Raw genomic sequence first — 57,671 nt, forward strand, 5'->3', positions numbered from 1 at the left:
GCAGCACCATTACGGTGCTGCTTTGTGTTGTAAATTACATCTTATAAGTCATACTAACGCTTGTATGCATTACGCATGATTATTGAAAATATTTTGAAAGATCATTTACTTTACCGCCTGATATAAAAACGCTTCTTGTACCGGCTACAACTGCCAATGTTCTTGAATCGGTAATGATCATTAACTTCGATTTTCCAGCCTCAAAATTAATCCTATCTTCAGCATAGTTGACATATGCTGAAGTAACCCGGCCTTCATTGGGTTTGATTGTATAACCAGTAAGAGTTAATGGGCTACCAGGATTATAAGGTTCAATATTCGTTCCTTTTTCATATATATCAAAGCTATAGATGTATTCCGGTCCTGGCAATGGTGGGAGCTCAATAGCATTAAAAGAACCATCTTTTGGTAAGGTAAACCTGATTTCGGGTGTGATTTTTGTTCCCACAACTGTATTTGCACTCGACAAAAGCCTGGTATAAAATACAAGGTCAACATCAACACCTTTAAACTGATTTGGAAATGTGGTTTCGAACCTGGCACTGATCATCATATTAGACGGATTAACGGGTGGGTCAAGCTTTACATTATCGACTATCTTTGTGCCGTCAAAGAAATAGACAATATTCTGCCTTGCGGTTGTCGATTCGATTGTTTTGGTAAGCAGAACGGCTGTTCCCCCCTTCTTACGAATCGAAATTTCCCTTGTAGTGCCTTTATCGATCAGGATAGTACTCACCTTATCTACAGCACCACTGTTTGAAGAAAATACAACTCCGTCTATTAAGAATTCAAGTTCGCCCGATAGGGCAAAGCCTTTGATTCCAAGTGAAATGGTATTGTTGTATATTTTGTTACCATCATAATAGATATTGATATTCTGCTCAAATGGCGCAGCAGCAATTGCTTTTGTCAACAATATTTCTGAGGTACCCTTCTTTCTAATCTTTAAATCACCCTCTTGATCATTAATGGTGATTATCCTGCTTAAATTTATGCCATTTGAATTCATGATCTTACTCTCTGCAATTACACTGTCCTTATACAGATATTCCAGATCAACCTCTGAAGTTCCGATAATATTCAACTGAACAAGTTTGAGTGGTTCTGGTGAAAGAAGTTCGGCTTTACTGCATGATAAACTTAGCCCTATAACAGCAAGCATCAGCAAATGGATATATTTTTTAAGTTTCATATTCGTTAAAAGTTATAAGTAATAGATGTACTGTAGGTTCGACCAAATTTTTGCGAGAACAGCACCTGATCTCCTTCTTCGAAATGATTTGAAAAACCAGGTTTCAAACGGAATTTGTTACTGTAATCAGAACCTATGGTATAATCGGGGTTAGGCTCATAGCTACCTGTATTTCTAAAGACAACAGATGCCATATTGAGTAGGTTACCGGCATTTAACTTTACTTCAAATCTCTTTTTGTAAAATCTATAACTAACCTGGGCATCGATCTGAGCTCTTGGCTTTTCATATTCAATATTGGTAAGTTCGGGTCCAACAAGCGTTGTTTTGAGTCCCGATTTATTGTACGCCAGGTTAAAACCAAATTGCTCATCTGTATATTGTAAACCGGCATTAATGAGATATGGAGATTGCCCGTACATGTTTCTTTTTGCTTTGGCAGTTACAATTACATCCTTGCCATCTACTGAGGTTTTATAGGTACCTGCCACATCGGCCTTTTGTAAAGTAAGGTTGCCATAAACCGTTAGGCGTGTTAAAAGGTTGTTGGTGGCAATAAACCCGAGGTTTTTTCTCATTTCTAATTCTAAGCCGTAAACCTTGGCTTCATCGGAGTTTTTGATGTAATAAAAACCACCACCGTTGGACAAACTAAAAGTGATCTCAACAGGTTGATCAAACTGCTTGTAAAATGCACTTGCCGAGATGATTTCACCAAGGCCAGGAAACCACTCTATTTTAAAATCGTAGTTTTTAATCTGCGTACTGGCCAGACCTTCGTTACCAAATTGTGCATCGAACATTGGGTCGTATCTAAAAAACTGACTATTGTCCATCAGCTCTGGCCTCACCACCGCGTTTGAGAAGGCGGCCCTAATGTTAATTTCTTTGGATGGACTATAGGTAAAGTTGGCCGATGGCAAAAACCTCCATTTCTTTTCTGGAGGAAGTGCAAAAGAACTCGTTCCCCTTACATTAATGTCATTCCGTATTTCGGTATATTTATAATACTCTGCTCTTGCACCCCAAACCAGGCGTAATTTTTCGCCAAGTCGGTTATCTAACATCACATACCCCGCCTGGGTAGTACTTTTTCCTTTATAGCCATTTAAAAAGTACCCATTGATATAGTAATTGTAACCGTTATTCCCAATTTTGGCAGGATTTATCATTTCGCCAATCGGGATATATCGTAAACTATCAGCTATTGAAGGATTATGGATCAAAGATGCAATTTCCCAGTTTAGTGATCCTTCTTTTTGAATCCCAAAATAACCGGTTTTTATACTGTTATTTAATAGCCCCATTTTAAAAGGCATGCTCGCATCGGCACTCCAGGAAAAATGGTGCTCATTGTTGCTGTAGTTATGACGGGAAGTAGGTTTTATATATCCCTCCGTTTGTGAACTCGATACATAATAATATTCGTAGCCGTTACTTGTTTTTAGCAATCCTTGGGAAGCAATGCCCAGATCTTTCTCTTTACGGTCAATTGATGTCCTGGATAAATTCCACTCTAACTTTATCTTGTTAAACTGATGCTGACCATTTAATTTGTTCTGTAGAAGATCTGTATAAGTAGGGTCGTCAGTCTCTATAATACGATTGGGTTTCACACCAGCACCAAATAGATTTGTCCCTTCATCTGAATCGTAACCAACAGCTCTAAAAAGGTCATTATTGTAAATATGGGTGTAGGTGTTTCGGAAGCTGAACTTATTTTTCTCTAACTGCAGGCCTACGTTTAACATAGCAGCCAAAGTAGTATTGAACATGTATTTAGCACCAGAATTAGTGGTATTTGCATTCCAGTCACTTCTGGTCTGTTGATCAATTATATTAATATTTTGGTTGTTCCGGTAATTTAAAGCTGCAGTAAAGCCCAGTTTTTTATTGTTTGTCGGATCAATATCGATTAACCTGCCCATTGTAAACTGATAGTTTTGCGATGGAGCAGTTTTATATTTGTACATCGTAAAATTATCGTTGGTAAATTTTTGGCTTTGTGCAATTAACACTTGCTTGTACTGTTCGTCTGTAAGGGTGTTATTGGGTACAGTAGTACGGTCTGTATGCTGTAAACCAGTTGGGAATTTCCTTCTTCCATCGTCAAAACCCAAATAATCATATTTACCACGTTTATGGCTCAAAAAATCCTTACCAGTACTCTGGTCGTTAAACGAAGTTCCAATGGTGAAGCCCATAAAATTCTCTGTAGGGATATCCTTGGTATTAATTTGTATCAATCCACCGCCAAAGCTGCCGTTCATGTCAGGGGTAACTGTTTTGCTAACCACAACATTGTCAACCAAGCTTGAAGGGATCAGATCGAAAGAGAAGTTACGGGTTTGGGCCTCCGTACTGGGCAGATTGATGCCGTCCAGTTGCGCGGTATTGTAACGTTCACCTATACCACGTACCAAAACCATTTTATTGTCTATAGAGCTTACCCCGCTGATGCGCTTTAAGCTCTCGCCGATATTCTTATCAGGTGTACTGGCAATCTGCTCTGCACTGATACCGTTACTGATCTCTGAAGCGTTCTTTTGTCTGGCCAGTAAGCCTTCAGTTGATGCTTTGCGGTAACTGGCGGTCACAGTTACTTCTTTTAACGCAGCATTGGCTGGCTTTAAAGAAATATTGAGCGGGGTATTTTTATCTTCGGTTACGACTACTCCGGTTACCCGCTGCGTAGCAAAAGACACAAAGCTGAACTCCAGCGTGTAAGTGCCTGGCTGCAGGTTTAAGGTATAAGAGCCATCGGCACCAGCCTGTGCACCAGCACCGGATTCTATGACCTTAATGCCCGCCCCCGGAAGCGTTTCGCCTTTATCATCTGTAATTTTACCGGATACGCGACCAGGTTTCCCCAATTTATGATATTCTTTTGCCTGTACCTGTACCGAATTATTTCTGATTACATAAGTGAGCGGCTGGTTCCTGAATATTTCAGCCAGGGCAGCATTCAGTTCCAGGTCTTTGATATGGATGCTCACCGGTTTTGCCTTGCCGATCAGTGAAGCGGAAAAAAAGAAGTCAACACCGCTCTGGTCGCGGATATGATCAAATACCCGTTCCAATGGTGCGTTTGTTACATTCAGGGTGACCTTTTGCGCCAAAGTAGCCGCGCTGACCTGCAGCATGGTTACAAAGAGCAAGATCGCAGTCAATTTTGTCATCAATAGTATCTTAGTGGTATGACGCCAAGGCCATACGGGTTTGTTTTGGTAAAAACCGTACATTTGCAATACATGTTATTTGCAGAGCACCCACTCGGTTTCGAAGCAGTGAGGGTGTCTGCGGGTTATCAAATAGTTTTATAATTATTTGTCATCATGTTTAAAGCCCATCTCAGCGCTAACTGAGGTGGCTTTTTTTTAAATGACCATCGGGTATATGTTGCTATTTACTGACGATGATCCTCCTTTCTTTAATGGTGAAATGAATATTGTTAGACCCTTCCATGATCTCCAACACCTGCCTGATATCGCTATGGCGTGTCACCGCACCACTGTAAGTATCTTCAGGCAGGCCTTTTTGAAAAGTAACCTCAACATTGTACCATCGTGAGATCTTTCGCATCACGCTTTGCAGGCTTTCATTCTTGAAACGAAAATGACCGTCTTTCCAGGCCGTAGCAGTGCGGGGATCGGCCTCCAGGATTTTAAGATCACCATTAGCTAATTTTGCCTGCTGCCCAGGCTTTAAAATCCTGGCTATTCCGCGTTCTGGTCTTAAGCGGATGCTTCCCTCCAGCAAAGTGGTAAGTATATCTGGCTCATCGTGATAGGCATTGATATTGAAATGCGTACCAAGCACCTCTACCTGCTGTTCCCTTGACTTCACGATAAAAGGATGCTTACGGTCCTTGGAAATTTCAAAATAGGCCTCGCCCGAAAGCTGAACCACCCTTTCAGCACTATTTTGAAAGGATATGGGATATTTAAGTGAAGATGCTGCATTGAGCCATACCATTGAGCCGTCAGGCAATCTGACCCGGTAGGTCTCTCCATTAGTAGTAGCAAGGGTGTTGAATCCGGACGTCTTATTTTTTGTTCCTTTGATATCGTAGATCAGTTCACCATTGCTGGTTTTGGTAATGGTTACGCCAGCACCCTGTGCTACTTTACCGGTCTGCTGATCTGAAAGGAAAATTTTTTTACCATTGACCAAGGTCAGGCTGGCTGCATGACGGCCGGGACTGATCGGTAGTTCAGCCTGTTGAGCAACAGACTGATCTTTTTGATGTTCGGGCGAGAGCAGGTAACCTATGCCCAATATAACCAGTATAGAAGCAGCAATGCCAAGCGGCAAACGTAAGCGTCTGAATATAGGCGGTTGATAAGCCACAATAGGTATCTTCTGCGCAATGCTTTCGGTTATCCTGGCGACCTCATGTTCTAACTCGGCTTGAGATAGCGGCTCCGCATCAAGCTGATATTGCAAATACCAGCTCTCGATAAAATCCAGTTCCCGGGGCGTACATTCGCCTTTACGGTATTTTTCGAGTAGTTCGTCGAAGTCGGGTATTTCCATAGCAGCCATTAATTTCAATTGAATACATAACCAATACAGGTAAGTCGGCCGGACTATGCAGATGAAAATGAAAAAAATCAAAAAAGTTGGAGATACTTAGATATTAAAGAAAACCAGCAGGTAGGCAACCAGGGTTAATCGTGCGCGCAATAATTTTAAAGCATTAGCAATCTGGCGGTCAACCGTAGCCTCTGATATTCCCAATTGCATTGAAATTTCCTTCCTGCTTAGGTAGGCCTTCCGGCTGAGCACAAACACTTCCTGCATTTTTGCAGGAAGCGCAGCTATTTCCCTATCGATCAGCGCCGTTAATTGTTGGCTGCGTATTCCGTGATCGGTAGGTTCGTAATCATAAGTGTAATGTGCGGCCATTGCGTCTGTATAGCGTGTCCGGACTTCCTTTCGGGCAATCAGGTTCAAGATCGTATTGCGAAGCGCGGTATACAGATAGCCAGCAAGGTTTGACTGCGCATTTATGTTGCCTCTCTTGTTCCAAAACGTAACAAAAACTTCCTGAACTACATCACGTGCGTCTTCGCGGTCCTGCAATTTTTTATAGGCATGAGCGTAAAGCAAAAATTTATACTTATCATAAATAACAGTATAAGCCTGATGGTCACCGTCTTTTAGGAGCGCGGCCAGTTCGGTGTCGGTATAGTTGCTATATGCTGTCATTTTATCGACGACAAAGTTCAACAACTAGTAATAATGCACTATGGAATATGTGTTATCAAATTATTAACTCAATAGTTTGATTAAAACTGCAAGGATCTAGATAGAAGTCTATCTTGTACTGCGGGCTGGAGTATTGTCAAATCCGTCAGATGCGCATGCCCAGCTTTATTGTTGCGTTGCTTAATTACTGAAAAGCACCGGCAAGATCCTGTATCTGATACCCCTCGCCCATGTAGATCAGATCCTGAATTAAAAATATTTTGCACAACCAAATGGTTGTCTTTATATTTGACAACCATTTGGTTGTATATATGATAGAAAGAAGAGATGTATTTCAAGCGATTGCTGATCCCACAAGGAGAATTATTATTAGTAAATTGTCGCAAGGACCACTAAACATCACACAGATTGGCGAAGATCTTGACATGAGCAAGCAGGCTATTGCCAAGCACATAAAGATATTGAAAGAATGCGGAATGATTGTCATGAATCAAAAAGGAAGGGAACAGGTTTGTGAAGCCCAACTTACGCAACTTGATGAAGTAACTGATTGGGTAATACAATCCCGTAAATTATGGAACCAGAGGTTTGAAAAGCTAAACCGGTTCCTTGCCGCTACAAAAAAATGATACAGATATGAAATCCGAACAAAAAGAATTACTAATCAGCCATCTTTTTGATGCGCCGCGAGACGTTGTTTTTAAAGCATGGACAGATCCTGAACAATTAAAGCACTGGTATGCGCCCGACGGTCGCAGCATTGAATTTAAGGCTATAACCGTTGAAACAGGCGGCCACTTCCATTATGTTATAAAAGATCCGGTTTATGGACCATGTTGGATCATTGGCAATTACCTGGAAATACAACCAGACACAAAAATAGTTTTCACTATGGTGATGTCAAATGAAGCAGGGGATGCGGTGAGCTCAGTTGCCAATGGCAAGGTTGAAGACTGGCCGGAACGGCATGTAGCAACCGTTACTTTTGAATCGATCGGCCAGCGTACCAAAATGACTATTCATCAGACTGTATCTGAAGAAAAGGCAAAGGAAACAGGTGCTTACCAAAGCTGGATAAAGATGTTCAACAAATTAAATCAACTTATTAAACAAACCACACAATGAAGAAGCTTCTGATTTTAACCAGTTTAATCGCATCAAATTTATCCATTAATGCGCAATCGCCCCTAAAAAGCGGATATGCTCCGGTTAACGGTATCAAAATGTACTATCAGATTTACGGAGAAGGCAAACCACTTGTACTAATACATGGAGGGGGCTCTACAATTGACATCACCTTCGGACGGGTAATACCAATGTTTGCAAAACATCGTAAAGTGATTGCTGTAGAACTTCAGGCACACGGAAGGACGAATGACAGGAATACGGAGTCAAGTTTCGAACAAGATGCAGATGACGTGGCAAGCTTGCTACATTACCTGAAGATAGATAAAGCCGATTTCTTTGGCTTTAGCAACGGCGGAACAACCACCCTACAGATTGCTATTCGACATCCAAAAGTTGTAGACAAAATCGTTTTGGGATCTCCATTGAGTAAGCGAAATGGAGTTCCAGCAAAATTTTGGGACTTTATGAAACAGGCATCATTGGACAACATGCCTCAGGAGCTAAAAAACGCATATAGCAAAGTTGATCCTGATGGTCTTAAAAATATGCATGATAGGGATGCTAAAAGGATGCAAAACTTCAAAGATATTCCGGACGAGCAAATCAGCGCAATCACGACAAAGGCGTTTATTATTATTGGTGACAAAGATGTAATTCTGCCTGAACATGCACTAGAGATGCACCGTTTGCTTGTTGGTTCTGAGCTGGCTATTATTCCCGGTACACATGGTGAATATATTGAAGAATTAACGTCGCTAAAGTTTAACACGCATCAGGCGAATTTCGTAATTCCGATGATTGAAAGATTTTTAGATCAGGTTAAATAACGTTCACGAGAGATTTATGCTCAGGAAACGGAATTAAAATACAAACGGCGTTTCTGATATCAGAAACGCCGTTTTAGATAGAAGTCCTATCTTGTACTCAGAGCGGGAATCGAACCCGCACGACTTTTAAGGTCACAGGATTTTAAGTCCTGCGTGTCTACCAGTTCCACCATCTGAGCATAATCACCCAATAACTGTCGGGGATTGAACTTTAAAATAAAAGCCTTCAATGAAGAAGGCTTTTGAGCGAAAGACGAGATTCGAACTCGCGACCCCGACCTTGGCAAGGTCGTGCTCTACCAACTGAGCTACTTTCGCATTGGTACTGTGCTGTATAACCCATACAGCTAGGTATTGTACTCAGAGCGGGAATCGAACCCGCACGACTTTTAAGGTCACAGGATTTTAAGTCCTGCGTGTCTACCAGTTCCACCATCTGAGCATAATCTATATCAACTAGTCGATACGATTAATTTTCTTTATAAATGCTTCCTGGTATGAAGGCATTTAGAGCGAAAGACGAGATTCGAACTCGCGACCCCGACCTTGGCAAGGTCGTGCTCTACCAACTGAGCTACTTTCGCATTGATCAACACCATCCGATGTCTTCCCTACTGCTTCAAGATTAATTACCTTGTTTCCGTTTGGGATTGCAAATATAAATACTTTTAGTTTAACGTCAAGTTATTTTTAATAAAAATCAGACAACTAATATAACCCATTGGCTTTCAGTACCTCAATAATTGAATCATTTTCAAAACCTCTGCCCAACAGATAAGAAACGAGCTTATATCGCTTTTTATAAGCATCTTTTTCTACGATCGTACCTGCTTTTTTTTCCGCCAACATCAATATCGTTGCTAAATATTCGTCATAGTCGATGCCTTTAAGCGCATTCGAAATCATCTTGTCAGGAACATTTTTCAATTTAAGCCCTTGCCTGATCTTAATTTTTCCCCAATGTTTCATTTTGAACTTACCGGAAACATAAGCCTGCGTGAAACGCTCCTCATTTAAAAAGTTGGTCTGGATCAGTTCAGATATAATTTCCTCTACATCGTCAGACCACTGTCCCCATTCATATAACTTATTACGAAGCTCCTGCTGAGACCGCTCCTGGTAAGCACAATAATGCTCAGCCTTAGCAAGCGCAGTTTTTCTATCCAGTCTGATCTTTTTTTTATCTGTCTCTTCCACCTCTGCAATATTACACAATAGATAAGCAAATAAAAACTCCATTCATTTAGAATTCCAAATTCTAAAAAACAGCATCAAATACTTCAAAAATGAAGATTTTATAAATATTTAAAAATATTTAAATAAAGTCTACAATTTTGATAGACTTTATTTATATTTGTCTCAGTAATCAGGATGAGGTTACGATATAGTCATGTGGCCGAGTGGTTAGGTAAGGGTCTGCAAAACCTTTGACGGCGGTTCGAATCCGCCCTTGACGTCCAGTTCAATTTCTATATTGTCTGAACTTTTAGATGTTTGGTTAGATCTAAGTTTTGTTTTGTAAAGCCAGGTTGGATGACCTGGCTTTCTGTTTTAAAAGCCTTTTTAATGCTCATAAAATTCAATCGGCAACTGATCAGGATCTGCAATAAAAGTAAAACGCTTCCCAGTAAACTCATCTATCCTGATCGGCTCAGCCTCTACCTCTTTTTTAAGCAAATCAGCCACCACCGCATCCAGATCATTTACTTCAAAAGCCAAATGCCGCAATCCCGCTGCCTCCGGTCTTGATGGCCTGGCTCCAGGATCAGGAAAAGAGAACAATTCAATCACATATTCCCCGTTTAAAGCCAAATCAAGTTTATAAGATTTTCTTTCTTCGCGATAAACCTCTCTGATGATATCCAAGCCCAATACAGCTGTATAAAACAGCTTTGACACCTCATAATTGCGACAAATGATAGCGATGTGATGAATTTTACTTAACATATTTTATGGTTTAACGGCGAGTTTGTAAATCTCGCCTTTGTTTCCGGCAAGCAGTATAAGTTTGCCTTTTTTTGATTTACCGATTACATTAAAACCCTGACCCGATATATTAATCCAATTTTGTCCCGCATCTTTGGATACATCCGTCCCAGAACTGCCTGTAGCAATCAACAGCGCCGAATTCACATAAATTACACCAGACCGGTATCCCGAAACTGGCTTAGCCGGTCGCTTCCAGTTCTTTCCGCCATCATCAGTGAGCAATACATTATTTAAATTTTCTTTGTCTTTCAAATAATCACCACCAACCACAACGCCCTTGCTTCCATTATAGAAATCCATAGCAAAAGTTCCCGTACTGGATTTCCCCTGTATAATGGGACATTTGAAAACTTTCCAGGTATAGGCATAATTGTCAGAATAATAAATCTGCGCTACAGCACCTCCGGTCGCAATCCAGACCTTACCGCCAGGTAAAGTCTTTATCGTTGTCCCACTGGCTGCAAACCCAGCTTCACCTGTATTCAATTTCGTTTTCAGATTGCCGCTGATCGGATTCCAGCTCAATCCGCCATCCTGAGTTCTCAGCAACTGCATTTCATTCAAAATGGGATCACCAAAGATGATCCCATTCTTTTTATCCCAAAAATCCATACCATCCAGAAAGATGGCAGAATCCGTATTTTTATAACGCTCAGTCCAGGTCTTACCTCCATCTACGGTCAGCAATACATAAGCCGGCGAACCCGCGTTTATAGCTACGGCTTTCAAAGAATCAAAACCTTGTATATCCCTAAAATCCAATTGCGCATAACCCGCAGGTTGTACCCACTGCCAGGTTTTACCACCATCGGTTGTCTTTCCAATATGCCCCTTACTACCACTAACCCAGGCGACATCGTCTGTTACGATAGACATGCCGCGCAAACTGGCATTGGTACCACTATTTAAGGAAACCAGGTCGTAGGTCTGTGCATAACCAATCAGCGGCAATAAAAACAGCCAGCAAATGAAGCACTTCACCTATTTTACCCTTTTCCAGGTTTCAGATCTGCCAATCAGTGAAATTCCGATATAACCACGCATATTCAATACGTCATTTCCTTTCATGGTCATGTTGCAGCTATAGGTCTTACCTGACTTTGGATCGTAAATTTTACCATCCGTCCATTTGCCATCATCATAAACAAAGTTATTCAGAATTTCCAGGCCTAAAATTGGTCTGGATTTCAGACTGGCATCCGGATTTTTAGCGTCAGTTTTCGTATTACCTTTTTCGTCTTTAGGCTCTTTCAGCCAAACAATTTTACCGAAGTATTTATCCGCTTTTTTAGTGATGTCCACATGTGCCTCACCTGTAGAATTTACCCACTTACCAATAATGGCATCTTTATTTTGCGCAAAACCTGCGAACGAAAACGCTGTTAACAACAGCAGGAATGAAAAGTATTTCATAGTTGTAGCTTATTTATAAGTTAGTATTTACTAAAGATACTAAATGGAATAAACATCTGAGAAATTATTTAATCGTTTCTTTGACCTCACCGCAACTCAACATACTTGCTCCGAAGTAGGGGTTCTTAATTTCTTTCTGACTGCTTAACCAGGATGCCCCTTTATCATCCAATGCCATAGGACAATATTCTACATACACCTCTCCAGAACTTAATCCGGCCGCCTTTACCCTTTTTATAAAATCATTACTGAGTTCAGAAAATAAAGTACGCTGTGCATCAATATTTGCCGCAGTTGCTATTTTTCCTGCAAGTGCGGCTAAGCTGGCACCGTTAGCCAATGCTTTGGAACCCAATTCTATTGCATTCACGGCCACCTTCGCTTCGGCCATGTCACCATCAACAAGCGCCTTGGTCAGGTGTATATAATGCTCATAAATGGCATTCAGTTGATCATCTTTAATCGTTACGCCCGCAACTGTTTTTGCTGTCGCAACAGCATGTCCCGCTCCGGCAGCATGGTTATGCCCGGCATGTGGATCTGTTGTTTCTACAGGCTTTTGAGTATTTCCGCAGGCAGCAAATAATGTGACTACCGCAGTTGTGAGTACAAAACCGATTCTTCTTTTCATTTTTTTATGATTAATATTTAACACCAATTTATTTCAAAACATCCAAAGGGTTCTTCCCTTTCTTCAGTACATACTCACTATACAGCAAATAAGCACCGGTAACCACAACCTGATCGCCATCAGCAACGCCTTCAGTAATCTCTACCTGGTTGTCATTTTCATGCCCGGTTTTAACCAATTTGGGCTCAAAACTGTCTTTGCCTGTTTTAACCCATACATGCATACCTTTACCGTCCCTGATCACCGCATCCACCGGCAAAGTCAGCACATGGCCAGAATTACCGGAAGGGATAAACACATTGGCCTGTAAGCCGGGTTGCCATTGATTGGCCGGATTGGGGATACTTCCCCGGATCTGTGTAAGTTGCGTACCTGATTGCAATGAGGGCGTAATAAAGCTGACGGTCATATCCTGAGGCTGACCTTCCCAACCCGCAACCACAACTTTTACTTTTTGCCCTTGCTTAATAGATTTGGCTTCAGCCGGATAAACGTCCGCCTCCACCCAGAGCTCTCCATAACCTTCCAGTCGTAAAATCGGACTTCCTTCATTTACATACTGTCCCGGCGTTACCGACAATTCCGCAACCATCCCACCTGCTGGTGCATAGTACACCACAAAAGGATCCTTTTTCTGCGTTTTCAACAATTGGGCAACCTGAGTTTCCGACTGTCCGTAAAGTATTAACTTTTGCTTAGCAGCCCTCACCAGCTCTTGCTCAATCCGATCACCAGAAAATTGCTTCTCCTGAGCCACGGCCATTAAATATTCTTGCTGCAAAGTAGCCAGCTGTTCAGAATAAAGCTGGTAAAGCGGCTGACCTTTTTTAACCATCACTCCCGTTTCCCGTATATACAATTGCTCTATCCGCCCTCCAATTCGACTGGAAATGTAACTGCTCTGCTCAGGGTTCACCACTAACCTTCCGTTCAGTTGTTTGGTACCCGACAAGCCCTGCGCACCGATCACAGTTGTTGTAATGTTAGCCAGCGCCTGCCGCTTATCGTCAATCTTCAAAGCCTTATCGTCACTGTTTTTTTCAAAAGGAACCAGATCCATACCGCAAATCGGACAAGTACCCATTTCATTTTTAATTACCTGAGGGTGCATCGGACAGGTAAACGTTTGCTGTTTTGCAGCCGTCTTACCTCCCTCTGGGTTCTTTTTACCTGTACAGGCTGCAATAAATATTGATGGAAGAATTGCAATCACAACCATCTTTTTTAAAAATATTTTCCGTTCCATAATTATTGTCCTGCGTTTCCGGCCATTTTAATAAAACTCTCACTATCTACCAGGTAAGCTGCATTTCCACTGACTTCCCAGGTACTGATATCTTCTTTGATCTGCAGCATACCTGAAATGATCATCCCGGCTTTCACAATTTTTGGAACTACCACATTACCTTCTCTTTTGAAAACAATGGTTTTAGTCCCTAAAGATACCGCAGCCGCTTCCGGCAACCACCAGGAAGGACGAAGCAATACCGGAATACGGGCGGTAAGCAATTCCCCTACCCTAAAACTTGGTTTGCTGAGGTATACCCTCGCTATGGTAAAGTTCTCCCCAGCTTTAAAAACGGGTTGGATCATACCTATGTTCGCAGTCTGTATGGTCGTTTTGTCGGCAGTCTTATAAAAAGCAAACCGGTCTCCTTTGCTTACCAGTGCAGCTAAAGCAGGTTTTAAAGAGAATTCTGCCACCAGCTGACTGGCATTGTATATGGTAAACAGCGATTGACCGGCGCTTACATATTGTCCTTCGCGCAACATCACCGGAGAACTTACCGGAGCAGCAACAGCAGCAGGACCAGCAGCAGCACTTCCACCCATCCCCGACATTCCATCACTGCCTGAAGCAGCCGTATTACTGCCTGCTGTAGCGACTGGAGCTGTCACCGCAGATTTCTCCAGAATATAGCCATCTGAATTACTAAACACAGGAATCCGGTAGTTCACTTTACCAGTTTTCAACAACTGGTTTACACCAGAAGCACTCATACCCAATAACATCAGGCGTTGCTTTGCAGCGGCTAGCATGCCTGCATCGGTTCCTGTCCCTTTCAAAAACAGCAATTCCTGTTGGGCCGCAGCCAGATCCGGCGAATAAACTTCCATAATCAGCTGCCCTTTCTTAACAGGTTGATAATTGTATTTAATCCACAAACGCTCAATCCTTCCACTTACCCGACTTGCTACACTCAACTGATTACGTGAATCATAATTGATTATTCCCTGTGCTTCTTCTGTAAAAATCCGCGTACCATATTCTGCTTTGATCAAAGGAAGTGTAGACACCACCTGCGCATTGGAAGGTTTTAACAAATGTGCCAGATTACTATCTATATGTACTAACCCGGGATCCACATGCTTCGCATCCTTCTTTTTCGCGCAGGAGCTGATCAACAGGCTGCCTGTGATCAACAACAAAGCTCCCTTAACGATATAGTTCCTTCTCATAATCTGCAATCATTAAATAAAGCTTCAGTTTCTCATCCAGCACACTGGTCTGCATCATGGTCAGGGCCTCCCAATTGCCAATAACCTCTGGCATCTCCATCTTATTCTCCCGGTAACTTAAAAAACTCACATCCAGTGTTTTTTGCAAAGCCGGAATAATCTTATCTTCCATACCAGCAATCCTTTTCTGCATCGACAAAATTTCGTATTGCATGCCATACAACATCCCCTGGGTTTCTTGTAACATCGCCGCCTTTTCCTTTTCCATCGCCTGTACCTCATATCCCATGCCTTTTGCTTCTGATTTGTACATTTTTGAAGACCAGGGGGCAATTGGAATGCTCACCATACCCATAATGCTGTATGCTTTGGGCATCATCTTGGTTAAAGGCGACATGTGGTCAAAACGCAGTTTAAAATCCGGCCGGCTTTGCTTTTTCATCGCTTCAATATTCAGGTTCATCGACTGAATGTTATAGTCCATCTTTTTGATGTCACTCCTTGCCATAGCCAGGCTGGCCGTATCCAGACTAGCTGCAGGCACAAATACAGGCTTATAGCCGGAATCGATTGAAAAACTAACGTTTCCCTGCTGATTCATTAAACTGTTTAACCAGGCCCGTGCCTTTGCAATATCCCCTTCCTGCATCCTGATCATGTTCTGATTTTCCTGCAATTTGGCTTCAGCTTTATATACACTTCCCAATTTTGATTGGTTATAGGGATACCGGATCTCTTCAATCTTTTTCATGGTTTGCATAATCTTTTCATTCTTTTGCAAGACCGCTATCCGCTGACTTGCAATCAGCCAACTGAAGTACAACCGTTTGGCCTGGGCTTTATAGTCATTTAGCGTTACTCCACGTGTTTCATTTTCGGCCTTTGCCTTTGACTCAATGAAACGTTTATTGGCATTAAGCTTAACCGGATTGGGAATGTCCTGTTCCAGTTGAATCATAATCGAGCCCTTGTCCCTTTCATCCATCAGCACCTGCCCCGGATAAGGTGTCATAAATGTACCCAGGCCTACCATTGGTGCCATCCATGCCGTAGCTGCCTTAGCCGCATGCTTATAGCTCTCAGCTTTTAAGCCGTAAGATTGCAGCAACATATTATTCTGATCGATCTTCTTCAATACAGTATCCAGCGAAAACACCGGCCCCTGTTGTGCCGGAGCCATAAAAGGCAACAGCATTAAAAGGACAGATACCGCCGACAACCATAAAATGCTGTCTATTTTTTTAATGATGTACATCGTGCACCTCCAATTTTCCATATTTTCTCAATTCGTACTCTTTTGACATTAAAAATATCAATGGAGTAACCAATAAAATGTGTGTAGAAGATGTCAGAACCCCACCAATCATGGGTAACACGATTGGTTGCATCACATCAACACCAACACCAGATGCCCACAGGATGGGCACCAGACCAAATAGCGACACACAAACGGTCATCAGTTTTGGCCTCAGTCTTTTCGCAGCACCATACACTACGTATGTTCTCAAATCATCTTTCGTGATCGTTTCACTTGAATTCCCTTTCAGTTTAATCAGCTGGGTCATCGCATCATTCAGGTAAATGACCATCACAATTCCAGTCTCTACCGCAATCCCAAATAGCGCAATAAAACCTACCGCTACCCCCACAGACAAGTTCACACCCCAGAAATAAATCATGTATGCACCACCAATCAATGCGAATGGCACGGTAATCAAACTTAAAAAAGCTTCGCGCAAAGAGTGAAAAGCAAAGTAGAGCGAAAAAAAGATGATGATCAGCACCACCGGAGCAATCCACATTAAGGTTTGTTTTCCACGAATCAGGTTTTCATACTGCCCGCTCCATTCCAAAAAATATCCTTCCGGAAGTACTCCTTTTTCTGCATTCAATTTTTCCATAGCGGCCTGAACCGTACTACCTAAATCCCGGTCACGCACATTAAACATAACTGCACCACGCAAAATCGCATTGTCAGAATTGATCATTGGCGGTCCGTCCTCAAATTTCACATCTGCAACGGCCGACAAAGGTATTTCACCAAAGGTTGGAGATTGTACCGGAATCCTTTGAATCCTTTCCACGCTATTGCGGTACTCTTGTGCCAGACGAACACTGATCGAGAATCGTTGACGCCCTTCAATCGTATTACCAATGGAAGAACCACCTAAAGCCGTTTCTACCACCTGATTCAGATCATCCACATTTAAACCATAACGCGCAAGCTCTTCCCTTTTTAAATTAATAGAGAGATACTTACCACCAGTAATGGGCTCTACGAACAAATCACTCACACCCGGCGTACCTTCCAAAGCCAATTTGACTTTTTCAGAAACCGCAGCTATCGTATCCAAATTCTGCCCAAACACTTTAATGCCCACATCCGTACGTATACCCGTAGCCAGCATATTGATGCGATTGATGATCGGCTGTGTCCAGCCATTTACCACACCTGGAATCTGTAATTTAGCGTCCAGCTCATTGACAATATCTTTCTTGGTAATCCCTTTTCTCCATTCACTTTTTGGCTTCAGGGTAATGATGGTCTCGATCATACTGATCGGCGAATTGTCCGTAGCCGTATTTGCCCTTCCGGCCTTACCTAAAACCTTGTCCACTTCTGGTACCGATTTGATAATTTTGTCCTGTACCTGCAAAATGCGCTTTGCTTCAGCATTAGACACATCAGGCAAAGTTACCGGCATAAACAGAATGCTCTGTTCATCCAAAGGTGGAATAAATTCCGTCCCAAGGTTTTTAAGCAGGGGAATGGTAATCAACAACGCAATGACATTAATGGCAATGGTTGTTTTCCTCCAATTCAATACCGTTTTAATGATCGGCTCATATACACGTTCTAAAAAACGGTTAACCGGATTGGCCTGATCTGGCTTAAACTTTCCCTTCATAAAGAAAGAAATCAATACCGGAGCCAGGGTAATAACCAGCAAAGCATCAACAATCATGATGAAAGTCTTGGTATAAGCCAGGGGATGAAACAATTTACCCTCCTGCCCGGTCAACATAAATACCGGTAAAAAAGAAGTAATGATGATGACTGTTGCAAAGAAAACCCCTCTTGAAACCTGCTTGCTGGATTTGGTGATGATCGCCAGGCGTTCTTCTTCCGAAATCCAATCCGGCGACTTTTTAAATATATTTTTAAACCACGTAATCATGATGATGTTGTTTTATTTTGATCCTTTTCCCATTCTGCATAGCGTTCCGACAAGTGTTTATAAGCATTCTCACTCATGATAATACCATTGTCAACAATCACCCCAATAGCCAATGCAATCCCGGTAAGTGACATGATATTAGAGGAGATATTAAAAGCATTGAGCAAGATAAAGCTCGCCGCAATGGTGATCGGAATCTGAATGATGATACTCAATGCACTGCGCCAATGGAACAGAAATACAAACACAATCAGCGACACCACAATCATCTCTTCGACCAGCGTGTGTTTGATCGAGTCTACAGATTCCTTAATCAGTTCACCCCGATCGTACACGATATCGAACTTCACTCCTTTAGGTAAGCCTTTAGATACTTCCAGCATTTTGGCCTTTACCTTTTCAATCACACCTGCTGCATTTTCGCCGTAGCGCATAACCACAATACCACCTGCTCGCTCCCCTTTACCGTCCTGATCAAATATACCCAGTCTGGTTTCTCCGGTCATCTGCACCGTTGCAATGTCAGACACCTTGATAGGTGTTCCATTCTGGTTTTTTATAGGAATATTGGAAATTTCTTCCATCGATTTGAGGTAACCAGAGGTTTTAATGATGTAACCAATGTCACTCATCTCAAACTTTCGTCCACCTGATTCATTGTTATTGCTCCGCACCGCAGCAATAACCTGCGGCACACTCAGTTTGTAATACAGCAACTTATTCGGATCTATGGAAATCTGATATTGCTTCTGAAAACCGCCAAAAGAGGCTATTTCACTCACTCCAGGTACGGTCTGTAACGCAAACTTCACATACCAATCCTGTATGGCCCTTTGTTCTCCCAGATCCATATCTGGTGCATCCAGGGTATACCACAATACATGTCCTACACCAGTACCATCGGGCCCCAGCTGTGGCGATACGCCTTCAGGTAGTGTTCTTGAAATGGTACTGATCCGCTCCAACACCCGCTCCCTGGCCCAATAAACATCAACATCGTCTTCAAAAATCACGTAAATAAAGCTCATTCCAAACATGGAAGATCCCCTCACATATTTAATTTTAGGGATTCCCTGCAAATTGGTTACCAGTGGATACGTCACCTGATCCTCAATCAACTGCGGAGACCGTCCCATCCATTCCGTAAACACGATCACCTGATTTTCCGAAAGGTCCGGAATGGCATCTATCGGATTCTTTTGCACAGCTAGTATACCCCATACAAACAATCCGGCAGAAAGCAGCAGCACAATAAACCTATTGCGCATAGACCATTCTATAATTTTATGTACCATTTATAATAACCCTCTTTCTTTTTTCATTTAGTGTGTTTTGCTTTTTGAGGCTTTGCCAGAACGGTCGTACTGGCAGCATTCATCCAGGCTGTTGTAAGCTTTTTCATCAGCTTTGAATTTAGGTGTGTCGTAACCAGCGGCAGCTACTTTTTGCTGTACCTGCTCATTGGTAATTTTACCTGCATCATAAGTTACAGTCAGCACTTTTGTTTTTTTGTCCCAGTCGGCCGCACTTACACCAGGAACTTTCAATGCAGTTTCGATGTGTTTTTTACACATACCACAATTGCCGGAAACGTTAATTTTGTCTGTTTTGGTCTGTGCAAATACAGCACTGCCAATGAAGGTCAAAGCGACCACGGAAAGAAATCTGAATACTTTCATAAGGTTGTTTTTTCAAGAAAATTGTTAAATAAATTGGATTTAAAACAAGACGTTCTATGGCTGCGGGGTTATACGCGCACAACGTTTGCTTTTACATTGCATGAATATGCAATCATCAAAAAGAAAGAGGGTATTATATTCTGTAGGTACAGTTTCGGATATAGACAGGAATAAGCTGTCCATCAGGTGGCGCATTACTCAATGCTTCCCGGGTAATTTTTACTGGTATTTGTACAAGGTAATTGCTGAACAACTCGGGCTGTAAAACTGCAGATGACAATTGATCAAATTTGTAGATCGTTTGGTTTGCTTTCTGAGATTTCTCGACTTTAACCTTTTGCTCGACATCTTTACAGCAGGATTTCTTTTTGGAAGCCACGATAGGCATACCACAGGAATCACAAACTTTAGCAGAATGACGCTCCAGGCCCCAGTTTACCAGTTTACCCATACAGTAATGAAAATGCACAGTTGCCCCGCTGGATACACCCAGATAGAAAATGGCAAGTATGGTTAGCAATATTCTTTTCATTACAGTTCAAAGATTGGAAAAAAGAACGGAATAATTTTTATATAATTCCGTTCTTTTTTTACATGTAGTTTTTATGTTACAACGAAGTTGCCACATAACCGGCACTTTTTAACGTATCAATTACGGTTTCAGCATCTAATTCATCATTGCCTTCCACGGTAAGCACCTTATCGGGATTATTGGTATCCACCTCCCATTTTGAAATTTCAGGTAATTTATTTAGAAATGGGGTTACAGTTGCAATACAACCACCGCATTTAATATTGGTTTTAAATTTTAATGTTTCCATGATATTCTTTTTTAAATTGTTTTATGATTTATTTTTACCGCCCATCGTCGTCATGAATCTATTTCAGCCCCCCGCCAAAGCAAAACAGCCGCACTTATATCAATTTTGCAAATTTTAAGCGCAAACTATTGCTCACTACCGATACAGAACTCAGTGCCATGGCTGCACCAGCAATCATTGGATTTAACAAAAATCCATTAATCGGGTACAATAAACCTGCGGCAACAGGAATCCCAATCAGGTTATAAATAAATGCCCAGAACAAATTCTGGCGAATGGTGCGGACGGTTAGCTTAGACAAACGTAAAGCTTTAGGCACTTGCTGCAAGTCAGAAGACACCAGCGTAATCTTAGCCACATCAATCGCAATATCAGATCCTTTCCCCATGGCAATAGATACATCAGCCAAAGCAAGTGCCTGACTGTCGTTAATCCCGTCACCAATCATGGCCACCACTTTTCCCTGCTCCTGCAACTGTTTCACAAAATCAGCTTTATCCGAAGGCAATACCTCTGCCTTAAAATGTTTAATCCCTACCTGGGCAGCTACAGAAGCTGCAGTCTGTTCATTATCTCCAGTCAGCATATAAACCTCAATACCCGCAAGCTGTAAAGCCTCAACAGCTTTAGCCGAACCTGCCTTTATCTGATCTGCAATCGCTACAATCGCCAGCACCTGCTTTGAATTTGTGAAATAGATAACAGTTTGAGCCAGTTGCTGCAAATCGTCAACCTGTTTTTGTAACGTATCCGAGACCTTTATACTTTGTCCTTTTAATACTTTATGACTACCCGCCCAATATTGCTCTCCTTCAAATTTGGCCATTACACCCATTCCGGTCAGACTTTCAAAATCTGTTACCATAACTGGTTTAACACCCTCTGATTTTAACCCACGTACAATAGCTTCTGCCAGCGGATGCTCGGAAGCCTGTTCCAATGCCATCAACACACCTTTTAAGCTATCTTTATCAGCGACTGTATCATCAGCCCAATTCAGCTGGGTAACCTCAGGTTTACCAGCGGTGATGGTTCCTGTTTTATCCAAAATCACTGCATTTACCTGATATCCCAGTTCAAGAGCTTCCGCATCTTTAATTAAAATGCCATGTTCAGCCCCCTTACCAATACCAACCATAATGGCTGTGGGAGTTGCCAATCCTAACGCACAAGGACAAGCAATCACCAACACAGTAACCATGGCCAATAAACCCTGGGTAAAAGCATGTTCGCCACCAAACAGCAACCAGGCGCCTAAAGTAATGATGGCAATCATCATCACTACGGGTACAAAAATACCCGCAATTTTGTCCACCAGTTTTTGTACCGGCGCTTTAGAGCCCTGCGCATCCTGCACCAGCTTAATGATCTGAGCAAGCATGGTTTCACCGCCAACCTTTTCCGCCCTGAACTTGAAACTACCTTTTTGATTGATCGTCCCGGCAAAGACCTTGTCCGTTGATTTTTTTGCAACGGCAACAGGTTCGCCCGTAATCATACTCTCATCTACAAAAGAACTGCCCTCATAAACCACACCATCTACCGGAATTTTTTCTCCGGAACGAACCAAAATCTGATCGCCAATACGTACATCAGCAATTTCAACTTCTTTTTCGCCATCTGCAGCAATCAGCATCACAGTTTTAGGCTGCAGGCCCATGAGTTTTTTAATTGCCGAAGATGTATTTGATTTCGCTTTCTCTTCCAGTAATTTCCCCAGCATGATAAACACAATCACCACTGCCGCTGCTTCAAAATAAACATGTGGATGAAGTCCTCTTTTATGCCAGAACTCCGGGTAAAACGTATTGAAAACACTAAACAAATAGGCAATCCCTGTACTTAGCGCAACCAGGGTATCCATATTGGCCTTTCCATGCCTCGCCTGTTTCCAGGCATTGATAAAAAAGTTCTGTCCAAAAATGAACAGTACCGGTGTAGTTAAAGCCAGCATGTAATAATTACCATTGGCCATATCCATAAAAAACATCCCAATGATTACTACCGGAATGGTCAGTATAGCCGAATAGATCATCCGCTTTTTTAAAGCCTCATAATGATCACGTTGTGTTTCCTCCTGTAATTCCTTAGCACCTTCCTGCTGTAAAATCAGATCGTACCCTATGGATTGTACCACTTTTTGAAAATCCTCAGGCTTAACCTGATCCGGATGATAGGAAACTTTAACTGTCTGCGTGGCATAATTAACCTCAGCATGATCTACACCAGGCTGATTGCCAATCATAGATTCAACACTGACTGCACAGGAAGCACAGGTCATTCCCAGTACCGGCATTGAAATTGTTTCTATATCTTGATTCATGATAAGGTTCGTTTATTTAACTATACAAAGGTAGTTTGTCAAAGACTTGCTTTTTTTACAGCTTTCAGCGAAAAATTTATAAAATTAAGATAAATTACATCATGAATGAGGAAGCACTGCGTTTGGCCACAAAGGGCTGGAAAAAATGGGGACCATATGTTTCTAACCGCCAATGGGGTACCGTAAGGGAAGATTATAGTGCCGATGGCGATGCATGGAAATACACCACCCATAGCCTCTCCCGCAGCATTGCCTGGCGCTGGGGAGAAGAAGGCATTGCGGGCATTTCAGACGACCGGCAAACCCTATGTTTTGCACCAGGTTTCTGGAATGGGAAAGACCACATCCTCAAAGAGGTCTTCTTCGGCCTGACCAATGAAGAAGGCAACCACGGTGAAGATGTAAAAGAACTGTTTTACAACCTCGATGCTTCCCCTACCCATTCTTACCTTAAAATGCTTTACAAGTATCCACAGGAAGCCTTCCCCTATCAGCAATTACTCGATGAAAATGCCCATAGGGGAAAACATGACCCGGAATATGAGCTGATCGACACTGGTATATTTAAGAACAATAAGTATTTCGACATCTTTATTGAATATGCAAAGCAGTCGGAGGAAGATATACTGATCAAAATTACCGCCCATAACCGTGCTGCAACACCTGCATCGCTCAATATCTTGCCAACGTTATGGTTCAGGAACCGATGGGCATGGGGCTATCACAATGACCCGAGAAGCATTACACAAAGTGGAGCGCATGAACTGACCATCAAACAGGATACGTTAGGTGAGTACTTTTTATACACTAAAACGCCTTTAAACTGGCTCTTTACCAATAACGAAACCAATACCATCAGGCTGTACAACTATGACGATGGTAAAAAGTATTATAAGGATGCCATCAATGAATATGTAGTGAATCAAAACCAAGCCGCGGTAAATCCAGCTTTAACAGGAACAAAAACTGCGGCATATTGTACATTTGACATTGCCGCTGGTGAATCGGCTTGCCTGGAACTCCGCTTGTGTAAGGGTAAAAACACCAGTCCATTCCAGGATTTTGATCAGATTTTTAAAACCAGAATCCAAGAAACTGATGAGTTTTACGAATCCCTGCAAAAAAACATTCCCGATGCAGAAGATCGCACAATTCAGCGACAAGCTTTAGCGGGATTGCTATGGAATAAGCAGTTTTACGATTACAATGTAGATAAGTGGCTTAAAGGTGACCCGGCACAACCGGCTCCTCCACCCGGGCACACCACTTCCAGAAACCTGAACTGGAAACATTTAAACAATGCAGATATCATTTCCATGCCCGACAAATGGGAGTTCCCCTGGTACGCTTCCTGGGATTTAGGCTTCCACTGTGTCAGTCTGGCCATTGTCGATGTAGAATTTGCCAAGCAGCAGTTGCTGATGCTGACTAAAGAATGGTATATGCATCCCAATGGGCAGTTCCCTGCATATGAATGGAATTTTGACGATACCAATCCACCTGTACAGGCATGGGCTGCATGGGACGTATATAAAATGGAACAGCGCAATACCGGCACCGGTGACCTTGTTTTCATAGAATCCATGTTTCAAAAATTGCTGATCAACTTCACCTGGTGGGTAAACCGCAAAGATGAACATGGCAGTAACATCTTTGCCGGGGGCTTTCTAGGCTTGGATAACATTGGCGTTTTTGACCGCAATACCAAATTACCCGCAGGATACAGCATTCAACAAGCCGATGGAACCAGCTGGATGGCAATGTACGCACTGAACATGATGCACATATCGCTTGAACTTGCCCTGCACAATCAGGTATATGAAGATATGGCCACCAAGTTTTTCGAGCATTTCCTGTACATCGCAGGTGCAATTATGAACATCATGAGTCCCGACGACAATGGTTTATGGGATGACGACGATGAATTTTTTTACGATGAACTCGCTGTAGCGGGTTCCCATCCCATTAAACTTAAATTGCGCAGCATGGTTGGCTTAATCCCTTTATTTGCCGTCACCGTAATTAAAGATGAAACCCTTAAAAAACTACCGGCATTTGCGGCCAGAATGCAATGGTTTTTGGAGCACCGGCCAGAACTGGCTGCCCTGGTTTCCCGTTGGACAGAAAAAGGTACAGATGATAAGCACTTACTCAGTTTACTGCGTGGGCATCGAATGAAACGCATACTTTCCAGAATGTTAAACGAAGCCGAATTTTTAAGCGATTACGGCATCCGAAGTTTGTCTAAAAGCTATGAACTTACGCCTTATATTTTCCCCACACCGGAACAAGAATATGTAGTTAAATATATCCCCGGAGAGAGCGACAGCAGCATGTTTGGTGGCAACAGCAACTGGCGTGGCCCGGTATGGATGCCTGTCAATTATTTAATTATTCAGAGTTTGATGCGTTTCCACGACTACTACAGCGACGATTTCACTGTAGAATACCCTACGGGATCCGGCCAATTGCTGTCCCTTAAGGAAATTGCCAGCAAACTCACAGCCCGATTGATTGGTATTTTCAAACCGGATGCAACTGGAAAAAGGGCTTGTTTTGGAAGCAATGAACAGTTTCAAACAGACCCGCTGTTTAAAGATTATCTATTGTTTAACGAATATTTCAACGGAGATACGGGCAAAGGACTGGGCGCATCACACCAAACTGGCTGGACAGCTTTGATTGCCAATCTTATCCAAAAATAAAAGTCTTAACTTTGCAGCATGAATCAAGAAATTGCGGTCATATTTGACATGGACGGAGTAATCTGTCATACCAACCCTTACCATTCCAAAGCTTTTACAGAATTTTTTAAAACCCGTAACCTCGCTCCTACTGAAGCCGAGTTTGCAGAACATATGTACGGTAAAAACAACAGGTATATTTTAAGCCATTTTCTACAAAGAGAGATCACAGGTGAAGAGCTGTTGCAACTGGAAGAAGAAAAAGAAGGACTTTTTCGTAAAATCTATGAGCCATTTGTAGAACCCATTCATGGTATCGTCAACTTTATGAACGATCTGAAAAATAACGCTGCAAAATTGGCCGTTGCCACTTCTGCACCACGGGCAAACATGGACCTGATCTTAAGCAAAGTACCCATACTGGATTTATTGAGCTCTAAACTGGCCAGTGAAGATGTTAGCAAGCACAAACCGGATCCCGAAGTTTATTTGAAGTCCGCAGCCAACCTGAACATTTCGCCTTCCCTATGCGTGGTTTTCGAAGATTCCTTTTCTGGCGTAAGCGCAGGCCTGAATGCCGGTATGCGTGTAGTGGGCGTACTCAGTTCTCACACCAAAGCAGAATTACCTCCCTGTAGCCTTTACATCAATGACTATAGTGAAATTTCTTATGCGAAATTAGCAGACTTATTTAAATCGTAACATTTCCAGGCGCATGTAAAAACACGCGCCTGGAAATTATTATACATTCGCCTCAGCGTGCTTTTTAAAGTGATCTAGTATCGCCTGCCAACCGCCGCGTTGCATTTCCGCCGGATTAGTTTGTTCCGGATCAAAAGTCTCAACAATCCGCGTTCCTTCAAGTTCAGCAGCAAATGTAATGGCAACCTTTCTGCCATCACCAAGTTCATATGTAATCAATTTATGGGGTTCAACATGCGTATAAATTCCTTCAAAATCAAAACTCATGCTGCCATCTTTAGCAGCCATTGTTGTTTTAAATTTACCACCGGTTTGTAAATCATTATCTGCATAAGGTGCATGCCAATCGTCAGAAGCATTACACCATTGAACAATATGCTTTGGATCGTTCCATATTTTCCAGACCTTTTCTATAGGTGCATGAACTATTGTTTCGACCGTAATTACATTGTGATCCGTTTTTTCCATATTGAGTTTCTATTTGGTTCTTTATATCTTAAATATAAGATTGATTTCCGAAATAAAAATAAAAAAAGCCCCCAAAATGGAGACTTTCAGAATAGACGTTGATTGTGCCTAATTTTGATTTAGGTATTTCAGCGTCAAAGGTTGCGTTTCACCTTTATAAGCTTTTTGAACTGCCTGGATAGCTGCTTTACCAGTTAACTATTTTGATTAAACGCCGAAAGTACATATTTAACCAAGAAAAAAACATTAAATTACCCCAAGCCAGCTTCGTTCCATTTGATGAATTTCCTTTGTCAAATTCAACATCAATAAAACTTAAGCATTACATACAGCTGAGCATATTCCCGCCATCCTTTACTATCTTTGCCATCCCAAATACTTTTTCGAGTTTATGTCGCTGCCCAAACAAATTGTTACGCATTATAGAGATTCATTTAGTGGCTTAAGTCGCGAGACCTGGATTTTAAGTATAGTCATGCTCATTAACCGCAGTGGTTATATGGCTGTACCTTTTATGGGCCTGTACATTACCCAAGCTTTGCACCGTTCTGCTGCTGATGCAGGATTCATCATCACACTTTTTGGAATCGGATCTATTTTGGGCTCGGCAATTGGCGGCAAACTAACCGATGTTATCGGCTTTCGGCCTGTACAAATCATTGCATCGGTAGTCAGTGGAATTTTCTTTATATTTTTTGCCAGTATAACCCATTTTGAAACGCTGTGTATACTTGCCGTGGTCATCAGCTTTTTCTCAGAAGCCTTCCGACCAGCCAATTTTGCCGCCATTGCAGCCTACGCACAAAAAGGATTGGAAACACGCTCCTACTCTTTAAACCGACTAGCGACCAATCTGGGCTGGGCATTTGGTGCAAGCATGGGTGGCATGATTGCTTCCTACGATTACCGTTTGCTGTTCTACATTGACGGTGGCGTCAGTATAGTTGCAGGTTTGAGTATTTTATTATTCCTGCCAAAAATCAAAGGCTACAGCAAAGCCATCAAAGAAAAAGTAAAAGGAATCGTGGTCCGAAAACCCTGGGAAGATCGCGTATTTGTAAAATTCATCCTCTTAACCACAGTCTTCATTCTTGGCTTTTTCCTGATGTTCCGCGTGGTACCCGTTTTTTTCAAAGAAAACTGGAAAATCAATGAATTTCTAATCGGCTTGATTCTCGGTCTGAACGGTGTCATCATCGCTTTATTCGAAATGGTAATGATCCACAAAATCGAACACAAAAGACCACCCATGTTTTACATCGTATTGGGCGTATTGCTCATTGCCATATCCTTTCTCATCCTGATGCTTCCGTTCGGAAATCCAGTGATTTTAGGTACATTATGCCTCATTTTCTTCACTTTTGGCGAGATGTTTGCCCTCCCCTTCATCAACACTTTCGTCATGAGCCGCGCCAATGAATTTAACCGCGGACTATATGCGGCCGGCTACATGCTCAGCTGGTCTGTTGCCCAGGTAGTTGGCCCAACCGCAGGATTCTACATTGCACAACTTTATGGATACGATACTTTATGGATCATCCTGTCCGCCCTGATGCTGCTTACCGCGTGCTTTTACTACAAACTAAAACCTGAATGATCGGATTAATTTTAATGACAACTACAAATTAAAATAAAACTTGCCAGCCAAACCGGGATCTTTATAAGCCCTTGGCTCCAAAATAAATAGAAGAACCAGGCTTTTAAAAAGAATGACCTGAACGAAAACCGTTGTTTTTGCCATTCCCAGAATCGAATATTTAAAGACTAATCACAGGTATTTTGTAAATATTCGATTCTCAGCGCCTTAAAACATCCTAAAATAAAGCAGAAACAACCATAAAAACCTGCAAAACAACGTTTTACAAGCACAGCCATCGTTTCTTCAGTTTTACTTCTTAAAAACAGAATTTGCCATTTTTTTATCGGATAAGCGCAATTTCTTAGCAATCTGACACCAACGATATCATTTTCTGCAGTGATCATCAAACACTTACATGCAGCGCAAAATAAAGATATCTATATATTAATATACATAAAAATATAGATACAAAAACATAGAAACATCAAGATTAAAATGCGAAATTTACATCCCAGCATCAAGACATCTAAATTCAAAGATATCTAAACATATTTAAATCTTTATAATTAAGATATTAAAAAATTAAAATATCTGCATGCATAAATATCCTGACATCTAGATATATTAACATCGATATTGAACTTGATATCTACATATATGAATATAAAAAATTATAGATATCATAAATATATAAATATCTACATATCTCTATACCTAGATATAAAAAATATGCCTTAAAACATCAATAAACCATTATAAAAATCAAACACATCTTGATATCTATAAATAAAAAGATCAAAATGTGAATAACTATTTCGCACAAAGGCATCTGCATATCAACATATCTTAGTATCATTGCGTACTTGTATAAAGATATAAAAACATGAAGATTATAGCCGTTATAAACCATAAGGGTGGTACAGGAAAGACAACTTCTACACTCAACATTGGTGCTGGATTAGCCCGTGCAAATAAAAAAACTTTACTGATCGACATCGACCCGCAGTCAAATTTAACAGAGGGTTTAGGATTGAGAGATGTCAAGGTATCTATCTACGACAGCATTAAAGATGACGTAGCGCTTCCCATTCAAAACATTGCAGAGAACCTGGATCTTGTCCCTTCATCTTTAGATCTGCTGGGCGCAGAGATTGAATTGGTTTCCAGATTAGGTAGAGAAACCATCCTGAAAAGATTGTTGAAAAACGTTGGCGATAAATACGATTACGTGTTGATCGACTGTGCTCCTGCCCTGGGTATGTTAACCGTTAACGCATTGGTTGCTGCAGACACTGTGTTGATTCCTCTTGAAGCAGAATATTTTGCTTATCGTGGGATTGACCGCCTGGTATCAATCATCTCCGACGTTAGAACACATTACAATGAAGGACTAACCATCGGCGGTGTATTTATCACCAAGATCAATCCAAGAAGGGTAATCACCGAGCAAATCACAGAAAGTATCAAAAAATACTTCAACGACAAATTATTCGACACCTCTATCAGAATCAATGTGGCCCTGGTAGAAGCCCAGCTTAAAGGAGTTGATGTATTTGAATATGCGCCAGCTTCAAACGGCGCAATAGACTACGCAAACCTGACAGAAGAAATTATAGTTAAATTATAAGGATATGGCAAAGAAAAATCTAGGTGACATCGAAGACAACAACAAAAATTTAGGCGGAGTATCTGCCCTGTTCAATTCTCCTGCTAAAGAAATTGCAAAAGAAGAGAAAGTTGCACCTAAAGCTGATGAAGAGACCGTGACTTATCCTTTACGGATGAAAAAAAGTTCTTTGAAAGCACTCAAGATTCTTGGCGCACAGAAAGGAATTACCGTAAAAGATCTGATCATGTCTGTCATTGAAAAAGAATACGACCTGTAACATCTCTTGAGATGTCAAATTTCAAAAGGTATCAAGCTGTCTCAATATTGGGGCAGCTTTTTTTTGGTCTGTAAAATATTTTGGAGGCAACTAGTACCCTGCTGACTTTCAATTGTATATAATATTAAAACCTGATCAGTAATCAGGAGAAACATTTACAAAACCATCAGCATATGAAAAAATTAGTCAGAATTAACATTTTTATTCTTTTAAGCCTTGTATTTACAATTGTTCAACCCACAATGGCACAAAAAAAGAACATCTCCATTCCACAAAAAGAAGACGTCATTTACATGTTGAACGGGGAAAAGAAACAAGGCCAGATTAAAAGTATGGAAGGAAGCGGGCTTAAGTTTATTCACGCAGGGGAAACCGTAGTATACACCCTTAAACGTTCGGAGATCTACAAGATAGAATTTGCCAGCGGCCGCACCGAGGAAGTAAATCCGAAAATTACAGAGAAACCGGGGGTTCAGGAACCACAAAAGATCAGCCCTAACCTTGTCGCCATTATTCCCTTTAAGGTAAGCACAATCAATGAACAGACGGCCGGCGACAAAGGAGAGAAAATACAGGAAGAAGCCTATCTCTGTCTGAGCAAAAATAACAATGGCATCTACAAGTATCAGGAACCAAGGATTACCAATCTCATTTTGTTTAAAAAAGGTGTCAATGAAAGCAATATAAAAGGTTATTCTTCCGAAGAGCTTTGTCAGCTACTTGGTGTGGAATATATCATCCAGGGATCGCTTACCCGCAGTTCAGAAGAAACGCTCAATACTCAGGAAAGAAAAACATCTGAGCACACGGAAGATGGAAAAGAGCAAAGAAAATCAGTAAATACCAAAGTAAATAAAAACTACGACAGCGAAATCTTACTTGGGATTTACAATGTAAAAAATGAGAAAGTATATCTGAAGTCCAGAAAATCAATGCTTGATGATGAAAACTCGTACAAGAATACCTTAGTTTACCTGCTGAAGCGCTGTCCTGTATACAATAAGAACTAAGGCCATTTCATCTTGATCACTGCCGGTTCAACACTTGTTACTTCCCTCTTCGCCACCAAATCAGAAAACCAGTAACAGGTAAGCCGGCAGCAATCAATCCAGCAAAAAACACTAACATTTTACCTGCAAAACCAAGTGCACTACCCGTATGTAAATCATAATTCAATGCAATAACCTGAGCTCGGAGAGCCAACTTATTAAATGCCTCTCCTGTTTGTAATAATTTCCCATTGTAACGGTCAAATCGATACTGTACCCGCTTATAAAGTTGTACGTCACTCTGGTAAGCTGAAACATTCACCGTTCCACTTTTTGCAGGAGGAAAACTGTATAGCAAGTAAACAGTTTCAGGCGAAGCTTGCAATGCCTGCGTCAGAATCCGGTCAACAGGCATGGTACCCGCAGGCTGGGTGGTATCCGACAATACTTTAGCCTTCTGCTCAGTGGTGAGTTCAAAAGACCACATCAGCCCCGTCAATGCGATCACCATCAATATCACAAAACTATAAAAACCAAATACATTGTGCAGGTCGTAATTCAGCCGTTTAAACTTAGCATTCCATTTCACAACCATACTTTTCTTGAGCTGTTTACGGTTCCATTTTTTTGGCCACCACAATACCATTCCTGAAACCAGGAGCAATACAAAACAGACTACAGACCACTGCACAATAATATGACCAATATGATCACCCATCAACAGGTTCATGTGTAAGGCCAGCACTATGGTAAAAAACTCTTTCTTTGCATCTTCCCTAAATACAACTCCTCCGGTATATGGATTTAAGTATACCTTATCGTAATACTGATAATAATTCCAATAGCCAAAGGCCTTTCTATCCAGTTTCATCGCCCTGAACATATAGGTACGGCCGGGCAATTGAGACAATTCTGCACGTGATATTTTCCGGTCTTTCCCTATCGCCTGTTCAGCTATAGGCAGCAATCGGCTCAAGGGCAAACGAACCGCAACCTCAGGAACATCTACATACAACCTATCGTGATAAAGCATTTTCCTGATCTCGCTTTGAAAGGCATAAATGGCTCCCGTAATGCCCAATATAAACACCACTAGCCCGGATGCTAATCCGAGCCAGAGGTGAATTTGTCTTATAATTTTCTTTAATTTCAACACTAAAATTTAAAAGTCAAACTTGCAGCAATGGTTCTTGGCATTTGAGCGGTTAACACACCCTGACCAGCAAAATATTTTTCATCTGCTAAGTTATCCACTTTAACACCCAATCTGTATTGTGGCTTATCATAAAATACGGTGGCTGTAGCCATGATATATGATGGCAAAGTGAATACCCCGGTAATCGCAGAGTTAGAAGTTTTATGCTCACCGATATAATTGATACCAGTACCTAAACCTAAACCTTTTAAATCACCACGTGGAATTGCGTAGCTGATCCACGAGTTTACCAGTAGTGCCGGGCCTGCCGACGCTGGTCTGCGGCCTTCCAAAGCTGCTGTACCCTTAACCAGTTTGCTGTCATTATAGCTATAACCTGCAATGATATTCATCCCTTCAAATGGATTACTGATCAGTTCCAACTCTACCCCTTTACTTTTTTGAGTACCATTCTGCACCGTTACATTATAATTTGAACCATCTACAACTATCGCTTCAGTACGCGTCATGTTTTCCACTTCAATATCATAAGCACTCGCTGTGAAACTAAGTCTGCCTTCAAAAAGTTCCATTTTAACACCTGCTTCAAATTGATTCGCATGTTGGGGCTTGAATGTACCAGAAACTCCTGAGCCCTGTGGCTGCGTAACAGGTGGCACATAACTAAAACCATTCATATAATTGCCAAACAAGGAAACTCTATCCTTCAATACTTGGTATACCATGCCCAATTTAGGCGAGACAGCCGTTTGCAGATAAGAACTACTCAATATATTGTTGATCTGATTTCTTGTGCCCCTGTTATGAAAACGGTCAATACGTAAACTCAGCATAGCAATCAATCTGTCGGTCAGATTCAACACATTGGAAGCATAGGCACTGTAAATATTGCTTTTGGTATTGTTCTTTGTAGGTTGAAATTTGGTGGGATCCAACTTGTTAATTGCATCAAGCTGTGCCAGCTTGAACTCTACCAGTGATCGGGATAACCTTGCATAACTGGCGTCAGGTTTTACAGCACTGGTGGTATCAAATGCCAGGTTAGCTGAATTGTTGTTGTTAATTGTCTGATTGAGGTAGTCAACACCCACCACCAACCTGTTTCGCAGACCAGCAATCTTAAAATCACCGATAAAGTTCTGCTGAATATCCGTGGCTGTATTTACAGAATTTTGCAGGGAGATGTTACGCTCCAACATATCATCCGTTTTAGCCAAACGGACAAACTCATACTGATAAAACCCATCCGACTTTCGTGTATTACTTGAATAGATGGTTTGTGAAGTCCATTGTTGCGATAGCTTATACGTGATCTGCGCCCTCGCATTTACAGTTGGGTTTTTCATCGTAATATCATTACTGGTAAATGAACGTTTCCAATCGTAATTCAATTCCTTCGGTGTTGTTGCAAAAAATGCCCGCGAACGATTTAAAAAAATTGAAGTAGGACTTGTACCTTCCATTTCGTAGAAACTGGCATTCAAGCTTAGTGTTAATCTGTCGTTTGCCCTGTACTCAAATGACGGAGCCAGGAAAACTGATTTTTTGAATCCCGCATCCTGAAAGCTGTTTTGATTTTGATAAGCTGCAGTCATCCTGAATAACAGCTTCTTATCCTTATTAACCGGACCATACACATCTGCAGAAAGGCGATTCAGCCCATAACTTCCGGTGGTGTAGTTGAGTTCTCCGCCTAATGTGTCCACCGGCTTTTTAGTTGCTATATTGATTAAACCACCAAAGGCCACAACAGCGCCACCATATAAAGTACCAGACGGGCCTTTCACCAACTCAACACGTTCAATATTTACCGGATCTATCTCGCCATTGGTTTGTGAAGGCACACCATCTACCAGCGAAGCTTCTGTACGGAAACCACGCATACTATAAGCAGAAGCACCGTCTGCATTGATCCCCCGACTACCTTGTATTTTATAGATTCCCGGGCTGTTTTTTAAAGACATACTAAACTCTGTAACCATCTGCTCGGTAAGTAAAGTCTTTGGTATGGTGGTATAAACCTGCGGGTTCTCCAGGTTCCCTAAAGGCATTTTAGCCGCTGTAGTTGTTTTCTTTACCGCAAATTTATTCGTACTACCGCCATTGATCACAACCTCCTCAAGCTGATCATTGCTTTCAGTTAGCACAAAATCCACAGAAACCGTTTTACCAGCAATTACTGTCACTTCCTTTTGCTGAACGCCAAGTCCTACAAAGCTGGCCACCAACTTATAAGTTCCGGCTTCCAGATCTTTCAACAAATAATTACCGCGGGCATCTACCTGGGCGCTTTTAACACCTTTGACACCAATTGTCACAAACTCAGCGGGCTTTCCGTCATTTGTGGTAACCCTACCCCGAACGCTACCTTTAATACCTGAGGTTTGTATAGTGATCTGAGTACCATTTACACTCAACCCCTTAAGCTGACTACCTAGCAAATCGGCTAAAGCCTCTTTCAATGTTTTATCTTTAAAACTTACATTCAACCGCTTATAAACATTCAATTGTGTGCTGCTGTAGGAAAACTGAACCCCAGCATCATCGCCCAGGGCTTTAAGCGCATCACTAAGACTAACATTATTCAATTGAAGCGTTACTTTCTTTTCCAGTACCGGGCTTTGCCATGCATAACTGCCAAGAGGCAGATATACCATGCTGCAGAATAAAAGCAGGAAAATTACGAATTGTTTCTTTTGGGTACATCCTTTGTACATACTTTTGTTTGTTGTTAAATTAATAATGAATTGATTTTTCAATAGCCCGGTGTGAAGTTTGCCGACTGAAACCGGGTTTATTTTATAATTGGTTTGGGATGATCAATAAAGTGCGAATGTTTGTCCTTGCTGCCTATACCTGAATTTGACTGCAAAGCCCATACTTTCCAATACCTTTTTCAAGCTTGGGTTCTTAAAACTCCCGGTATAACGTTCTTGACGAAGCTCAGCTCTGTCGATCTTGATTTTCACATTGTACCAGCGCTCAAGCACCAATACAGCATCTTCGACAGTCAAATTATCCAGAAATAGTTCGTTATTCTTCCAGGCCAGATACTTACTGGCATACACTTCCTCGGTACTCATCACCGGAGCTGATGGCACAGCGGTTTCATAAATCCCTCTTTTATTGGCTGTCAGAATGAGTTGCTGCTCACCAGCATCCGCCGTAAATTTAACCCGACCTTCTTCAACCACTACTGAAGTAGCCGTTTCATCAGGCAAGCACCTTAAGTTGAATCGGGTACCCAAAACCTGTACCTTAGTTTTTTCCGTATGAATAACAAAAGGTTTTGATGGGTCTTTAGCCACATTAAAATAAGCCTCTCCACTGAATTCCAGCATCCTCAGTTTACCGCTAAAACGCAGGGGAAATCGCAATCTGCTCTCAGCATTCAGCCAGGCAATTGTCCCGTCAGGTAAGGTTACGGTTAACTTCTGGCCTTTGAGGGTTTTCACCTCTTTATAAACCACCATTTGGTTTTTGCTACTGTTTTCCCAGCCAGCGTTTAAATAAAAGCCCAGCGTTGCGCCAGCTACCAACACCACACAGGCTACCAGCTGCCATATGCTCAGGTAGCTCGTCAATTTTAAAGCATGGACCGGTGTGGGTTGAGCCAATGATGGATAACGGGAAGTTAGTTTCTTCCAGCCTTTGTCCTCCAAAGCCTTTAAATCTGTGTCCTGAGGAAAGCTCATCTCTACCTCATCAGATGCTAACCATTGTTCAACACAATGTTGCTCCTCTGGAGTACACAGGCCAAGATGGTAACGATCAATAGTTTCTTTAGTAATCTGCATAGCAATCGGGCATCCCTAATGTGCCCTTATACTATAAAGCCGGATAAGCCGCAGTTTTTCCTAGGCCGGATTTCAATAAAATTCAAATTAAATCACAAAGACCTGAATTCCTGCAAATTAATCTTCAAGAAATTCATCGCTTTATATAAATGATACTCGACAGTCTTCTCAGAGATCAACAGGAGCTGCGCAATTTCTCCATTACTCATTCCTTGCTCCTGGCTTAAACGATAAATCTCTCTGCAACGGCATGGAAGTTCATCTACCAGCAAATTCAAACTCCCCTTCAACTCATTAAAAAAGACCTGTTCTTCTGTACAATTTCTACTGCTACACAGATTTTGTAACGCGCAGTTGATGTGCTCCCTATGGCTATTGCTGGTACGAAGATATTCAAAGGCCTCTAGTTTTGCTGCCCGGTTTAAATACTGTTCGATACTGGTCTTAATGACAATCTTCTCCCGACGCTCCCAAAGTGACGCAAATAAATCCTGACAAATTTCTTCGGCAATTTCTTCATCACGGGTATAATGAAAAATAATACCAAATACAGTTTTCCAGCAATTCCGATAAATGCGTGCAAATCCCTGCTCAGTTAAGTGTTGACTGGCAAATGAAACATGTAGGTCTTGATTTAAAAGAGATCCAGGCACTTCCGTAAATTTGCCCAAAGCTAGCTAATAAAATGGAATCAATCTAAATAAATTGAGAAAATAAAAATCCACCCTCAAATCAATAAAGGTGGATTTCTATCACAAAGTCAAGGCTAAAATGCCTTAGCAAATTCAACTGCAAAATCATTTAGCTTTATTTTACCGATAGATGATGGCTTGTTGTTAAAGTAATGTTCAAATAACTTATGACTCCTCATCGCATCACCCATTTCTACATAACTTTTAGCCATTGGCTCCGGCAGTCCTGCTTGAACCATACCTTGCAAAGCATCTTCATCCTTAAATTCTACCCATGGAAGTTCTGGCTTACCCACAGCAGCCCCCAATGCACTGGCCACATTTCCAGCGGTACTTTCATCACTGGCTATATAACGTACGCTTTTCCCTGAAAATCCCGCCGCCAGTTCTTCTGCAGCTACCACTGCAATATCTTTAGGATGAACCAATACCAGTGGTGTATCTGCCCCGTAATTTGACCCCAATATACCAGCATGTTTAATCATGTCGATATTCGCCAGGAAATTGATATAGAAAAATGCCGGACGCAAATGTTTAACAGCCACACCATCTAGCTTGCTATAAGTTTGCTCTACATCATGCAAACCGGAAATAGGTCCTGTGCCCCCATCTAAATCGGCTCCGATACTACTCAGGTTAACTACCCGCTTAACACCTGCAGCTTGGATGGCCTCGGCATATTTTTCTCCAGTGGAAGAAATGAACTCCCTGATGTTTGAAGCGCCGAAATTTGGTGGCACCATGGTATAGATTGCATCTTTACCCGAAAATGCCTCCGTTAAAAAAGCGACATCTTCTACTGAGCCAATAGCCGCCGTTGCGCCAATGGCTTCAATGGCTTCGACCTTTGCATCGCTACTGCTGATGATTGTAACCTGGTGTCCAGCTGCAATTAAAATCTCTGCCAATGGTTTACTGATATTTCCTAGTGATCCTGTGATTGTAAAATTCATAATATTATATTTTAAATTGTTGAATACAAAGGTATATTTGTACTTACTTTTATACAAGTACTTACCCCAAAGTATGTAACCATGACCGCAATTAAAGAAAGTTCTACCCGCAATTTCAACAAGCAGGCATCTGCTACTTCATGCCCTGTAACTTATGTCATGAACAAAATAGGTGGACACTGGAAACCCATTATTTTGTATCATTTGTCAAACGGACCTAAGCGTTACAGTGAATTAAAACGTGCCATTCCTGAGATCACCGAAAAAATGCTGATCCAGCATCTAAAGCAATTACAACTGGACGACATCGTGTTAAGAACTGCCGAACCGGTTGTTCCTCCATTCGTGACCTATTCTTTAACTCAGGCAGGCGCAAAATTACAGCCAGTATTGTCTGCAATGGCCATTTGGGGCTTAGATGATATGGAACAGAGAAGACCCCTGAAATGATGATGTGTTAATTTTTTAAAATCTACGCCACATTAGCTGTGGTTTTTAATTTTGGTTTTCAACATCACTGCCGCCTGGGTATACCCACCTTCAGAGCCATCGACAAAATGAATGTGACCGTCCTCCAGGTCGCGTACATAACAAGACATGACCGCATCCCTGCTGATGTGAACGCCGTATAAAATGTCACCTTCCGATTCCAGCTGATCAAGCTTTTTGAGCAATTTTAATCTTTGTTGTTCATTACCAGATATCACCGTATTGATCTTCCCGTCAATCACCAGGGTATCTGACATTTCCACCAAACGATTCAGGTAATATTTACCACGCGCGGTGCGAAAATAAATATAACCGTATAAATTGATTAACCAGGTCTCGATCAATCCAAACCACCTGATTTTACCGATCCCGGCACGCATTTCACGCTTCAATCGGTTAAAAGTTGTCTTGAGTTTAAGTTTCGCCACAGAAATGGGTTGCCGGATCCGCTGCTCTCCGTAAATATCATCCAGCAAAGCGATGACTTTACTGAAGGCCTTTGATTGCAGCCTCTTTTTACCAGTAACAACCAATAGTGTGACCACTTCATTGCTGTTTTCCGGAGGCCCGATCTTATCCCAACGGCATTGCATGCCACTAAGATCCAGATTGTCAACCCCATTGCCTTGCTTTCCGAATAAGTAATCCTCGGCTTTAATTAACCGTTCTGCATAGCTCAGCCCATTGCCCAGCAGCACCGGAATGGCAAAAGATTTTGCCATATTGAATTTACTGATCTTCAGCTCATCACCATGATCATAAATCTCCAGCACAGGCACAGTCCCTACCCGAAGTTCTAAATCGAAATTAAGCAGTACATTTTGCTTGTAAAGCAAGAGCAAATCCATAAGTACATCTACTACCGACGAAGGGACGATAAAGGTTGCCCCATCCCCGCCAAAAAAGAAAGGGATACTAATTCCTCTTTTAAATACAAGGTTCAAAACGGTAACAATACTACCGGTGGCCAAAAGGTTAACCGTTTCGTGCTGCCCCTGGAGTATAGCCTGGGTAGAGCCCTTAATATCCGTGATAATTACATGCCAATCGGCCGGAACCCGATGAAATAATTTTTCATTATTCAGCAGTTTGCTGAGTGACAGGGATCTTTCTGGCAATTGATGGTAAAACAAATCTCCGGTTACCGGCATAAATAGAAGATCAGGTGAGTATGTTGAAATTACAGATTTTTATTTGATTTTCCTTATATATATCAACTGTTAAATTTAGAACTGGAAATTCGCGAGAGACTATCCTATTGATTCAAAACCTCAAGCACATTTATCAGACCTTTATCCTGGCCAAATTAGTATCTTTATACTTACATTTCAAATCCAAAAATACATGTCAGCAAATACCGAGCAAAGTTGTTTTAGCATTCTGGTCCGCAATCCAAATCATGAAATTATAGATCGTGGAACAGGATTCTTCATCAATAAGGATGGCTTTTTCATCACTGCAGGACATGTAGTTAAAGATCCGACCTGTAAATATTTTGCATTAATAAATGACAAGGAAGCACTTATAGAAGTTAAGTTTAAAGAGTATGTGCTGCAAGATGCGTACAGATCCGAACTTTACATGGATTTAGCATTTGGTAAAATCTCATATCATCCCAAAAGTTTCATTAAATTAAGTTCGAACCAGCTGCAACCCGGAGATACAGTGGAATTAAACGGATTCAGTAAGGATGCTCCTAAAGACTGGGCTATCGATACTGATGATCTGAACGAACCCGATAAAAACATCAGGTTTTACAACAGTTACTCAACTCAAATAAATTCAGATCCAACTGTTAAAGTCAACAAAATTGCCAACAAACATTTTATCATGACTAACGTCTACGCCCTTGAAAAAGTAATGGCCAACATGAAAGGCTTAAGTGGTGGCCCGATCATGTATAAAGATGGTTGCATAGGAATCGTAAATAATACTCAGGAATGTCTAAGAAGCACTTACATCATGGAGCAACTTACATCTGCAGGCATTGAGTTTACAACCACCTAATCATTCCAAAATGGAAATGTAAGTATTGGTAAATTTCACATGCTGTCTAGCTTTGTTTATAAAGTCAACTATTTGAGATTCTGTCTAAAAAAAGCATCTAGTTTATCAAAAGGAATCACATCAACTTGATCATACAGGTCAACATGAACCGCATTTGGAATAATCATTAGCGCTTTGGGTTCCGCAGCGGCGTTGTAAATATCTTCACTGAAATATTTTGAGTGTGCATTTTCTCCTGCAATCAACAACATTGGTCGTGGCGAAATCTCTTTTACATAACTTAAGATAGGCATATTCATAAATGAGATTGGATTGGTTACCAACCATGCCCCGTTTGAATTCACTGAATTGACATGAAAACCACGAGACGTTCTGTAATAATCGAAATATTCTTTTATAAATTGCGGTTCATCGCCTTTTAACTTTTCGGGTAAGTTTCTTGGACCATCAGCTGGTTTTCCAACTTCGGCATCTTTCCAACGTTGCTGGCCCAAATCTTCCAGTGTTTTGGCTCTTTGTTCCGATGTGATCGAATCATTGTAGCCTTTCGACATTACCCTGGTCATTTCATACAAGCTCGTGGTTGCAACTGCTTTCACACGTTTATCGATGGCAGTCGCGTTCAAAGCAAATCCGCCGAAACCACAAATTCCGATAATACCTATTTGGTTTCTATCCACATTCTTTTGCAAACCTAAAAAGTCAATAGCGGCACTAAAATCTTCGGTATTGATTTCCGGAGATGCCACATTTCTTGGTTCACCGCCACTTTCGCCAGTGTAAGAAGGGTCGAATGCCAAGGCAGCAAAGCCCCTTTCTGCCATTTGGTTTGCATACAATCCTGAAGATTGCTGTTTTACTGCACCAAAAGGACCGCTGATGGCCAGTGTCGATAATTTTTCAGTCCCTCTTTTTTTAGGAAGATACAAATCGCCACTTAATGTAATTCCATAGCGGTTTTTGAAACTTACTTTTTGACGGGTTACTTTATCACTTAACTGGAAGGTGTAATGTTCCTTTGAGGTATCCATTTTTTCTGAATTTGATTTTACACTTTGTGCGAATAATTCTCCTGTTGCTAGAGCCAGTATTCCGATTGCTAATGCTTTTTTCATTCTATTTTTGTGTTATGAGTGATCATGCCCTATTTTTTTAACTATTTTTGCGGGAACACCAGCCACGACAACATTATCGGGAACATCTTTGGCTACTACCGCACCTGCTGCCACCACAGCGTTTTCCCCGATGGTAACACCTGGCAATATGGTTGCACCAGCACCAATCCAAGCATTTTGTTTAATCAGAATGGGCTGACATAGCATTCCCCGTCTTTCAGATGGAGATAAAGGATGGTTTTCCGTAACAAGATTTACCCTCGGACCGATAAGAACGTGGTCTTCTAGTGTAATCCCTCCCATATCCAAAAATGAACAGGCATGATTGATAAATACATGTTTACCAATGTCAATAAAACGGCCAAAGTTGGTATAAAATGGAGTGAACACCGTTGTGCTTTCATCCAGCGAAGAGCCAATAATTTCACTCAGTTTACTCCTTGCATCATTGATATTTGTCGAAGCGTTAAGTAAAGGGGATAGGGCAATGGTACGATGAACTACCTCATCTACCCTATAGAATTCAGGATCATCCAGGTGAACAAGCTCACCCGCTTTTAATCTATGGAAGATATCTTTCATACCACAAAGTTCGGTCATTGCCGTACCTGTAGTTAAAGATTATCAAACCAATAATTAAGAAATTCAAACCAACTCCGAACGGAAGGATGTTGGATTGCTCCCTGTCGCCTTTTTAAAGAAATTATTGAAATAAGTTGGATACTCAAAGCCAAGCGCATAGGCGATTTCTGAAATGTTCCAATCGGTATGTATCAGCAGTGCCCTAGCCTCGGTAATGATGCGTTCTGTTATGTGAGCAGTTGTTGGTCTTCCAGTAACTTCCTTTACCGCACGGTTTAAATAATTGGCGTGCACATTCAGTGCGATGGCATAATCCTGCGCCGTTCTGAGCTTTAGCGGCCTATCAGTGGTTTCTACAGGAAACTGCCTTTCCAATAGCTCGAAGAAAACAGCAGTCAGGCGACCTGCCGCATTTTTGTGATGATCGAAGTCAGCTAATGGCTGGATTTTTAATGCTTCATGGATAATCAGGTTGATGTAATTTCTGATCAGATCATCCTTAAAGGCATAATCGCTCTTTTGTTCGGCTATCATTCTTAAGAAAAGAGAGTTCAGGAAGGCCCTTTTTTCCTCATCAATTTTGAGTATCGGTGTCCCCCCTATTTTGAATAATGGGGAATGCTGCAGGCTCTCACTGCGCGCTAAGGCATTAAAAAAGTCTTCAGAAAAAAGCACGGTATAGCCAACATAAGTGGTAGATAGCGTTTCCCACGAATAGGGAATGTGCGGATTGCCAAAGAACAAAATCGTCCCCTCATGCTCGAAACTCCTATCCGCATAATGAACGATACTTCTTCCGGTAGTAAGACAGATCTTATAGAAATCCTTGCGGTTATAGATTTTTGTTGCTTGGCTGTCAGCCTCAAGCTGCCATACATTAAAACCTTTCAGCTTTAACTCACTATTGAATTCTGACACCTGACGTTCGATTTTCGCAGCCATAATACAAAGTTAAGAAATTCAATCTGCCAAACAGTTATTGGATACCAAACAAAATGAGCATAAGAATATGAAACAACCGATTGAGCATGCAGATGACGAACTCGTTTTATCGGGATGGAATCCCAGAGAGGGTCGAACTTTGCCGCCAACTAAAAATAAATTTGTGTTTTCAGGAATATACCAACTCCTAGTTCAACTTTCTGAATATTTCTAGCATGGTCTCTTTATCTAGGCTTTCCATATCAACCAATTTCAGCGATTTCACCATTTTTAGCGTAGTAGTCTTATAGTGCAGGAAATGGGGAGTTATCAGGTGCGACTGGTAGGCAGCCTTATCGGCATACATTTCGATGATGCGGATCTGGGTAGGGCTTTCCCTTTGGTACATTGGAAAAATGGCAATGACGCCTGCTTCCAGTTTCACAGAGGCAGAGGCTTCTTCCTTCAGGATAGCATTATACTGCTCTAGATATTCAGGTAAGATTTCAATCTCTGAAATGCGTACCATCATCTCTGGTTTAACTACCGGAACAAGTGGTTTTTCAATGAGCTGTCTAACCGTATTTGCCTGGGTGATACTCACATGGGTTTCGATCAGCTTTGCAAGCTGTTCCAGTTGGGCAACTGTAATGCCCGTATTTTTCCCCATATTGATATGGGACTGCAATTGCCCCTCAACTCCAGGTATCGAGGCCAAAGCGGCAATGGTGACCAGCTCCCTTTGCTGATAGCTGAGGACATCACTCGCAAAGATGTCTGCGAACAAATGTTCTTTTAGAAAAGCATCTATCCGGGGCGCAAATTCTCCGAAGCCCGGTGCAGGTTTTAATTGTGCCGTTCGGGTCAGTTCTTCCAACACCTTTCTCCCTTGGTCATATTTATCAGAAGGAGTATTTGCGACGATGATTTTATCACCATTAACATCCTTTATGCCACTAGCTTTTCTTTCCTCAACAACAGTCTTAAATGTATTAATTGCATTTAAACTTCGTGGAAAACCGCAATATGCATAAAGCTGGACCAACTCCTCTTTTATTTCATTAATAGTCAATCCATTATCTAATCCTTTATTTAACTGAATTTTAAGCGCTTCAAGTTTTCCGATCGCCGTCAATGCAGAAATCGTTATCAGGCTTTGCTGTTGAATATCCAGGATATCTTTACGCTGTGCATTCATATTTATAGTAGTTAAAATGACACCAGATAGCGTCATTATCCATTTCCACTTGTTTATTCCCATTATTTTTTAATCTGATCATTAGCTTCACCGAAAACTTTATCAGTTACAGCTTCAAGCCAAACATTTTCATTGATTGTCGGATTACAAGTTATGCCTATGTGTGAAAACCAGCTATTTGCCGTCGCTCCGTGCCAATGCTCCACATGAGCTGCAATTTCTACAACATCACCCAACTGCAGGTGTCTTGAACGTTTCCCTCTCTCCTGATAAAGTCCTTCACCGCCTACGACAATTAAAATCTGTCCGCCGGTGTGCCTGTGCCAATTATTTCTGCAACCAGGTTCAAAGGTTATATTAGCCATGGGAACGTTCAAATCCTTGTTGGTTGTAAGTGTTGCCAGATAAGATTTACCTGTAAAATATTGTGCATACACCGCATTTTCTTCTCCGGTAGGGAAATCACTGATTTTTGGAATTTCTGTATTCATTTTTTCTGCTTTTTTATTGTTACATGACAGCATTGCTGCTAAATAGCAAGCGATCATTAATATTTTTTGACCATTCTTTTTCATCTAAATTTAATTGATAGTTTCCAACCTTCCAGTTTTTCTTATCCTTATTTAACTACAAGAAGTCAATGGTACAAATATCGCCAATATGCCTAGCTTCGGCATTATACGTACTACTGTATTATTTACCACTTTTACTGATATCGTATCGGCATTAGTGCTCAATAGCTTAGGTTTATTAAGTTTGTAACATGAAAGACGTAGAAAGGATTGATACGGTAAGGCAATACAACGAATCTATGGGTGTGGATACACTGCACCCATTGGTAAGCGTGGTTGATTTTGATGAGATCCCAACTTATCATCAATTTCAAAGATATATGGGCATATATGCTGTATTCCTGAAGTACATCAAATGTGGGGATATGCGATACGGCTGTCAACCGTATGATTATGAAGATGGCACACTTGTGTTTATTGCACCCGGCCAAGTGTACGGCATTAGCAGTAAAGGGGAAATCATCAAGCCCTCGGGTAAAGCACTGGTATTCCATCCCGATCTGATTGTCGGCACGCATCTTGGGAACCACATTAAGGACTATTCATTTTTCTCGTACGATGTGAACGAAGCGCTCCATCTTTCAAAAAAAGAAAGAGCAACGATTAACGACTGCTTTATAAAGATTGTCTCTGAGATTGACTCCAATATCGACAAACATAGCAAGAGACTGATCGTATCCAATATTGAGCTTTTCCTTAATTATTGCATGCGTTTTTACGATCGCCAGTTTATCACCCGTACAAATGTCAATAACGATCTGCTTGTACGGTTTGAAAACCTATTGAAAGGCTACTTCCAATCAGATCTTCCTCACAACTTGGGTCTCCCGACTGTTGCCTGGTGCGCCGATCAATTGCATTTGTCACCAAACTATTTTGGGGACCTGATTAAAAAGGAAACTGGAAACACAGCATTGGACTACATCCAATCAAGGATAATTGAAGAAGCAAAAAACAAGATATTTGATCCTAAAAAATCTATTAATAACATCTCCTCCGATCTCGGCTTTAAATACCAACAACATTTTACCCGTCTATTCAAACAAAGGACAGGAATGACACCAGTTGAGTATAGGAATTTGAATTAAATACGCCGTAACCAAAAACGGCTCAAAGCGCAGGAACAGCACCTAAAGAAACTCAAGTCAACTTGATTAATGTCAATAATTAAAGAAAAATGCCCACAGCGTTATGAAAATAACCGCCTGCGGTTGCTATGAAGTAATATGTTTCGAAAGAAAAGATATGACACCAACTGGATTAAAATAGTTCTAAGCTAATCTCCTCTTCCCCCCTTACCAGACTGAACCATTGGCAGGAATACTTTGAACAAGGCTGAGATATCAAAAAACCCAGATTTTGCATAAAAAAACCGGACTTTGAAGTGTTCAAAGTCCAGTTGTACCCATCAAGAGAATTACATAGAACATTTAATTGCCTTCTGTATGATATTAGAACCCATTATTGAAGATTTGAGATCCAAAAAATTTGTAGATTTTTAACAAAATTGATCCGACAAGTTGAAAATTTCAGCTCCATAGACAAAGTTAGTTCGAATTAAAAACTTGGCAGAATCAAATTTAATTCTGTATAGATTATTTAAATCCATGTAAATTATAGATGCTCATTCCCATTGAGAAGCTTATTTTTTAATCCCAAAGTTGGGTTTTATAGATCCCTTTTACATAAGTTCGCATATATCACATTCGGGTTATGACATTTAAAGATCAAATCACTATCTATCAAACCAATGATGGAACTACTTCTATTGAAGTTAAACTGGAAAATGAGACGATTTGGCTAAACCAAGCTCAAATAACAAATTTGTTTAAAAGGGATAGAACTGTAATCACTAAGCACATTAACAATATCTTTAAGGAAAAAGAACTGGAGGAAAAAAGCAATGTGCAAAAAATGCACATTGCTAATTCCGATAGGCCAGTAAATTTCTACAGCTTAGATGTAATAATTTCAGTCGGCTATCGGGTAAAATCATTAGAGGGAACAAAATTCCGTATCTGGGCAAATAAAATTCTTAAAGAATATCTAGTAAAGGGTTATTCTTTAAATGAAATGAGGTTGAGAGAACAAAATGAACAACTAAACTCTTTAAAGAACACCGTAAATCTTTTAAGCACCATACTTGAAAACAAATCATTAAATACAGATGAAGCTACCGGGCTATTGAGAGTAGTAACAGATTATGCATATGCACTGTCTATATTAGACAAGTATGATCATCAGCAATTAATAATCGAAGGAACAACTGCCGAACAACTATTTGTCATAAATTATGTCGAAGCAAAACAAGCAATACATGATCTCAAAGATAAATTCGGAGGCAGTTCATTATTTGGAAACGAAAAAGATGAATCTTTTAAAAGTTCAATTGCCACAATATATCAAACCTTTAATGGCATAGACTTATATCCAAGTGTTGAAGAAAAAGCGGCTAATCTATTATACTTTGTTGTTTATATATTCTGGCCTATTGTACAATAGCTAATTCAGGCTTTATAACAAGCTATTAGGCCAATATAGACCATGACGAAATTGTTCTCTTATAATATCCTTGGAAGCGGAAATATTAAAACACTTTTCTTCACAAGAGATATTATATAAGTTAAGAAAGAAACTAAAAACAAAGTCATCTAACAACCTAAAAATCAATAGATTAAGAATACACAGAATATAAAAAATGCTTAAAAAAAGGACTTAAAAAGAGAAATTAAAAACACAAAAGCCTAACAATCAACATGTTAGGCTTTAAAAAAGTGTACCCAAGAGGAGATTCGAACTCCCACGCCGTTGCCAGCGCCAGCCCCTCAAGCTGGTGCGTCTACCAATTTCGCCACCTGGGTATTTTGTGTTGCAAATATAGATTTATTCAGTTGATATTATCAAGCCATCGTAAGCTAATTTTATATGATTTGGCAATTCTTTTTCCACTTCCGCGTGTAAACCCAGATTATGACTGATGTGCGTGAGGTAGGTAGTCTCCGCTCCCACCCGCTCTGCAAACGCAATCGCTTCATCCAAAGTGAAATGAGAAATGTGCTGCTCTCGCTGCAAAGCATTGACTATCAAAACCTTTGTCCCTTTCAACTTCTCCATTGATGATTCCGAAACCGTCTTGGCATCCGTGATATAAGTAAAATCACCAATCCTGTACCCCAAAATTGGCAATTTATAGTGCATAATATCAATCGGAATGATTTTCGTTTTCCCAACCTCAAAAATTTCATCCGTAATCGTATGCAAATCTATTTGAGGCAGTCCCGGGTAGTGTGCCTCCGCAAAAATATAGGAAAACTCTTTTTTCAACGCTTGCTGTACACGCTCTGTGGCGTAAATATCAATATTCTTTTTAAGCAGATAATTGAATGGCCGGATGTCATCCAGGCCCGCTACATGATCTTTATGCTCATGCGTATACAATATCGCATCCAGATCTTTCACTTCAGCACGGAGCATCTGGTACCTGAAATCCGGACCACTGTCAATCACAATGGTTTTATCTCCGGTTTCGATCAGCACAGATACCCGCAAGCGCTTGTTACGCGGATCGTCCGACTGGCATACCGCACAATTGCATGTGATAACGGGAATCCCCTGTGACGTACCTGTTCCTAAAATTGTGATTCTCATCTTAAATCTACGACCTCTACGCCAGGATATTTTTTTGCATCAAAAGCGAAAGTACCAGCTGGTACCTTTGCATTAGGCACAATAGACTTGATGGTATAACTGTATTTATTGCCGTTTTTTTCAAAAACCTGCGCGCTCGAGATCTGTTTAGTCGCCTTGTCAATATTCAGCCGGATTTTAAATATCGTTTTACTGATGTCTATAGGAGTCAGGTCAATCACCTGGTAAGTCTTAGCGCCAGACTTCTGCTCGCCATTATAGATGTATTTATAGCCAGTTTCATAAATTGTAAATATCCTTGCCGGATTTAAAGCATCAGCACTGTGGTCTACATTGGTTACCTGCACTTCTTTTTCTTCCTTAAGATAAGTCCAGAGTGTTTTGCCATCACTCAACATCTCCTGATTGCTCAGCACAACTTTGTATTTATTCGTTTTAGATTGTACATATAAAGTCCCCGCCTGTGTTTCCTTAGCTTTTGCCTGCGGATTCTCCATCGTAAAACTGAAATCGGCCTTAACCATATCGTAAGAACGGTATTTTTTACTCACCTGGGCAAGTATAGTTTTAGCTTCCGCATCTTTCTGCGCCCTTGCCGTAAATACGAACCCGGCAGCAATTGTAAACAACAATATTATTTTCTTCATCTTTCTGTCTTAATTGTTATTCAGATCGTTCAAGAACTGTTCCAAAGCGTAATCATCATGGATCAATACCTCTCTGGCCTTACTTCCTTCAAATGGACCCACCACCCCGGCAGCCTCCAGTTGATCAATGATCCGGCCTGCACGGTTATAGCCCAGTTTTAACTTGCGCTGAATTAACGATGTCGAACCCTGCTGGTGCAAAACAATTAAACGGGCAGCATCCTCAAACATAGAGTCGCGCTCACTCAAATCAAAATCAGCTTTTGCATTTTCTGCAGCCTCATCCACATACTCCGGAAGCTGATAAGCTTCAGGATAACCGCGCTGGTTACCAATAAATTCAGAAATCCGGTCTACTTCAGGCGTATCCACAAAAGCACATTGCAAGCGGATCAGGTCATTTCCTGTAGATAAAAGCATATCTCCGCGACCGATCAACTGATCTGCACCGCCACTATCCAGAATGGTACGCGAATCGATTTTAGACAGCACCCTAAAGGCCAGCCTGGCCGGGAAATTGGCTTTAATCGTACCTGTAATGATATTTACCGAAGGACGCTGCGTAGCCAGTACCAGGTGAATACCCACAGCACGGGCAAGTTGGGCAAGCCTCGCAATAGGCGCTTCAACCTCCTTACCAGCCGTCATCATCAAATCTGCAAACTCATCCACAATCAACACGATGTACGGTAGAAAACGGTGTGAATTATTCGGATTTAACTTGCGCTTAATGAACTTCTCATTGTATTCCTTTAAATTCCTCACCTGTGCATCTTTCAATAAATCATAACGCTGATCCATTTCAATACAAAGCGAGTTTAACGTATTGATTACCTTCTTGGTATCGGTAATGATCGCATCTGCCTCACCCGGTAATTTAGCCAAAAAATGGCGCTCAATTTTATTAAATAAAGTAAGCTCTACCTTTTTAGGATCGACCAATACAAATTTGAGCTGCGAAGGATGTTTTTTATACAATAAGGAAACCAGGATAGAGTTGATACCAACAGATTTACCCTGCCCTGTCGCACCAGCAACTAACAAATGGGGCATTTTCGACAAATCGCCAATATACACTTCATTTGAAATGGTCTTACCCAAAGCAATCGGCAAATCCATCGTGGTTTGCTGAAACTTCTCTGTATTCAGGATACTCCGCATGGATACCATTTCAGGATGCAGGTTTGGTACCTCAATACCAATGGTACCTTTTCCAGGCATAGGCGCAATAATCCGGATCCCCAATGCGGCCAGACTCAAGGCAATATCATCTTCCAGGTTTTTGATCTTCGAGATCCTTACCCCCGGAGCAGGAATAATTTCATAAAGCGTAACTGTCGGACCAATGGTTGCCTTGATCTTGTCAATCTCGATGTTGTAGTGATTTAAGGTCTCAACAATTTTATTTTTATTGGCCTCCAGCTCATTGGCATCTACCGGTATTTTATTTGAACCATGGTCTTCCAACAAATCCAGGCCTGGATATTTATAACTCGCGAGGTCTAAAGTAGGATCATAAGTACCAAATTGTTCAACAAGGTCTTCAGACTTCCGTTCCTCCTCAGTCTTTTCAATGGTCAGCACAGGTTCTGCCTTTACAGGAACGTCTTCCTCAGCAGGTTGATGCACCTCCAAATCCAAGGAATGAACTACCGGGGCAGGATTCATGACGTTCCGGGCCGAAGTAAATTCAGTTACCATAGGCAACTCTTCCTCTTCCTTAGGCTCAAATCTGGATGGTGTAATCACCACATTTTGCTGCTGTTGCGGAGGTCTGGACACCACGGGAGCCGCAGGAGGTGTAACTTCGAGTTCACGCTCCTGCTGATCATTTTGTAAGCGCTGACTCGCAGCAAAACGGTCGTTCAAAGTAAATTCGACCGCTTCAGGCCGTACTTCATTTTCAAAGCCAGAATCTTCCGGAACATCCGGCAAAAACGATTCTTTACGTTTACGCTCCGGTAATTTAAAGTCGATGTTATAAGCAATAATTAAAATGGTAAGCGCCAGAAATGTAATTAAACCAGCCACACCAGCTACCCCAATCTGGGCAGTTAACAATTTATTGGTCCAGTAACCAAATTCACCTTCCAGATAATGGGGGGTGTCCAGCCAGAAAGAATGGCCAAAACCCATGGTTAGTGAGATAAACAACAGAAAGAAAAAGCTATAACCCAGCGTTTTTTCGATTGCAAAGATTTTAACTTTAAACAACAAACGGTAGCCAATTACAAAAAAGACAAATGCAAAAAGAAATGAAGCAATTCCAAACCATTCGTAAATAAATTGGTGCGAAAGCAATGCACCTATTTTACCCAGCCAGTTCTGTACAACCGGTGGAATGTTAACCTGCTGCAACTCGTCATAGGTTTTGAACAGGTTACTCCAGCCTCCATTCGCATCAATGACATAGCTGTAATCCTCCTGCCAGGTAAACAAATAGGAGGTAAAAGCAATTAAAAAATATACCGAAAGAACGACAAAAACCAAGCCCACAATCTTTACCAACCGCCCGTCCTGAAAATCGAAACTTGGCAGCCTTACCGATGATCGTTCTTTAAAGGTTTTATTGGCAGCAGATCTGGAGCCTTGCTGCTCTCCTGCTTCATTTTTAAATGAATTAGACTTAAATTGATTTCCCCTTACCGACATCGTTCTTTACTATATTAATAATTAACAAACTTAGATAACTGCGCTAGCATTCGCGAACATTTTTTAAAAAAAATCAATTAAACCTTACTGGCTTAAGGTAGTCATACTTACAAAATATTTTAGTTTTTATTTTTAGACACCGTTTTTTGTTTTAGATTTTATCCTGCCAGATTTTCAATCTGGCAGGATTTTTCATTTTTAGAGTTTATCAACATTTTAACGGTTTATTTATATTTATTAATTTAATTAAGCATTTTTGGCGCAAATTTAACATTGCACATGCAGCTTGAGACTTTAATTGAAACAGACAACAGGGAAGCGATATTTAACCTTTTAACCTCGAACCCGCAACTTGCCGACATAGAAACCAGTCATGGCATGTCGCCGGTTTTGCTCGCCTGTTATTATAAAAAGCCCGAAATAGCCGCAACTATTGCCAATTTCTCCAACCACATCACCCTGTTTGATCTTTGTGCCCTGGGTAATGTCAAAGCAACCATCCGCTTCCTCGATCATTTTCCCGCAGCTGTTCAACGCTTCTCTAAAGACGGTTTTACCCCATTGGGATTAGCAGCATATTTCGGACATGAAGAAATCGTGCGCCTACTCATCCAAAAAGGTGCCGACGTAAACGTACCTGCAAACAATGGATTTAATGTATACCCAATCCATTCTGCTGTAAGTTCAAAAAATTACAAAATCACTAAAATATTGATCGATGCAGGCGCAGATGTCAATGTCAAACAACGCGCAGGTTTCACACCATTACATGCTGCCGCACAATTGGGCGATATTGAACTGATTGTTTTATTGCTCGAATATGATGCCGATGTTCTCGCTTTGATGGACGATGGCAAACTGCCTTCAGACCTGGCAAAAGAAAAAGGGTTTACTGAAATTGCAGACATCCTGAGTTAAACATCCCAGATGCGCAAACGTAGCCGCTTCACGTAGTGCCGAACATCCAGAACCAGGGCCGCCAAAATGTAAAATATAATTGGAAAACCTACAGCTAAAAACGAAGCATAAATAAAAAAGAGGCGTATTTTGCCGATAGACATATTTAAACGTCCGGCAAGATAAGTACACACGCCGAAACTCTGCTTTTCAAAAAAGGTAATGACCCGCTGGAACATATTATTTGTTTAAAATTTTGATTCCGATACCACAATTTAAGCATTTTTTTTCACAGCAGTAGTTTTTATTTAACTGAAGAATCGCCTGAGACAGAAAAGCACTGTCAATTTCTACTCCAGCAGCCCTGTACGCAGCAACGATTGCATTCTCTTCCGCAGGAATCTCCTCCAACAGATCCAATCCGCGATCTATATATTCCTGCTGATCTGTATATTTCCCATAACAAAATAAAAACAGACAAACCGTATTCACTAAAATCGCATAGATGGATTGTCTACCAGGCTGAAGCTTCACATGCTTTGTCGTCTTATTAAAATGATAATGGTTTTGCCAATAAGATGCGACAGGTAAATCTGTAAAAAAACCGAATAATTCCGTCAGACTACCACTAGCCAGTATTTTAGAAAACAAACGGTCCGACTTAAAAATCAGCGCAGCAAATTGAGCCAGTCTTATTGTGGGAAAGTTCTGCGGACGCATTCTTAAAAATTTCCATAGAGAAACATCGCCCGTTTTCAATTGATATTTATGTCTCAGAAAGCCATATTCCCGTTTTAAAGCAATCGGATAAGCCTCGTGAAAATCGCCTTCCAAAAAACCGGCCTGACCAAACACCAGTGCTTCAATCTGCAAAGCATCATTTCCGTGTTTACCAAAAATCTGCAGACCGATACTTCCGGCCAACAGTTCAAAAGGAACGGCATTCACTTTAAATCCAAATGTTTTAGCCATAAAATAATAAAAAGCGTCATTCCAGTCACCTTTACTCCTTTCTAAACGCTCAAACACGGCTACAGATTTTTCTGCCAGACGCTCCACAACCAGCCGTGATAAAAAACTACGCACAACCAACGGATTCACTCCTGAAATTTGTACTTCACAAGGAAACTTACAGCGAGAACCAACTAGTTTTTGATAACGATACAACACCTCGTCCGGAAGCAAACCATTCACCACAAGAACTGGGACTTCAGTTCCGTCCCGCCTAAACACAGCCTGATCATGCTGATCAACAACATGTAGAATGACAGAATCGTAATAGGAATTGTCCTGATGACCATGCAAATGCCAGTCAGACGACCTGATGTGGATTTCAACGTGTCCAATCCAATCTATATTCCCAATCCTGATTTTTGCAGCGCTAAAATCAGGCCCAGCATGGGTATTCAAAATACCGGGCGACAGTATCTTTAAAGCCTGCCCGTCAGTACAACGCAAGTCCGCATGCTTAAAAAGCCTGAACCGCCACACGAAATGTAAAAAATCTTCAGCAAAATGCATTGGTGTGAACCTAATGCAAAAGCATCAGATTAACCAAGTCCGGCACCATATTTTTTAAACCAGACCTGCCGCTTCTAAAATCTGCGCCATTTCCTGCTGCAGTTTCAAAGCCTCGGCTCGCGCCTGCTCCGCAAAGTCCTCACCATTGCTTGCATAAATAATTGATCTTGCCGAATTCACTAACAGACCACATTCTTTAGTCAAACCATATTTACAAACTTCAGCCAAGCTACCACCTTGTGCACCAACCCCCGGAACCAGTATAAAATGGTCTGGCGCCAGTCTTCTGATGTTCTCAAATTCAGCACCACGGGTAGCACCAACCACATACATCAATTGCTCACTACCTGCCCATTCCGAAGAAATGCGGATCACCTCTTCGTAAAGTTTACCCGAAGGAGTAGCATGTAGTTGAAAGTCGCTGTGTCCGGCATTGGAAGTTAGCGCCAGCAAAATCACCCATTTGTCCTGATAATTTAAAAAAGGCCCTACAGAATCTTTTCCCATGTAAGGGGCAACCGTAATTGCATCAAAGCTCATACCCGACTTCTCTTCATTAAAAAACGCATCGGCGTACATTGCAGACGTATTGCCAATATCTCCTCTCTTCGCATCAGCAATAGCAAAAGTATCTTTTGGAAGATGTGCCCAGGTTTTGGTTAAAGTTTCCCATCCTTTTAAACCCATCGACTCATAAAAAGCGGTGTTAGGTTTATAAGCCACACACAAATCTTCAGTTGCATCTATAATTTGCTTATTAAACTCCAATACCGGATTATCATACTTTAACAAGTGTTTTGGTATGTTTTCCAGAACCGGATCAAGGCCTACACATAAAAAAGATTTCTTGATTTTAATCTGCTCAATTAACTGTGTTTTATTCATCTGGGGTCTAAATTTGAGCACAAAGATGCCATTTTTAACAAATAATGAAAGGCCATTTTAAAAGTTTAGATAAAAATATTACAAACAATTTCAAGTTTTTCTTGGAGATTAGGATTCAAATACATAAAATTGCACCATAATTCTCTAAAGTTCATCTGACCATTCCAGAAAATATCATAAAATTTTGCTTAATAACACCTTTTATAATCGCATTTTTTTTTGCCTGGTTCGACTGATGCCTTTATATGTTTCCGATAAAAAAGCGACATGTAATACCTAAACTTTGAGTTAGCACAAATTAAGAAATTACAAAAATTCTCTACATCCATATAAATGTTTAACAAAACAGAATTAAATGAAAAGCTCACTGCCGAATTGCGTGAGATAGCAAAAACTCAGGGCATCCTCAATGCTGATGAATTGCGTAAAGCCGAACTCGTTGAAATTATTGCACAGATAACAGAACAACAATCAGCTTTAGAAACGGCTCCTGCCGAAGCCCCGGTAAAAGCAGCAAAAGCCAAAGTAACCAAAGAGCGCGCTCCCGGCAAAACAGCCAAAGCTGCAGCTGTAGTAAAAGCAGAAGAAGCACCTGAGGCAATTGCAGAAACACCTGCTCCTGTTTCTACTCCCCCTCCGGAAGCAGAAATCACACCAGAAGCGCCTGCCGAAAAAACAACGCGTAAAAGAATCAGAATAGCGCCTAAGGACGAAAAAGAAGAAAAAAGTACCCATAAACCTTTCAACAGGGCTTCTTTATTTGACCCTGCACCCGCTGATGCCCGCAAATACGAAAGTCAGGCTCCTTCAGCTCCGCAGGAAAACAGATCCGGAGAAGTTGTTGTTGAAAACCCAGCTCAGCCTGCAGTGGACAATAAAACACCAGGACAAGGCAATAACAACGACCCGAAAAAGAACAAACCCGTTAGAGATGACAACAGGCCTAAAAACCAAAATCAAAACAACAACGGACAACATAAAGCAAACGAAAACAGCTATTCAAACCTGGATTTCGATAACACCATTACCAATGAAGGCGTATTGGAAATTATGCCGGATGGATATGGTTTCTTAAGATCAGCAGATTACAACTATCTTTCTTCACCGGATGATATTTATGTATCTCAATCGCAAATCAAATTGTTCGGTTTAAAAACAGGAGATACCGTAAAAGGTAGCATCCGTCCGCCAAAAGAAGGTGAAAAATATTTCCCTTTGGTACGTGTTGAAACCATCAATGGCCGCTTACCGGCAGATGTGAGGGACCGTGTTCCTTTTGACTACCTGACCCCATTGTTCCCAACAGAAAGGTTAAACCTGTTCACAGAAACCAATAACTACTCTACCCGGATCATTGACTTATTTACGCCTATAGGTAAAGGTCAGCGCGGTTTAATCGTGGCACAACCAAAAACAGGTAAAACCAATTTACTGAAAGAGGTGGCCAATGCAATTGCCAAAAACCACCCTGAAGTTTACCTGATCATTTTATTGATTGATGAACGTCCGGAAGAGGTTACAGATATGGCCAGAAGTGTTCGTGCTGAAGTTATTGCTTCAACTTTTGATGAACCAGCCGAACGTCACGTTAAAATTGCCAATATCGTTTTAGAAAAAGCAAAACGTTTGGTAGAATGCGGACATGATGTGGTGATCCTATTAGACTCCATCACCCGTTTAGCCAGAGCTTACAATACAACGGCGCCTGCCTCAGGTAAAATATTATCTGGTGGTGTGGATGCCAATGCACTACACAAACCAAAACGCTTCTTTGGTGCGGCACGTAACATTGAAAGAGGTGGCTCATTAACCATCCTGGCTACCGCATTGACAGATACAGGTTCGAAAATGGATGAGGTGATCTTTGAAGAATTTAAAGGTACCGGTAACATGGAACTGCAGTTGGATCGTAAATTATCTAACAAACGTATTTTCCCTGCGATCGACATTACGGCTTCAAGCACCAGAAGAGACGATCTGTTACATGACAGAGATACCTTACAACGTGTTTGGATCCTTCGCAACCACCTGGCAGACATGAATGCCCAGGAAGCCATGGAATTTGTACAAGCACAAATCAAAGGAACAAAATCAAATGAAGAGTTTTTAATCTCAATGAATAGTTAATTGTGATTAAAAAACACATTCCAAATGCCATTACCTGTGCTAACCTGTTTTCAGGTTGCATAGGTATTGTCTATGCTTTTAAAGGAAATCTGGAAATAGCAGCCTATTTTGTATTGCTATCCGGAATCTTTGATTTCTTTGATGGATTTGCAGCCAGATTGCTGCACGTAAAGTCCAACATCGGAAAAGAACTGGATTCTTTAGCAGATATGGTCAGCTTTGGATTTTTACCCGGCGTAGTGATGTTCCAGTTGTTAACGCAAAGCGATGCCAACTCCGGGTATTTGCCTTACCTGGCTTTCATCATAACCGTTTTCTCAGCATTGAGACTAGCCAAGTTTAACATTGATACCAGACAAACAGAAGATTTTATTGGTTTAAATACACCAATGAATACGCTCTTTGTTGTTTCCCTACCTTTTATCCAGAAAGATTACCCTGCAATAATCCATTCTTCCGGCTTGCTAATCGCACTGACTTTAGTGTTGAGCGGTTTATTGGTCAGCGAAATCAGGATATTCTCTTTAAAATTCAGTTCAACCAGCTGGCAGGCCAATAAAATCAAATATATCTTTTTGATCTTATCCGCATTGCTGATTCCCATACTGAAATTTACAGCAGTGCCCATCATTTTGGTACTGTATATCG

General features: G+C 41.1%; 52 protein-coding genes and 6 tRNA genes (1 of these 58 running past the window's edge). 17 read left to right on the forward strand and 41 right to left on the reverse strand.

What is annotated here, in order from left to right; all coding sequences use genetic code 11:
• Positions 1–79 precede the first annotated feature (79 nt).
• The 4 genes from IM797_RS25455 to IM797_RS25470 form a co-directional block, all read right to left on the reverse strand.
• Positions 80–1,195, reverse strand: a complete 1,116-nt coding sequence (locus IM797_RS25455) for a hypothetical protein (protein ID WP_194130047.1) — start codon at positions 1,193–1,195, stop codon at positions 80–82.
• A gap of 5 nt (positions 1,196–1,200) precedes the next feature.
• Positions 1,201–4,374 (reverse strand): TonB-dependent receptor, encoded by a 3,174-nt coding sequence (locus IM797_RS25460; RefSeq protein WP_194130048.1) that lies wholly within the window; start codon positions 4,372–4,374, stop codon positions 1,201–1,203.
• 223 nt (positions 4,375–4,597) lie between these two features.
• Positions 4,598–5,731, reverse strand: coding sequence for a FecR family protein (locus IM797_RS25465; RefSeq protein ID WP_194130049.1), 1,134 nt, complete (start codon positions 5,729–5,731; stop codon positions 4,598–4,600).
• A 96-nt stretch (positions 5,732–5,827) separates the two neighbouring features.
• The gene (locus IM797_RS25470; protein WP_194130050.1) at positions 5,828–6,406 is read right to left on the reverse strand and encodes an RNA polymerase sigma factor; all 579 of its coding nucleotides are present in this window, start codon (positions 6,404–6,406) and stop codon (positions 5,828–5,830) included.
• 311 nt (positions 6,407–6,717) lie between these two features.
• On the opposite strand from IM797_RS25470, the gene IM797_RS25475 reads away from it, so the two are divergent.
• Genes IM797_RS25475 through IM797_RS25485 form a run of 3 tightly spaced genes read left to right on the forward strand, consistent with a single transcriptional unit; the run spans position 6,718 to position 8,361 of the window.
• Complete coding sequence (locus tag IM797_RS25475; protein WP_194130051.1) at positions 6,718–7,035, forward strand: helix-turn-helix transcriptional regulator; 318 nt, start codon at positions 6,718–6,720, stop codon at positions 7,033–7,035.
• A gap of 7 nt (positions 7,036–7,042) precedes the next feature.
• Complete coding sequence (locus IM797_RS25480) at positions 7,043–7,531, forward strand: SRPBCC domain-containing protein (protein WP_194130052.1); 489 nt, start codon at positions 7,043–7,045, stop codon at positions 7,529–7,531.
• Positions 7,528–8,361, forward strand: a complete 834-nt coding sequence (locus IM797_RS25485; RefSeq protein ID WP_194130053.1) for an alpha/beta fold hydrolase — start codon at positions 7,528–7,530, stop codon at positions 8,359–8,361. Before IM797_RS25480 ends, IM797_RS25485 begins: the two co-directional genes overlap by 4 nt.
• A 94-nt stretch (positions 8,362–8,455) precedes the next feature.
• Here the strand turns inward: IM797_RS25485 and IM797_RS25490 are convergent.
• The 5 genes from IM797_RS25490 to IM797_RS25510 form a co-directional block, all read right to left on the reverse strand.
• Positions 8,456–8,540, reverse strand: a tRNA-Leu gene (locus tag IM797_RS25490).
• Between the two features lie 66 nt (positions 8,541–8,606).
• A tRNA-Gly gene (locus IM797_RS25495) sits at positions 8,607–8,679 on the reverse strand.
• Between the two features lie 39 nt (positions 8,680–8,718).
• Positions 8,719–8,803, reverse strand: a tRNA-Leu gene (locus tag IM797_RS25500).
• Positions 8,804–8,872: 69 nt separating this feature from the next.
• Positions 8,873–8,945 (reverse strand) — tRNA-Gly (locus IM797_RS25505).
• Positions 8,946–9,069: 124 nt separating this feature from the next.
• Positions 9,070–9,600 (reverse strand): regulatory protein RecX, encoded by a 531-nt coding sequence (locus IM797_RS25510; RefSeq protein ID WP_194130054.1) that lies wholly within the window; start codon positions 9,598–9,600, stop codon positions 9,070–9,072.
• Positions 9,601–9,747: 147 nt separating this feature from the next.
• Between IM797_RS25510 and IM797_RS25515 the strand changes: the two genes are divergently transcribed.
• Positions 9,748–9,821, forward strand: a tRNA-Cys gene (locus IM797_RS25515).
• 103 nt (positions 9,822–9,924) lie between these two features.
• Here the strand turns inward: IM797_RS25515 and IM797_RS25520 are convergent.
• The 13 genes from IM797_RS25520 to IM797_RS25580 all read right to left on the reverse strand — a co-directional run bounded on the left by IM797_RS25520 (position 9,925) and on the right by IM797_RS25580 (position 22,856).
• On the reverse strand, positions 9,925–10,308 hold the full coding sequence (locus IM797_RS25520; RefSeq protein ID WP_194130055.1) for a VOC family protein: 384 nt from the start codon (positions 10,306–10,308) through the stop codon (positions 9,925–9,927).
• A 3-nt stretch (positions 10,309–10,311) separates the two neighbouring features.
• Positions 10,312–11,331: a WD40/YVTN/BNR-like repeat-containing protein gene (locus IM797_RS25525; protein WP_370583126.1), complete on the reverse strand. Its 1,020-nt coding sequence runs from the start codon at positions 11,329–11,331 to the stop codon at positions 10,312–10,314.
• Entirely contained in the window at positions 11,332–11,763 is a 432-nt protein-coding gene (locus IM797_RS25530) for a DUF2147 domain-containing protein (protein ID WP_194130056.1), read from the reverse strand.
• A gap of 64 nt (positions 11,764–11,827) precedes the next feature.
• Positions 11,828–12,394, reverse strand: a complete 567-nt coding sequence (locus tag IM797_RS25535) for a DUF3347 domain-containing protein (protein ID WP_194130057.1) — start codon at positions 12,392–12,394, stop codon at positions 11,828–11,830.
• 28 nt (positions 12,395–12,422) lie between these two features.
• Positions 12,423–13,640: an efflux RND transporter periplasmic adaptor subunit gene (locus tag IM797_RS25540; RefSeq protein ID WP_194130058.1), complete on the reverse strand. Its 1,218-nt coding sequence runs from the start codon at positions 13,638–13,640 to the stop codon at positions 12,423–12,425.
• Between the two features lie 2 nt (positions 13,641–13,642).
• On the reverse strand, positions 13,643–14,854 hold the full coding sequence (locus IM797_RS25545) for an efflux RND transporter periplasmic adaptor subunit (RefSeq protein WP_194130059.1): 1,212 nt from the start codon (positions 14,852–14,854) through the stop codon (positions 13,643–13,645).
• A complete protein-coding gene (locus tag IM797_RS25550) occupies positions 14,832–16,109 on the reverse strand; it encodes a TolC family protein (RefSeq protein ID WP_194130060.1) in 1,278 nt (425 codons plus the stop codon). Before IM797_RS25550 ends, IM797_RS25545 begins: the two co-directional genes overlap by 23 nt.
• Positions 16,096–18,033: an efflux RND transporter permease subunit gene (locus IM797_RS28560; RefSeq protein WP_194130061.1), complete on the reverse strand. Its 1,938-nt coding sequence runs from the start codon at positions 18,031–18,033 to the stop codon at positions 16,096–16,098. Before IM797_RS28560 ends, IM797_RS25550 begins: the two co-directional genes overlap by 14 nt.
• Positions 18,030–19,328 carry an efflux RND transporter permease subunit gene (locus IM797_RS28565; RefSeq protein WP_194130062.1) on the reverse strand — a complete coding sequence of 433 codons (1,299 nt, stop codon included), beginning with the start codon at positions 19,326–19,328 and terminating at the stop codon, positions 18,030–18,032. Before IM797_RS28565 ends, IM797_RS28560 begins: the two co-directional genes overlap by 4 nt.
• A gap of 27 nt (positions 19,329–19,355) precedes the next feature.
• Entirely contained in the window at positions 19,356–19,712 is a 357-nt protein-coding gene (locus IM797_RS25565; RefSeq protein ID WP_194130063.1) for a heavy-metal-associated domain-containing protein, read from the reverse strand.
• Between the two features lie 133 nt (positions 19,713–19,845).
• Positions 19,846–20,244 carry a hypothetical protein gene (locus tag IM797_RS25570; RefSeq protein WP_194130064.1) on the reverse strand — a complete coding sequence of 133 codons (399 nt, stop codon included), beginning with the start codon at positions 20,242–20,244 and terminating at the stop codon, positions 19,846–19,848.
• Positions 20,245–20,320: 76 nt separating this feature from the next.
• A complete protein-coding gene (locus IM797_RS25575) occupies positions 20,321–20,533 on the reverse strand; it encodes a heavy-metal-associated domain-containing protein (protein ID WP_194130065.1) in 213 nt (70 codons plus the stop codon).
• Between the two features lie 94 nt (positions 20,534–20,627).
• The gene (locus tag IM797_RS25580; RefSeq protein ID WP_194130066.1) at positions 20,628–22,856 is read right to left on the reverse strand and encodes a cation-translocating P-type ATPase; all 2,229 of its coding nucleotides are present in this window, start codon (positions 22,854–22,856) and stop codon (positions 20,628–20,630) included.
• A gap of 101 nt (positions 22,857–22,957) precedes the next feature.
• On the opposite strand from IM797_RS25580, the gene IM797_RS25585 reads away from it, so the two are divergent.
• Positions 22,958–25,561, forward strand: a complete 2,604-nt coding sequence (locus tag IM797_RS25585; RefSeq protein WP_194130067.1) for a glucosidase — start codon at positions 22,958–22,960, stop codon at positions 25,559–25,561.
• Between the two features lie 18 nt (positions 25,562–25,579).
• Positions 25,580–26,242, forward strand: coding sequence for an HAD family phosphatase (locus IM797_RS25590; protein WP_194130068.1), 663 nt, complete (start codon positions 25,580–25,582; stop codon positions 26,240–26,242).
• Between the two features lie 39 nt (positions 26,243–26,281).
• Here IM797_RS25590 and IM797_RS25595 read toward each other — a convergent pair whose 3' ends face one another.
• The gene (locus IM797_RS25595; protein WP_194130069.1) at positions 26,282–26,710 is read right to left on the reverse strand and encodes an SRPBCC family protein; all 429 of its coding nucleotides are present in this window, start codon (positions 26,708–26,710) and stop codon (positions 26,282–26,284) included.
• A gap of 391 nt (positions 26,711–27,101) precedes the next feature.
• Between IM797_RS25595 and IM797_RS25600 the strand changes: the two genes are divergently transcribed.
• From IM797_RS25600 to IM797_RS25615, 4 genes are all read left to right on the forward strand, one after another.
• Positions 27,102–28,307, forward strand: coding sequence for an MFS transporter (locus IM797_RS25600; protein ID WP_194130070.1), 1,206 nt, complete (start codon positions 27,102–27,104; stop codon positions 28,305–28,307).
• An 865-nt stretch (positions 28,308–29,172) separates the two neighbouring features.
• Complete coding sequence (locus IM797_RS25605) at positions 29,173–29,916, forward strand: ParA family protein (protein ID WP_194130071.1); 744 nt, start codon at positions 29,173–29,175, stop codon at positions 29,914–29,916.
• A gap of 4 nt (positions 29,917–29,920) precedes the next feature.
• Positions 29,921–30,175 carry a hypothetical protein gene (locus IM797_RS25610; RefSeq protein ID WP_194130072.1) on the forward strand — a complete coding sequence of 85 codons (255 nt, stop codon included), beginning with the start codon at positions 29,921–29,923 and terminating at the stop codon, positions 30,173–30,175.
• Between the two features lie 173 nt (positions 30,176–30,348).
• On the forward strand, positions 30,349–31,185 hold the full coding sequence (locus tag IM797_RS25615; protein ID WP_194130073.1) for a hypothetical protein: 837 nt from the start codon (positions 30,349–30,351) through the stop codon (positions 31,183–31,185).
• Between the two features lie 37 nt (positions 31,186–31,222).
• On the opposite strand, the gene IM797_RS25620 is transcribed toward IM797_RS25615, so the two are convergent.
• The 5 genes from IM797_RS25620 to IM797_RS25640 all read right to left on the reverse strand — a co-directional run bounded on the left by IM797_RS25620 (position 31,223) and on the right by IM797_RS25640 (position 37,762).
• Complete coding sequence (locus IM797_RS25620; RefSeq protein ID WP_194130074.1) at positions 31,223–32,317, reverse strand: PepSY domain-containing protein; 1,095 nt, start codon at positions 32,315–32,317, stop codon at positions 31,223–31,225.
• A 2-nt stretch (positions 32,318–32,319) separates the two neighbouring features.
• Complete coding sequence (locus IM797_RS25625; RefSeq protein ID WP_228099123.1) at positions 32,320–34,977, reverse strand: TonB-dependent receptor; 2,658 nt, start codon at positions 34,975–34,977, stop codon at positions 32,320–32,322.
• Positions 34,978–35,139: 162 nt separating this feature from the next.
• On the reverse strand, positions 35,140–36,117 hold the full coding sequence (locus IM797_RS25630; RefSeq protein WP_194130076.1) for a FecR family protein: 978 nt from the start codon (positions 36,115–36,117) through the stop codon (positions 35,140–35,142).
• Positions 36,118–36,209: 92 nt separating this feature from the next.
• Positions 36,210–36,788 (reverse strand): RNA polymerase sigma-70 factor, encoded by a 579-nt coding sequence (locus tag IM797_RS25635; protein WP_194130077.1) that lies wholly within the window; start codon positions 36,786–36,788, stop codon positions 36,210–36,212.
• Between the two features lie 95 nt (positions 36,789–36,883).
• Positions 36,884–37,762 carry an NAD(P)H-binding protein gene (locus IM797_RS25640; RefSeq protein ID WP_194130078.1) on the reverse strand — a complete coding sequence of 293 codons (879 nt, stop codon included), beginning with the start codon at positions 37,760–37,762 and terminating at the stop codon, positions 36,884–36,886.
• A gap of 81 nt (positions 37,763–37,843) precedes the next feature.
• Between IM797_RS25640 and IM797_RS25645 the strand changes: the two genes are divergently transcribed.
• Positions 37,844–38,212: a helix-turn-helix domain-containing protein gene (locus IM797_RS25645; RefSeq protein ID WP_304622295.1), complete on the forward strand. Its 369-nt coding sequence runs from the start codon at positions 37,844–37,846 to the stop codon at positions 38,210–38,212.
• A 32-nt stretch (positions 38,213–38,244) separates the two neighbouring features.
• On the opposite strand, the gene IM797_RS25650 is transcribed toward IM797_RS25645, so the two are convergent.
• Positions 38,245–39,402 carry a DUF3095 family protein gene (locus tag IM797_RS25650; protein WP_194130079.1) on the reverse strand — a complete coding sequence of 386 codons (1,158 nt, stop codon included), beginning with the start codon at positions 39,400–39,402 and terminating at the stop codon, positions 38,245–38,247.
• A 193-nt stretch (positions 39,403–39,595) separates the two neighbouring features.
• Here IM797_RS25650 and IM797_RS25655 point away from each other — a divergent pair, with 193 nt between their 5' ends.
• Complete coding sequence (locus IM797_RS25655; protein WP_194130080.1) at positions 39,596–40,258, forward strand: trypsin-like serine protease; 663 nt, start codon at positions 39,596–39,598, stop codon at positions 40,256–40,258.
• Between the two features lie 68 nt (positions 40,259–40,326).
• Here IM797_RS25655 and IM797_RS25660 read toward each other — a convergent pair whose 3' ends face one another.
• From IM797_RS25660 to IM797_RS25680, 5 genes are all read right to left on the reverse strand, one after another.
• The gene (locus IM797_RS25660; protein ID WP_194130081.1) at positions 40,327–41,373 is read right to left on the reverse strand and encodes an alpha/beta hydrolase; all 1,047 of its coding nucleotides are present in this window, start codon (positions 41,371–41,373) and stop codon (positions 40,327–40,329) included.
• A gap of 12 nt (positions 41,374–41,385) precedes the next feature.
• The gene (locus IM797_RS25665) at positions 41,386–41,955 is read right to left on the reverse strand and encodes a DapH/DapD/GlmU-related protein (RefSeq protein WP_194130082.1); all 570 of its coding nucleotides are present in this window, start codon (positions 41,953–41,955) and stop codon (positions 41,386–41,388) included.
• 63 nt (positions 41,956–42,018) lie between these two features.
• Positions 42,019–42,897, reverse strand: coding sequence for an AraC family transcriptional regulator (locus tag IM797_RS25670; protein WP_194130083.1), 879 nt, complete (start codon positions 42,895–42,897; stop codon positions 42,019–42,021).
• 187 nt (positions 42,898–43,084) lie between these two features.
• Positions 43,085–44,137, reverse strand: a complete 1,053-nt coding sequence (locus IM797_RS25675) for a carboxymuconolactone decarboxylase family protein (protein WP_194130084.1) — start codon at positions 44,135–44,137, stop codon at positions 43,085–43,087.
• Complete coding sequence (locus IM797_RS25680; RefSeq protein ID WP_228099125.1) at positions 44,137–44,649, reverse strand: cupin domain-containing protein; 513 nt, start codon at positions 44,647–44,649, stop codon at positions 44,137–44,139. The genes IM797_RS25675 and IM797_RS25680 overlap by 1 nt, the downstream gene beginning before the upstream one ends.
• A gap of 188 nt (positions 44,650–44,837) precedes the next feature.
• Here IM797_RS25680 and IM797_RS25685 point away from each other — a divergent pair, with 188 nt between their 5' ends.
• Positions 44,838–45,734: an AraC family transcriptional regulator gene (locus tag IM797_RS25685; protein WP_194130085.1), complete on the forward strand. Its 897-nt coding sequence runs from the start codon at positions 44,838–44,840 to the stop codon at positions 45,732–45,734.
• A 625-nt stretch (positions 45,735–46,359) separates the two neighbouring features.
• Positions 46,360–47,148, forward strand: a complete 789-nt coding sequence (rhuM, locus tag IM797_RS25690) for a RhuM family protein (protein ID WP_194130086.1) — start codon at positions 46,360–46,362, stop codon at positions 47,146–47,148.
• 275 nt (positions 47,149–47,423) lie between these two features.
• On the opposite strand, the gene IM797_RS25695 is transcribed toward rhuM, so the two are convergent.
• From IM797_RS25695 to IM797_RS25710, 4 genes are all read right to left on the reverse strand, one after another.
• Positions 47,424–47,507 (reverse strand) — tRNA-Leu (locus IM797_RS25695).
• A 22-nt stretch (positions 47,508–47,529) separates the two neighbouring features.
• Complete coding sequence (locus IM797_RS25700; RefSeq protein WP_194130087.1) at positions 47,530–48,294, reverse strand: MBL fold metallo-hydrolase; 765 nt, start codon at positions 48,292–48,294, stop codon at positions 47,530–47,532.
• Positions 48,291–48,941: an outer membrane lipoprotein carrier protein LolA gene (locus IM797_RS25705; RefSeq protein WP_194130088.1), complete on the reverse strand. Its 651-nt coding sequence runs from the start codon at positions 48,939–48,941 to the stop codon at positions 48,291–48,293. Before IM797_RS25705 ends, IM797_RS25700 begins: the two co-directional genes overlap by 4 nt.
• Positions 48,942–48,950: 9 nt before the next feature.
• Positions 48,951–51,593: a DNA translocase FtsK gene (locus IM797_RS25710; protein WP_194130089.1), complete on the reverse strand. Its 2,643-nt coding sequence runs from the start codon at positions 51,591–51,593 to the stop codon at positions 48,951–48,953.
• A gap of 279 nt (positions 51,594–51,872) precedes the next feature.
• Here IM797_RS25710 and IM797_RS25715 point away from each other — a divergent pair, with 279 nt between their 5' ends.
• Positions 51,873–52,511, forward strand: a complete 639-nt coding sequence (locus IM797_RS25715) for an ankyrin repeat domain-containing protein (RefSeq protein WP_194130090.1) — start codon at positions 51,873–51,875, stop codon at positions 52,509–52,511.
• Here IM797_RS25715 and IM797_RS25720 read toward each other — a convergent pair.
• From IM797_RS25720 to pyrF, 3 genes are read right to left on the reverse strand one after another with little or no spacing between them, the layout of a single operon-like run.
• Positions 52,508–52,729 carry a PspC family transcriptional regulator gene (locus tag IM797_RS25720; RefSeq protein ID WP_194130091.1) on the reverse strand — a complete coding sequence of 74 codons (222 nt, stop codon included), beginning with the start codon at positions 52,727–52,729 and terminating at the stop codon, positions 52,508–52,510. The genes IM797_RS25715 and IM797_RS25720 overlap by 4 nt on opposite strands.
• Position 52,730: 1 nt before the next feature.
• Positions 52,731–54,011, reverse strand: coding sequence for a DUF2851 family protein (locus tag IM797_RS25725; protein ID WP_194130092.1), 1,281 nt, complete (start codon positions 54,009–54,011; stop codon positions 52,731–52,733).
• A 54-nt stretch (positions 54,012–54,065) separates the two neighbouring features.
• Positions 54,066–54,896, reverse strand: coding sequence for an orotidine-5'-phosphate decarboxylase (gene pyrF, locus IM797_RS25730; protein WP_194130093.1), 831 nt, complete (start codon positions 54,894–54,896; stop codon positions 54,066–54,068).
• Between the two features lie 333 nt (positions 54,897–55,229).
• On the opposite strand from pyrF, the gene rho reads away from it, so the two are divergent.
• Both rho and pssA read left to right on the forward strand, forming a co-directional pair.
• Positions 55,230–57,023 carry a transcription termination factor Rho gene (gene rho / locus IM797_RS25735; protein WP_194130094.1) on the forward strand — a complete coding sequence of 598 codons (1,794 nt, stop codon included), beginning with the start codon at positions 55,230–55,232 and terminating at the stop codon, positions 57,021–57,023.
• A gap of 2 nt (positions 57,024–57,025) precedes the next feature.
• Positions 57,026–57,671, forward strand: the 5' portion of a protein-coding gene (gene pssA, locus IM797_RS25740; protein ID WP_194130095.1) for a CDP-diacylglycerol--serine O-phosphatidyltransferase. It continues 41 nt past the right edge of the window; only the first 646 of its 687 coding nucleotides appear in the window; it begins with the start codon at positions 57,026–57,028; its stop codon lies off the right edge, out of view.

Source organism: Pedobacter sp. MC2016-24, assembly GCF_015223055.1.
Taxonomy (GTDB): Bacteria; Bacteroidota; Bacteroidia; order Sphingobacteriales; family Sphingobacteriaceae; genus Pedobacter.

Coding starts and splice junctions, on each gene's coding strand:
- IM797_RS25585 (WP_194130067.1), top strand. CDS start 22,958: ATGAATGAGGAAGCACTGCGTTTGGCCACAAAGGGCTGGAAAAAATGG.
- IM797_RS28560 (WP_194130061.1), bottom strand. CDS start 18,033: ATGATTACGTGGTTTAAAAATATATTTAAAAAGTCGCCGGATTGGATT.
- IM797_RS25485 (WP_194130053.1), top strand. CDS start 7,528: ATGAAGAAGCTTCTGATTTTAACCAGTTTAATCGCATCAAATTTATCC.
- IM797_RS25625 (WP_228099123.1), bottom strand. CDS start 34,977: ATGGTATATCTGCCTCTTGGCAGTTATGCATGGCAAAGCCCGGTACTG.
- IM797_RS25640 (WP_194130078.1), bottom strand. CDS start 37,762: ATGAATTTTACAATCACAGGATCACTAGGAAATATCAGTAAACCATTG.
- IM797_RS25470 (WP_194130050.1), bottom strand. CDS start 6,406: ATGACAGCATATAGCAACTATACCGACACCGAACTGGCCGCGCTCCTA.
- IM797_RS25550 (WP_194130060.1), bottom strand. CDS start 16,109: ATGTACATCATTAAAAAAATAGACAGCATTTTATGGTTGTCGGCGGTA.
- IM797_RS25580 (WP_194130066.1), bottom strand. CDS start 22,856: ATGAATCAAGATATAGAAACAATTTCAATGCCGGTACTGGGAATGACC.
- IM797_RS25610 (WP_194130072.1), top strand. CDS start 29,921: ATGGCAAAGAAAAATCTAGGTGACATCGAAGACAACAACAAAAATTTA.
- IM797_RS25675 (WP_194130084.1), bottom strand. CDS start 44,137: ATGGGAATAAACAAGTGGAAATGGATAATGACGCTATCTGGTGTCATT.
- IM797_RS25650 (WP_194130079.1), bottom strand. CDS start 39,402: ATGCCGGTAACCGGAGATTTGTTTTACCATCAATTGCCAGAAAGATCC.
- IM797_RS25660 (WP_194130081.1), bottom strand. CDS start 41,373: ATGAAAAAAGCATTAGCAATCGGAATACTGGCTCTAGCAACAGGAGAA.
- IM797_RS25670 (WP_194130083.1), bottom strand. CDS start 42,897: ATGGCTGCGAAAATCGAACGTCAGGTGTCAGAATTCAATAGTGAGTTA.
- rhuM (WP_194130086.1), top strand. CDS start 46,360: ATGACATTTAAAGATCAAATCACTATCTATCAAACCAATGATGGAACT.
- IM797_RS28565 (WP_194130062.1), bottom strand. CDS start 19,328: ATGGTACATAAAATTATAGAATGGTCTATGCGCAATAGGTTTATTGTG.
- pyrF (WP_194130093.1), bottom strand. CDS start 54,896: ATGAATAAAACACAGTTAATTGAGCAGATTAAAATCAAGAAATCTTTT.
- IM797_RS25540 (WP_194130058.1), bottom strand. CDS start 13,640: ATGGAACGGAAAATATTTTTAAAAAAGATGGTTGTGATTGCAATTCTT.
- IM797_RS25725 (WP_194130092.1), bottom strand. CDS start 54,011: ATGCATTTTGCTGAAGATTTTTTACATTTCGTGTGGCGGTTCAGGCTT.
- IM797_RS25570 (WP_194130064.1), bottom strand. CDS start 20,244: ATGAAAAGAATATTGCTAACCATACTTGCCATTTTCTATCTGGGTGTA.
- IM797_RS25665 (WP_194130082.1), bottom strand. CDS start 41,955: ATGAAAGATATCTTCCATAGATTAAAAGCGGGTGAGCTTGTTCACCTG.
- IM797_RS25605 (WP_194130071.1), top strand. CDS start 29,173: ATGAAGATTATAGCCGTTATAAACCATAAGGGTGGTACAGGAAAGACA.
- IM797_RS25600 (WP_194130070.1), top strand. CDS start 27,102: ATGTCGCTGCCCAAACAAATTGTTACGCATTATAGAGATTCATTTAGT.
- IM797_RS25460 (WP_194130048.1), bottom strand. CDS start 4,374: ATGACAAAATTGACTGCGATCTTGCTCTTTGTAACCATGCTGCAGGTC.
- IM797_RS25685 (WP_194130085.1), top strand. CDS start 44,838: ATGAAAGACGTAGAAAGGATTGATACGGTAAGGCAATACAACGAATCT.
- IM797_RS25465 (WP_194130049.1), bottom strand. CDS start 5,731: ATGGAAATACCCGACTTCGACGAACTACTCGAAAAATACCGTAAAGGC.
- IM797_RS25535 (WP_194130057.1), bottom strand. CDS start 12,394: ATGAAAAGAAGAATCGGTTTTGTACTCACAACTGCGGTAGTCACATTA.
- IM797_RS25520 (WP_194130055.1), bottom strand. CDS start 10,308: ATGTTAAGTAAAATTCATCACATCGCTATCATTTGTCGCAATTATGAG.
- IM797_RS25530 (WP_194130056.1), bottom strand. CDS start 11,763: ATGAAATACTTTTCATTCCTGCTGTTGTTAACAGCGTTTTCGTTCGCA.
- IM797_RS25545 (WP_194130059.1), bottom strand. CDS start 14,854: ATGAGAAGGAACTATATCGTTAAGGGAGCTTTGTTGTTGATCACAGGC.
- IM797_RS25575 (WP_194130065.1), bottom strand. CDS start 20,533: ATGGAAACATTAAAATTTAAAACCAATATTAAATGCGGTGGTTGTATT.
- IM797_RS25475 (WP_194130051.1), top strand. CDS start 6,718: ATGATAGAAAGAAGAGATGTATTTCAAGCGATTGCTGATCCCACAAGG.
- IM797_RS25510 (WP_194130054.1), bottom strand. CDS start 9,600: ATGGAGTTTTTATTTGCTTATCTATTGTGTAATATTGCAGAGGTGGAA.
- IM797_RS25480 (WP_194130052.1), top strand. CDS start 7,043: ATGAAATCCGAACAAAAAGAATTACTAATCAGCCATCTTTTTGATGCG.
- IM797_RS25680 (WP_228099125.1), bottom strand. CDS start 44,649: ATGAAAAAGAATGGTCAAAAAATATTAATGATCGCTTGCTATTTAGCA.
- IM797_RS25590 (WP_194130068.1), top strand. CDS start 25,580: ATGAATCAAGAAATTGCGGTCATATTTGACATGGACGGAGTAATCTGT.
- IM797_RS25710 (WP_194130089.1), bottom strand. CDS start 51,593: ATGTCGGTAAGGGGAAATCAATTTAAGTCTAATTCATTTAAAAATGAA.
- IM797_RS25655 (WP_194130080.1), top strand. CDS start 39,596: ATGTCAGCAAATACCGAGCAAAGTTGTTTTAGCATTCTGGTCCGCAAT.
- IM797_RS25455 (WP_194130047.1), bottom strand. CDS start 1,195: ATGAAACTTAAAAAATATATCCATTTGCTGATGCTTGCTGTTATAGGG.
- IM797_RS25565 (WP_194130063.1), bottom strand. CDS start 19,712: ATGAAAGTATTCAGATTTCTTTCCGTGGTCGCTTTGACCTTCATTGGC.
- IM797_RS25595 (WP_194130069.1), bottom strand. CDS start 26,710: ATGGAAAAAACGGATCACAATGTAATTACGGTCGAAACAATAGTTCAT.
- IM797_RS25630 (WP_194130076.1), bottom strand. CDS start 36,117: ATGCAGATTACTAAAGAAACTATTGATCGTTACCATCTTGGCCTGTGT.
- IM797_RS25720 (WP_194130091.1), bottom strand. CDS start 52,729: ATGTTCCAGCGGGTCATTACCTTTTTTGAAAAGCAGAGTTTCGGCGTG.
- rho (WP_194130094.1), top strand. CDS start 55,230: ATGTTTAACAAAACAGAATTAAATGAAAAGCTCACTGCCGAATTGCGT.
- IM797_RS25615 (WP_194130073.1), top strand. CDS start 30,349: ATGAAAAAATTAGTCAGAATTAACATTTTTATTCTTTTAAGCCTTGTA.
- IM797_RS25705 (WP_194130088.1), bottom strand. CDS start 48,941: ATGAAGAAAATAATATTGTTGTTTACAATTGCTGCCGGGTTCGTATTT.
- IM797_RS25700 (WP_194130087.1), bottom strand. CDS start 48,294: ATGAGAATCACAATTTTAGGAACAGGTACGTCACAGGGGATTCCCGTT.
- IM797_RS25645 (WP_304622295.1), top strand. CDS start 37,844: ATGACCGCAATTAAAGAAAGTTCTACCCGCAATTTCAACAAGCAGGCA.
- IM797_RS25715 (WP_194130090.1), top strand. CDS start 51,873: ATGCAGCTTGAGACTTTAATTGAAACAGACAACAGGGAAGCGATATTT.